This is a genomic window from Anaerocolumna aminovalerica, assembly GCF_900115365.1.
Taxonomy (GTDB): Bacteria; Bacillota; Clostridia; order Lachnospirales; family Lachnospiraceae; genus Anaerocolumna; species Anaerocolumna aminovalerica.
In genome coordinates, this window is sequence record NZ_FOWD01000036.1 from 1 (window position 1) to 40379 (window position 40379).

The following is a 40379-nucleotide window of genomic DNA, read 5'->3' on the forward strand; positions in this document are numbered from 1 at the left end:
TAGAAGTAAGAAGAGTATTCATTTCTTGAAAAAAATCCTTTAAGTTATTACGAATAGACATAAAAATCCCTCCAAAATTTAATAGATAAAATGTATCTAATAAAATTTTGAAGGGAACATTTGTTTGTCAATTCGCATTTTAACCAAAACACCTATAAATAAATATACAATATGACGGTAGTGTCCTTAAGTTGACGACATTGAGCGTCCTACTGCAACAAATTTTTATTCTGCTTCACTAGTAGTTGCACTTTCTTGGTTATTATCAGTATTATTTTCATTAGCATATGGTATTTTGATGAAGGTTTCATAGTCTTTTTTAAAGCATTTCGCTAATTCGTCAGAATATCCAGTTACTATATGAGGATGATCCTGAGAAAGAGTTTCTATTACATAATCAATATCATAAGCATCTTTTAAAGTAGCAATGTGTTTTTTCTTATCCTTAGTAAGCATGATTAATGATTTCATTTGATAAATATTTAACCCATAAAACCTATGTGTTCTTTCTTGGCGGTAGATCCATATAAGATCTTCGTTTTTAACAACGTGTGCTCTTAATCCATTGAAGAAGAAGGTCCAGTTTTGGCCTACTTTTACGTTATCAATGGATTTACCATTTAGATAATCGGCTTCCAATCTTTCAATATTAACACTATCTGAATGTTTTTTTATGTATTTTTTAATCGGATTTATGTATATTCCGCTTAATCCCTGAAACAGAATAAGTAGAATACATGAAAGGAGAATAATGAAAAGTACAAAAGCTATATTTATCATAAAGGAATCATATTTACCCACATAACCTACTTCTAAAACATAAGGCATTGTTAAAGCTTCAATTTCTTCCGGGGTAAAACTGGTTGCTTCTGAGAAATAACTATTGTAATATTCCAGAGGTTTTTCATCTAATTTATTGATGGTTCCTTTTACTTTCCAAGTGGCAGGAGGTTCTAAAGTTGTTTGAGTAATATAGTCATAACTATCTTCATAGAGTTTTTGTGTGGTGTAAAAGTGCTTCTTATCCACATGTAAAGCAATAATTTTTTCTTGACTTAATGTGATGATATAATACATATCTGTGGATTCTTGTCGCCCATCTTCATATTCATTATATTTTTCTGCGAATACATCATAAATAAAATCAATATCATATTCAACATAGGAATTTGGAATCTCATCAAGTGATAATGAATTTAAATCTACCGGCCCTTTGAAGTTCTTTATAAAACTTGAACCAAATAGGATAAGAATAAGAATCATGGCACCGATTGAAAATCCTATAATCTTTCTACTCTGTTTTATCGATTGCTTTTTTAATAATTCCAACATAATTTGACCCTTTCAAGGTTTATGACCTTGAATCCCTTCTATTATACTAATGGTAATATTTACTACGCCATAGAATAAAGTATATGAATTAATATAGAATGTCAAGAGTAAATTTAGCCTATTTGGAAAGCTGAAAAGGCGCTGAAGCGCCAGAAGTAAGGATGGCACCTTCTATATGGCCTTCTTGATATTCTTCTTGGCTTCTTACATCCAAAATGATGATATCCCTATTCTCATCCATCATTTTCTTGGCTTCTATTGCACTTATAGTGGTGTGAGTAGTTTTTTCATCTTTTTTCCCACAACCGGCCATTATAATAAGGGTACATGTCAGTGATAATATTAGGAATAGTTTTTTTCGCATTTTAAAAATCCTTTTTCTATTGTATTTTGTCTATTATATATAGTAATTTTAATATATATATTTTGGCTTATAAATACATAATTAATCCTATTTTATACCAGTACTAATGCCTTGCGAGGGCAGAAGTTGATACATTTACCGCACCGGATGCAAGCCTCCTGGTCTACAGTTGGAGCTTTGTAGCGTTCCTGCTTTAGGGCTTCTACCGGACAGATGAGTACAGATGGACAAAGATGATTTTGGGGGCAATTTTCTGTAATTACTTTTAATGTTTTTTGATTCATGGTATTTAACTCCTTTATATACATAATAAAATATATTTCTTAATAAATATATTTATTTGCTCTCTTTAATATAAATAATTCATTCTTTTAGTTCAGTAAATTTAATCATTTATTATTTCTTCTTCATTTTCAAAATCTAATATTATTTGTTTTAAAAGTTATGTAAACTGTGATTTTATCACAGAACTTAAAATCCATTATTATTATAATTATCTAGACTGATAAAACACAGAAGGAGGATATTACCATGTCAAATGTAGTTATTATAGGAAATGGCCCGGCAGGTATTTCTGCTGCATTATACACAACCAGGGCAGGCATTGATACTACTATTATAGGTAAAGACTATGGTGCTTTGTTAAAAGCAGCAAAAATAGAGAATTATTATGGTTTTCCAAATCCCATATCCGGCAAACAGTTAATTGAAGATGGAATGGAACAAGCAAAAAGATTAGGGGTCAAAATTATTTCAGATGAAGTTGTTGGTTTATCTTATAGTGACAAATTTATAGTATTAACAAAAGACAGGCAATATTCTGGGGATAGTGTAATTATTGCTACCGGAACTTCCCGTACCAAACCTAAAATAAAAGGTTTGAAAGAATATGAGGGACACGGTGTCAGTTATTGTGCCGTTTGCGATGCATTTTTCTATAGAGGAAAAGACGTTGCAGTATTAGGAAATGGTGAATATGCTTTACATGAAGCACTTGAGCTGCTGCCAACTTCAAAGTCCGTTACCATTCTTACTAATGGTAAAGAATTAGCTGCAGAAATACCAGCTAAGATTAAAGTGAATACCCATGTAATCGAAGAATTTTCAGGTAGTGAGGTTTTAGAAAAGGTGATCTTTCAAGATGGCAACTTTATGAATATATCAGGCTTGTTTGTGGCAGCAGGAGTAGCAGGAAGTACGGATCTTGCTAAAAAAATCGGCGCCAATACAGAGAATAATAAGATTCTTGTTGATGGGAATATGGCAACGAATATACCGGGGCTTTATGCAGCTGGAGATTGTACTGGAGGGCTGCTGCAGATATCCAAAGCGGTATATGAAGGCGCCAAAGCCGGTAATGACATTATAAAGTATATAAGAAGAATAAATAAAAAGAGTGCATAAAATTTGAATATAAACGGGTTCAAAATATTTAGACAAAAAGAATGCATCAATATTTGAGGGATAAAGTTATGTTATTAAAATTAATATTAGGAACCGTCATTGGAGGAATTTTAGGATATCTTTATTATAAAAAAGCCGGTTGTCCAAATGGCAGATGTAAAATCACTTCCAACCCATATAATTCAACCATATATGGTGCATTAATGGGATTCTTACTTAGCAGTACATTATAATTTTTGATGAGGTATGATATGCGTAATAATAAATATTTATTTCTTTTCACACTTACTTTTTTTACATTAGGAATTGTCAATATTCATTTTGCATTATTGGGATTTATCTGTATGACTCTTCCTATAATTTTATTAATTAAAAATCAAAGAAAAACTTGGTGTCAAGGTTACTGCCCAAGGTCAAGCCTTTATACAACCATAGGGAAAACAAAGAAATGGAAATCAAGAAATACTCCACGTTTCTTCATTAAGGGGAATATGAAGTGGATTATGTTACTATACTTTGGAATTAGTTTAAGCTTTATAACTATGTCAACAATTGCTGTTGCCAGAGGGATAAAACCGGCGATGGAAATATTAAGATTTCTTATTATAATTCCAATTCCATTTAAAATGCCCCAGCTTATTGATATGATTGAAATAGCCCCATGGGTAACACATCTGGCATATCGATTTTATTCCATGATGATGACAACTACAATATTAGGTTTGGTATTAGGATTACTATATAAGCCCAGAACCTGGTGTACCGTTTGTCCAATAGCAACTATTTCGGATGTGATTCTTAAAAAATAATAATATTGATTAAAGAAGATTCTTAAACAGAGGTTTAAGAATCTTCTGATTTTTCTGTAACACCGTCTATTGTATTTGGGTATCTTCCATACACATATTAATAAATTCCATAGAAGTTTTCGTAAGAAACTTCTTTTTATGGTAAATGATATAAAGTTCTCTTTGAAGATTAAGATCCTTTATATGAAGTCTTTTTATTCTATTTTCTTTCATATGATTTTCTGCAAGTATATGTGGCAGTACAGATATACCTATTCCGTCAGACACACCATTTATAATGGCTGCAGTACTTGTACTTTCCCATATTGGTACAATGGTAAGACCATGAAGTAGTAATAGTGATTCTACAAGTTCACGGGTACCGCTATTTTTTTCCCGCATAATAAACCTCTGGGTCTTCAAATCTTTTATGGTTATTTCTTCTTTTTCTAATAATGGATTATTAATATCACAAATAACAATTAGTTCATCCTTAAGAAAACATTTTGATATTATGTTATCTGAATGAACCAAGCCTTCAATCAGTCCAATGTCTAATTCGTTACTTAATATTAAATCTTCTATAATATCAGAACTGTTTATAGTTACATAGGTTTGTATGTCTGGAAATTTCTCTGAGAAATGTTTTATGTATTTGGGCATGAGCTGATTACCAATTGTAATACTGGAACCAATTCGAAGAGAGCCTATGGTGTCAGAATTACGAACTTTGGTTTCTAATTCCTCAAACATAGAGGTGATATGAAGGGCATAATCCAGTACTGTTTTTCCAACTTCGGTAAGGTATATTTTTTTTGAAATACGGTCAAATAATTTTACACCATAATAATCTTCCATTTCTTTAATTGCACCACTGATTGCAGGCTGTGAAATGAATAATTTCTTAGATGCCTGTGTAATACTATTTTCCTGACAAACAATTACAAATATTTTCATGTGACGTAAAGTCATAATTTCCTCCTTCTATATACATAAGTAAATAGTTATAGATAATATAACATTTTAATATTTTACATATGTTTTTACAAGGACTATAATAACTTAGGAGGTAAAGACATGGAAAAAAACATTAAATTCTACTTAAAATTATTTTCTTCCACTTTTTCTTTAAGTGCTTTTACATTTGGAGGGGGATTCGTAATCATTCCTTTAATGAGAAAGAAGTTTGTGGAACAATATCATTGGATTGAAGAAAAAGAAATGCTTGATTTAACTGCCATTGCCCAATCTTCACCGGGGGCTATAGCAGTAAATGCAGCCATACTCATTGGATATCGTTTAGCCGGTATATTTGGTGCTGTAATAACAATTATAGGCACCGTATTGCCGCCGTTTATTACTTTATCTATCATTTCATTAGCCTATACTGCTTTTCAGGAAAGCCTTATAGTTAATTATGTACTTCGAGGCATGCAGGCAGGTGTAGCAGCAGTTATTATTGATGTGGTAATCAGTATGGCCATAGAACTTTTTAAAGAGAAAAAAATAATCCCGGTGGCAGTAATGACAGGAGTATTTATAGCTGCTTTCTTTTTTAATGTAAGTGTTATTTTACTAATCTTAATTAGCGGTATCATTGGAGCAGCAGAAGTATTTTTGAATCAGCATAAAAGAGAAGGCGGTAAATAGAATGATTTATTTAAAACTGTTTTGGAGTTTCTTTCAGGTTGGTCTGTTTAGTATAGGCGGGGGTTATGCTGCTATGCCATTGATTCAAAATCAGGTTGTGGATATCAATCATTGGCTTACTATGAATGAGTTTGCAGATGTTATTACTATATCTCAGATGACTCCGGGACCCATTGCAATAAATTCCTCTACCTTTGTAGGCATCCGTGTGGCAGGTATACCGGGTGCAATTATAGCAACGATTGGATGTGTTATTCCATCCTGCATAATTGTACTTTTTCTTGCCTTTATTTATTATAAATACAGAAATCTTTCTGTTGTAAAGGGAGTATTAAACGGTTTAAGACCAGCTGTGACAGCTATGATAGCATCTGCAGGCTTTTCCCTGGTCATATTGGCATTTTGGAATGGAAGCAGCATTTCAACCAAACTTGCTGATTTAGATGTGACAGCCGTTATCCTATTTGCAATATCATTGGTGATTCTTAGAAAATGGAAGGCCAATCCCATTTATGTAATGATTGGAGCAGGTATTATTGGGTTAGCTGTTTATTCGTTTATAGTTTAAATTCTAAGGCTGCATAAGGAAGCAACTGCCGATTACCAAAGTAATGAGAAGGTCAGAAACATATTAAAAATATACTTGTTTAATAAAGTTAAATAATAATTTTACTATTCACTTTAATAAAATCAAATAATAAATTCACTATTGACTTTAATAAAATTAAATGTTATATTTAATTATATTAAAGACAAGGAGTGATAATTGTGCCGATTAACATTGTACCTGAATGGATGATAAACCTTGACGATGAAGACATTGTATTTATAAAAAAATTTCTTTTAGTTTCAGGTTCTCTAAAAGAAATGGCAAAGCAATATGATGTTACATATCCAACAGTTAGATTACGTTTAGATAAGCTTATACAGAAGATACAAATTAGTGAGGATGCTAATAATGAACCATATATTGCATTAATTAAAAGATTGGCCGTAAACGAAAAAATTGATTTTGATACAGCTAAGATTTTAATTTCTGAATATAAAAAGACGAATTGGGAGGCAGAGTAATATGCAGAGAACTATTAGCGCAATCATTTTTTTCTTGGTAATTGTATCCGGTATAATAGCTTTACAAATATTTTTATCGAAAAAACAAAATAAATGGTTAGGACTGATCTTACCTTTTATTTGCTTGATTTTTTCTATACTGGCAGTTTCAGGCATAACAACTTTTTCAACATTTACGGTGACGGAGCAATACATTTCCGAAAACGGAGAAGTGATAAATAATGTTATTAGCACAGCAGATAAGGGAGAGATTATATCAATAATTATTACGGCTATTAGTGTATTTTTATTGTATAATATTCCAACCGCTATTCTTTTGGCAATATATTATGGGTGCCGTGAAAATCTGAAAAGGAAAAAGGAACTTGAAAAAATGAATATTCAGGACTTGGAATAGTAAACAGTTTCTTTTTAATGTGGGAAATGTATATAACTTCCTTATGCTTTTATGAAATGCTCGATTAGATTTTTATCTATTCGGGCTTTTTCTATCTGACAAACCGATTGACAGCTTCCAACAAAGCGATATGGAATCCCTATTGATCTGTTTGCCGCTTCCAATACCCTCCATCCTATTAAATAAACTACTGTATTCCATCTTTGGTTAAAAAATAAAATAAAGTGACTTGATTTTATAAAGTGACTATGATAAACTGTAAAAAAATCAGAATGGAGAGATATATGTTTGAAGGATTAGTAGCAACAGACAGTATAAGTTTTATACTTGTATTCTTGGAAGGAATCATCTCCTTTTTTTCTCCCTGTGTTATCCCGCTAATACCCGTATATATGAGTTATTTAGCAGGAAATGCGAAGAAAGAAGAAGATGGAATTATTACATATGGAAGAAAGAAAGTGTTTTTTCATACTTTATTTTTTATTTTAGGCATATCTTTTGCATTTTTTATCCTGGGTATGTCTTTTACAGCTTTGGGAAAATTCTTTAATACTAATAAGATGCTGTTTACCAGAGTTGGTGGTATTCTCATTATTATATTAGGTCTATTTCAGCTGGGAATATTTGATCTTTCCTTTTTACAAAGGGAACGAAAAATTCATATCAATTTAGCCAATAAGAATGTCAATCCACTTATGGCATTAATAATGGGATTTACCTTTAGTTTTGCCTGGACTCCATGTGTAGGACCGGCATTATCTTCCGTATTAATTATGGCTTCCGGTGCAAAAACAGGTCTGTTGGGTAACATGCTTGTATTGGTCTATGCTTTAGGATTTGTATTGCCATTCTTACTTCTCGGGCTATTTACTACCCAAGTACTGGATTTTCTTAGAAAGAGGAAAAAACTCCTTAAGTATACAATCAAAGCAGGGGGCATTATATTAATTCTAATGGGAATTATGACATTTACCGGATGGATGAATGGAATCTCAAGTTATCTGAATTCTTTTACTGTTAACCGTCAAAAGAATGAGGCGGATTATAATGAAAACCATACAGAGAATGATAGCGGAGAAGATACTTCTTTAGGCAATGATAATACTTTAAATAATAGCGATGATTCCAATCAGAAGAATAATTCAACTGCTAAAGATAATACATCAAAAACTGATGTAAATACGGAAGAAGATACTTCTTTACCTGATGAGAGCACACAAGATACCGATAAAAATTCTGATAATACGGAAAATGAAGAAAAGCCGGAATATCCTCCTGCTTATGATTTTACATTGACTGATCAATATGGCAATACCCATACTCTTTCGGATTATAAAGGTAAAGTGGTATTCTTAAACTTCTGGGCAAGCTGGTGTGGACCTTGCAAAAAGGAGATGCCGGATATTGAGGAGCTATATCAGAAATATAACTTAAATCAGGATGAAGTAGTATTTTTAGGAGTTGCTAATCCAAAAAGTAAGGATTATCCCCATAATTCAGATGAAGAAAAAGATGAAATTTTAGAGTTTCTGGATGAAAATGGTTATAAATTTCCTACTGTATTTGATGAAACGGGGGAAATATTGATGAATTACTATATAACAGCTTTCCCTACTACATTCATGATCAATAAAGAGGGTAATGTGATGGGTTACATACCCGGAATGATGACAAAAGATATTATGGAAAGTGTAATAGAGCAAACCTTAGAATCTACAAACTAGTACCATAGATATTATTTGCTCTTAGAAGAAAAAAGGAGTAAATAGCTATCTAAAGGCGCTAAAGCGCCAGAATCGAGGATAAAATGAAAAACTTATATAACCTGCCTTGCAATGTAGCACAGACGTTGAACATTATCGGTGACAAATGGACGCTGCTTATATTACGCCAAATAATGATAGGCCGTAAAACTTATAAAGAAATGCAGGAAGGTTTAGAGGGGATTCCTAGTAATTTACTATCAGAAAGACTAAAATGCTTGGAAGCCGACGGATTGATAACAACCCGTCTATACCAAAATCACCCTCCCCGTTATGAATATCTGCTGACAGACAGCGGAAAAGATTTAGGTGATATATTTTACAGCATTATTATGTGGGGCGAAAAACATCTGAAAGTGTGTTATAAACAATTAACCCATTCAGAATGCGGGCACAAGATTGTGCACCAATACTATTGCCCTCATTGTAACAAAACAATTATAGAAGATGAAATCAATGTATGCGCTCCTAGCTAATGGGGATTCATTAAAAAGTCTAAATATTCATAATAAAACCTAAGAAGGGTTAACATAGGGACTGTTGCAGAACTGTCATTCTGAGAGTAAATTCAACTATGCTGAATTTTAAAGGAAGAATATCTATAAGTAAGATTCTTTAAGAAACACTCTCAGAATGACATATTTATTTTGCAATATCCTTTTTATTTATATTGGAAGTAGTAATTATCTATAGGTAAATGTTCCTTAGTAACTGGTGGAATATATCTGTTATGACAAAATGTAACCTAGTTACAGAAAAGAGTTAAAAATATCTCTATTATTAATACAAAATTATTATTAAGCAGTATAAAATTGCTTCTAATTAGTAAGCATAAAGTTAATGTTTATTCAGGAGGATATTAAGATGTTTGGATTATTTAAAAGCAGCAATGTAAAAAGAATTGGTGTAAATGATATGGATGATTTAATTGGTAAAGTAGATTTAATTGATATTAGAGAACCATATGAGTATAAAGGTGGAGCATTAAAAACGGCAAAAAATATACCAATGATGGAATTAATGTCAGGGGCTAACAGGTATTTAAATAAAGATAGAACCTATTATATTATGTGTCAGTCCGGTAACAGAAGCAGACAATGCTGCAGCATACTTAGCAAACAAGGTTATGATGTTGTTGATGTTACTGGTGGATATAGTTCTTATGCAGGAAGTAAAAGAAAATAAAAGGATAATACTAAAAGACATATTTCAAAAGCCTCAGCTTCTTGTATTTTTAACTATAAGACAGAACATGATAAAATGATTAAAAAATTGACATTGTTTTTTCAAAAATTCAGTACCAACAACATTTTTTTGGCATATAGTATATTAGATTATATTTCTAATATTAACTGAAAGGGTTTAATAATGCAAAGATATGTTGTACAATCGTTAGAATTACACCTGTTTTTTTCAAGAATAATGAAAGAGCATTCCTTATTCCTACAAGGTGGATTTGTACAAAAAGATGAGGATTTTATAAAAGCAGCTGATTTTTTTAGAAATGGATTTGAAAACCTATTACGTGAAGTAGTAATATTAAGTGATGGAATTGTACGTTGCCCTGTTTTAGAATCTGGAGAAGTTGTAACGGAATTTACCTGTAGTGCTGAAAAACACACAGAAAAATTAACTGGTATACCAATTGATACTAAAATTACTTTATTAGAAGAAAAATTAAGATGTGATAAAGATGTACGTATTACTCCTAATATTGCAGGACAGGTAAGAAAAATTAATCGGGAAGCCATTAAATTATTAAATGGATTAATTAAGTTAAAAGAAGATATAATATGCAGAGTATTAAAATGTGAAATGTTTACTTTTAATTACCCTCTGTTAATCGAGCATATATTACGTGAAGCTAAGCTTTATCGTTCCTTTGTTGTGGCATTAGAACACGGCAAGGATATCGATAACAGAGATATAAGAGATGATGAATTATTCTGGAATCAAATTATGATGGAACACTCCTTATTTATTAGAGGATTATTAGATCCTACAGAAAACAAATTAATAAAAACCTCCAATGAATTTGCAATAGATTTTGAAGAACTTCTTGAAGAAGCAAGGTGTGCCACTGATGAAACAATAGAAAGTATTACCGATGAAACCATTAAGAAAACTAAAGAATTACGTGATTTTAAGGCAACTGGTACGAAGGGGATTGATAATTGTGAGATACGGTCCATTATATTACCGTTGCTTGCAGATCACGTATTAAGAGAAGCAAATCATTATTTAAGATTATTACGCTGTTAATTCGATACAATACGCCATCTCATCTCATATTTAAGGATTTGTTCTTATAATATGAAAGAGGTGGCGTAATTTTATAATACTTAGTAAATACTCAAGAGAATTAAATGGTTGGGATAATAAAGTGCTTCTTTTACACCTTTCTTTACTGCTGCAGCAATAACAGCATATAATATGTACCCAATTATTATCAGACCAAAAATATATAAAATCATTAAATTATCCTCCATTCAAGATTATACTAAATATTTTTACAATTTGATGGTATTAATCTATCTAATATTATATATCTGCAAAAGTTATATTTCTACAAATTTTCCTATCCCATTAATACAATTGACCAAAAAGATTGTTTTTCTTCCTTAGGGTATGTTAATTAACAAACTTTCCACTTTTATCGGCAATTTTAATATACTCGCATTTTACTTATTGTAGTTCAATATTTATTTATCAGCACTTACATATACATTTTATAATTAAAGAATTTTGTTAAGATTGTATCATAAGATGTAAAGTTATTCCATTAAAGTGATAAATAGTTATATTAATATAGAATTATTAATGGAACAAATTTGAAATTGACAGAATATACAAAAAACTTCGTTAAATTATTATTTAAATTGACTAATTGTACTAAAGTGATACAATATTTATATAGCAAGTAATAATGATTTCAAGCAAGGAGGATATACTATGGAAATTAAATTACAAGATAAATATAAATTATATATTAATGGACAATGGAGAGATGCTTCTGATGGAGCCACCATTAAAACTTACAACCCTGCAACAGGAGAGTTCTTAGCTGAAATTGCTGATGCTTCCAATGATGATGTTGATGCAGCTGTGAATGCTGCTAAAGAAGCCTTTGCTACATGGGGCAAGACAACTGTTACAGAAAGAGCAGCCATTTTAAATAAAATTGCAGATATTATTGATGAAAACAAAGAATATCTTGCTACTATAGAATCCATGGATAACGGTAAACCAATACGGGAGACCATGGCGGCAGATATTCCTTTATCAGCGGATCATTTCAGATATTTTGCTGGTGTGATAAGAGCAGATGAAGGCAGTGCAACTATGGTAAATGAAGAGACACTGACTATGATATTAAGAGAACCAATTGGTGTAGTTGGTCAGATCGTTCCTTGGAATTTCCCATTCTTAATGGCAGCCTGGAAATTAGCTCCACTTATAGCAGCAGGAGATGTTTCTGTATTTAAACCATCCAGTTATACTTCTTTAAGTGTATTAGAACTGATAAGATTAACACAGGATGTAATACCAAAGGGTGTTATTAATCTTATAACTGGTAAAGGCTCTAAGAGCGGAGACTATCTACAACATCATAAAGGACTTGATAAACTTGCATTTACTGGATCAACCGAGATAGGAAGAAAAATTGCTCTTTCTGCAGCACAGAACATTATCCCTTCAACTTTGGAATTAGGCGGCAAGTCAGCTAATATCTTCTTCAAAGATGCAGATATAGACATAGCGTTAGAAGGAATTCAATTAGGAATCCTATTTAATCAAGGTCAGGTTTGCTCCGCTGGTTCCAGAATATTTGTACAAGAAGATTTCTATGATGAATTTATAGAAAAAGCTGTAAAAGCCTTTGAAAAAGTGAAAGTTGGTAATCCTTTAGATAAGAATACCCAGATGGGGGCCCAGGTTAGTGAAGAACAGCTTAAAAAGATTCTCGGATACGTGGAGATTGGTAAACAAGAAGGAGCAAAAGTTGCAACCGGTGGTGAAAGATATATAGAAGGTGATGCAGCAAATGGGTACTTTATGAAACCAACCCTTCTGGTAGATGTAAATAATAATATGAGAGTAGCAAGAGAAGAGATCTTTGGACCAGTTGGAGTAGTTATTAAATTCAAGACGGAAGAAGAAGTAATAGCCATGGCAAACGACAGTGATTTTGGTCTGGCAGGGGGAGTATTTACAAGAGAACTCAATAAAGCTATTCGTGTAGCAAGAGGAATCAGAACAGGCCGTGTATGGGTAAATACTTATAACAGCTTTCCGGCAGGCGCACCATTTGGTGGTTATAAAGAATCCGGAATTGGTAGAGAGACCCATAAGGTTATCTTAGACCATTATACACAGATGAAGAATATTATTATAAACTTATCTGAAAAACCAGGTGGTATGTATGTTAAGTAATTTATAGATCTGTAAGAATATGATTTTGTAGAATCTAATTAAAATATAAAGCGTTTCTCTATTAAAAAGCCAAAAACAGATAATATATAATCTGGATTTGGCTTTTTATTTTTATTAGAATACTACCTTTTATACCGGAAGAAGGGTTGCTGCAAAATTCTGAAACAGCCTCGGTTCTTACTTGATAAACTTTTATATAAATTGTCAAAACATATTGACATTTTTCTATGTCCAGCATAAGATAATATATAGAGAGTTATCTATATGCTAGTACAAAAAGGAGGAATGGAACGTGAAATCACACGAAACATATGTGCCTATATTTAAAGCACTTGCAGATGAAACAAGATTAAAAATTGTAGAAATGCTTTCTTGCGGAGAAATGTGTGCATGTGATATATTAGAATATTTTAAAATTACACAGCCCACACTTTCATACCATATGAAGATATTAACTGATTGCGGTATTGTAATGGCAAGAAAAGATGGATCCTGGATGAGATACAGTAATAATACAGAAATGATTACATTAATAAAAAATTTTTGGAATCAAATTACTACAGAGCAAGAAGATTGTATTTGCAAAAACTACAAAGGAAGTAAATGTGATTCATAGGCTATTATCTGGTATATGAATCATTGTTTCCTTAAAAACCACAAATAAATATTTAAATTATAATAATGAAAGATTGGAGATCTTATATGAAAAAAATGCAAATATTTGAACCGGCTATGTGCTGTTCAACAGGGCTTTGCGGAGTTAGTGTTGATCCTGAACTTTTAAGGATATCAACAGTTTTAAGTGCACTGGAGAAGAATGGTGTAAAAGTAGAAAGATACAATCTATCCGGATCACCACAAGAATTTGTAAATAATAGAGTGATAAACGATTATATTAAGGAAAAAGGTGTAGAAGGACTTCCGGCAGTTGTTTTAGACAATGAAGTTGTTATAACCGGAAGATATCCATCTAATGATGAATTTGTTAAACTCCTGGATATTCCTGATACTTATATAGCAGGAAGACCGGTTAGGGCCAGGGCTTCTAAAATTACTTTAAAGAAATCCGGCGGATGCGGCTGTTCTGGTGGAAACTGCTGCTAACATAGTGCTGTTATGTAGAAAGGATTTTATAATTATGAATTTAACAGAACTACAAGTTTTTGAACCACAAAATACGAAACTTACAAAATACTTATTTTATACCGGTAAAGGTGGTGTTGGAAAGACATCCACTGCATGTGCAACAGCGGTTACTCTTGCAGATGGAGGTAAAAAGGTGTTCCTTATAAGTACTGACCCAGCATCTAATTTACAGGATGTGTTTGATACAGAATTAGATAATAAAGGGGTAACCATAGATGGAGTACCAGGGCTTAAAGTTGCAAACTTAGATCCTCTGCAAGCGGCAGCAGAATACAGGGAAAGTGTCATTGCTCCATATCGGGGGCTAATGCCGGAGTCAGTATTAAATAATATGGAAGAACAATTATCCGGTTCCTGTACCGTTGAAATTGCAGCTTTTAACGAGTTTTCCAAGTTCATAACCGATGAAGACATACAGAAAGAATACGATTATATTATATTTGATACTGCTCCAACAGGGCATACTTTAAGAATGCTGCAGCTTCCGTCGGCATGGAGTAATTTTATTAGTGAGAATACTCATGGGGCGTCCTGTTTAGGTCAGCTGTCAGGCTTAGAAGAGAAAAAGGATATGTATAAGAAAGCAGTAGAAACACTTGCCGACAGTTCACAGACAACATTAGTGCTAGTGACCCGCCCGGAAGAAACACCTTTAAAAGAAGTTGACAGAGCTTCCAAGGAACTTGCCGAAATAGGCGTTCATAATCAATTGTTGGTGATAAATGGGATATTAACTCATTATGATGATAAAATATCTGAGAGTTTATTTCAAAAACAGCAAAAAGCACTTATGGAAATACCCCGGGATTTAAAAGACATAAGGGCCTATGCAATTCCCTTAAGGGCGTATAATGTTACCGGATTAGATAATATAAGAGCATTTTTAACGAAAGATTATTATAAAAAAGATGAGGAAACTATTAAAGTCCAGAGTATTCCTGAATTAAAGGATGTAATAGAAGATATTTATAAATCCGGCAAAAAAGTCATCTTCACCATGGGTAAAGGCGGAGTGGGAAAGACTACTATAGCAGCAGCCATTGCTTTAGGGTTATCTGCTAAAGGGAAAAAGGTGCATCTTACTACAACTGATCCCGCCGCCCATCTCAAATTTGTTATACAGGAGACGGCAGGTATTACTATGAGTCATATTGATGAGCAGGCTGAATTGAAAAAATATCAGGAAGAAGTACTTACAAAAGCGAAAGAGACCATGTCGGAAGAGGATCTTGCTTATGTAGAGGAAGATTTACGTTCACCATGTACACAGGAGATTGCAGTATTCAGGGCATTTGCAGAAGTAGTAGAAAAAGCCCATGATGATCAGATTGTTGTGATAGATACTGCACCTACAGGGCATACCTTGCTATTGCTGGACTCTACCCAAAGCTATAATCAGGAAATAAAGCGCTCTAATGGGGATATTCCGGAGTCAGTGAAGAAATTATTACCAAGGCTTCGTGATGAAAAGGAAACAGAAGTTATAATTGTTACTTTAGCAGAAGCTACCCCTGTATATGAAGCTATGCGTCTTGAGGAAGATTTAAAGCGTGGGGATATTAAAGCAAAGTGGTGGATTATTAATTCTTCCTTTTATGAGTCTGGCTCTGTCAATTCCATGTTGTCAGCAAAAGCAGCTAACGAAATAAGATGGATAAATAAAGTATATGAACATGCGAAAGGCTTTTTTGCTGTTATAGGATGGAGAGAGGAAGAAATAAAAGGAGAGGCCTTATTAAATTTATTGAAGAGAAAGCCAAAAGTAGCTTTTGTTTGTGTTCATAATTCCTGCCGAAGTCAAATTGCCGAAGCTTTGGGAAAGCATCTGGCCAGTGATGTATTTAAAAGTTATTCTGCCGGTACACAATTAAAAGATCATATTAATCCCGATGCTGTCAGACTAATGAAAGAAATCTATAACATAGATATGGAAAGGACACAATATAACAAGCTTATTGAGGATATTCCAAACCCTGATGCAGTGATTACCATGGGATGTAATGTGAATTGTCCTGTGCTTTCCTGTACAATACGGGAGGATTGGGGATTGGATGATCCAACTGGTAAAAGTGATGAAGAATTTATAAAAGTGATTCAAATGATTGAAAAAAAGATAGACCAATTAAAGATTCGGCTTCAGAATTAGTTTTTGGAATTATAATAGTAAATAATGCAAATTTTAAACCAAAAGTGATTTATTATAAAACCACTTTTGGTTTTTTATATTATTAATAGTAAATTATGGTATATTGTGATATAGTATAAGCGAAATAAAATAGTGGGAGAAAGCACTCCTATGGCAAACCTGCTTGTGAATACTGAATGAAGTGCCAAGAAAATAAACATGCTTTTGCTTATGATATATTAGGAAAAGGATCTGTTATGGAAATAACGTTTAAAAATTGAGGTTATAAGGGAGAAAGAAAGTATGCATTATTTTTACGAAAGTGGAGAAAATCATATGGGTTTTCCGATTAAAGAGTTTATTCACAGTATTAACCAATTTGAAACACATTGGCACGAAGAGATTGAGATTTTAATGGTACTAAAAGGTTCTATAAATATCCGGGTGGGAAACCAACAGTATACACTTAAGGAAGAGGACCTAATATTAATTAACAGAAATGAAATACACAATACATTTAAAACAGAAGAAGATAATGTATTACTGGCAATTCAAATAAATACAAGCTGTTTTGATCATTGTTATGTGAACTTGAATAAAATACATATTGACTGTAAGTCCTTTCAGTGCAAAAAGGAGGAGCAGGAGAAATTTAACCGTATAAAGCAGCGTTTGGCAAAAATAGTATGGGAACTTAATAAGAAAAGAAAGGGTTACCAATTATTAATAGGAAGCGAAGTACATTTACTTTTAGTTGATTTAATTAATAATTTTAATTATACCTTACTGGAAGACAATACTTTATTATCTTTTAATAAGGAAACTCAAAGACTTCAAAATATTATCCAATATATTCATCAAAATATAGAAGGGGGTATTACTCTTCAGGATGTGGCAGACAGCCAGAATATAAGTATTTATTATTTATCTCATTTTTTTAAGCAGTATATGGGATTTTCATTTCAAGAATATATAAATTATATTCGATTAGATAAAGCAGTGATCTTATTGACCAATACAGAGCAAAAGATAACGGAAATAGCGTTTACCAGTGGATTTCCAAGCACAAAAGCCCTAAATACCTGCTTTAAAGAGGCCTATAATTGTACACCAACAGATTACCGGCGAAAGTACAAGAATACACCAAATACTAAAAAAGGGAAAATAGAAGAACTAAGAAGCAGAACTTATCTGGATGTGGATAGAAATATGGCACTGCATTTGCTGTTTAAATATTTAGAGCTGCCTGAAAAAAATAGTAAGGATAATAATCCCACATATACATTAAATGAATTTATAGAAATTAATGCAGACGATCAAGTAAAAGAATTTTTGCCATTTTGGAAAAAGTTGACCTGCTTTGGAAGAGCATCAGATGGATTGAGGGAAGAATTTAGAGATCAATTAAGGGAACTGCAAAAGGATATTGGGTTTGAATACGTAAGATTTCATGGAATCTTCTGCGATGATATGTTGATTATCAATTTAAACGATAATGGGGATTTAGTTTATAATTGGTATTATGTAGATAAGCTATTTGACTTCTTTAAAGAAATAAATATTAAACCTTTTGTGGAGTTAGGTTTTATGCCTTCTGAATTTGGGCAATCCGATATTACAGTTTTTGCATGGAAAGCAAATATTACCTTACCAAAATATATTTTCTTGTGGACTAATTTGGTAAAAGAATTTATAAAACATTGCATCAATCGATATGGACTTAAGGAAGTAGAAACCTGGTATTTTGAAGTATGGAACGAACCTGACTTAGAAAATGTATTTTGGATAGGTGATAAGGAAAGTTATTATGAATTCTTTAAAGAAACTGCTATGGCAGTAAAATCCATATCACCAAATCTAAAGGTAGGGGGACCTTCTATAACCTATCAAACAATGATAGAGAATAACTGGCTGGATGAATTCTTTAAATATACAATAACTCATCAAGTACCTTTGGACTTTGTTTCTTTTCACATTTATTCAGAATCCTATTCTTCCAAAAAATATGCCCAGGATCTTTGGGTTCGGGCAAGAAAAGGTGAAGATGCAGTGTCATTATTAAATAGCTGGAAGGATCTGAAACGAATTTATCACGATAAAGACCATACTTATAACACTATTGTTTCAGCAAACCAAAAAATTAATGAATTCCTTCAGGAAAAACCAGAGATTCATATTACAGAGTGGAATGCTTCCTCCTATGGTAGAAATCTAATTAATGACACCTGTTTTATAGCAACATTTATTATCTATAATGTTTTAAGATCAACTGGAAAAACAGACTCATTGGGATTTTGGACATTTACAGACATTATAGAAGAACTAAAAATGGGTATTTCCTCTTTTCATGGAGGGTTTGGCCTAATTAATAAAGATGGTATAAAGAAACCTTCTTATTATGCTTATTACTTCTTATCTAAGTTAGGACATACTATAATCGACCAGGGAGAAGATTATATCGTAACAAAAGAACAGGACAATATCCAAATTCTAGCATACAACTTTGCTTATTTTGATGATCTATTTATCATGGGTGATACCTCTTTATTAACCAATGAAATTAGATATTTATCCTTTGAAGAAAAGCCTGGTAAAAATATAAACCTTCAAATAAACGGATTATCTGGAAATTACAAACAAATAAGCTATGAATTAAACCGGGAAAACGGATCCGCAGTAGATGAGTGGATTAAAATGGGTGCTCCTGAAAATATGGATAAGGATGAAATACAATATTTAAAAGGGAAATCCTATCCGAAAGTATCCATTGAAAAGAAAGAGTTGAAAAATTCTTACACTGAATCAATATGTGTGCCTGTTCATGGTATTGTCTTAATAGTATTAGAGAAATTAATATAGAGTATTGTATGACGTACGCTTTGCCCAATAAAGATTATACAGACCAACGAGAGTATGGGATGCTGTGTGGTTATTGTTCCATAGGGAAATTCTATGGTTCTAATACTACAGTAATCGCTTAGAGCATATTTAAAAATTGCGAACTCGCCGGGCTTCACCCGGCTCAAACATCACAATTTTTAAATATTGGCGCGATTCCTGTAGTATAAGAACCATAACGAATTTCCCAAAGTCACAATAACCACACAGCATCCCATACTCTCGCTGGTTTAGGTAGTTATATTAGGGCAAAGCTGTTTATGAATTAGATTTACTTTTATATTTTTACTTTTATATTAGGTTTTGCAGAAGCTTAATTTTATATTGAGAAAAATAGTCTATCTCTAGATTTAAGTATTAGTTTTCATAAACCACATTGACTTTACCCTTAGGGCAAGGTGTAAGATAAGGATAGATTTATTGGATACGCTGAAAGGAGGATAATCTATGTTATCTATTGGAGAGTTTTCAAATATATGTAAGGTATCTACAAAGACCCTTCGTTATTATGCTGAAATAGGGCTAATTCTGCCTGATGAAATTAACCCTGAAAATGGTTATAGATATTATTCTATCGAACAATTAGAAAAGATGTTATTTATCAACCGCCTAAAATCATACAATTTTTCTTTGGAGGAAATTAAAACAATACTTGATTCAGAAGAATTACAGGACGAAAAACTTTACTTGGAACTTACCAGAAAGAAAAAAGAAATTGAGAAACAAGTACAGGAATTTGAAAAAACTTTAGACCAATTAAATAATGATATATCAAATTTGAGACAAGGCAAATCAATTATGTCATATCTGGAAAGCATTGATGTTCAACTTGTAGAAGTACCAAAGATGTACCTTCTATCTATCCGAAAAATGGTTCATGAATACGAAATTGCTGAAGAATATGGTAATTGCTTTATTAAATTAATTAAGAAAATTCAAGAGGACAAATTAACTATACTTGCTCCACCAATGGTACTTTTTCACAGTGCAGAATTTAGTCCATTTGGTTTAGATACTGAATTTGCTATTCCGGTAAAAGAGTATGTTACAGGTACAAGAGATTTTTACCCAGGACTATGCTTAAAAACAGTTCTGTATGGTTCTTATTCTGAACTATCTTCTGTATACGCTAAACAACGTGAATGGGCAGAAAAGGAAGGCTATGAATGTAACAATGCACTTTATGAAGTATATGTAACTGACCCTTCTCAAGTTTTAAAAGAAAGTGAGCTTATAACTGAAATTTATTATCCTATCAAAAAGAAAGTGTCAAATATTTAGACCAAGAAATCAAGACCCTTCAACTTTCACAGTATGAACTAAGAAAATACGATTGAGCTAAATAGACAATAAATGATAAAGGAGAAATATATATGAATAAATCTTGCGGATTAGAAAAAGTGACAGAGCTGGAAAAGAAAATAAACAATGATTATAGCAATATTGCAGGCATGGTTGTACTAAAAGACGGTAAAACACTATATGAAAATTACTTTAATGAATGCACTGCTACAAGCCGAATCCATGTTTATTCAGTAACAAAAAGTATTATTTCCATATTGATTGGGATTGCCATAGACAAAGGGTACATCAAAAGTATCAACCAGAAAGTATTGGATTTCTTCCCTGATTACACAATTAAAAGAAGAGAAAAAACAATACAGAATGTTACACTTAAAGATTTGCTGACAATGACAGCTCCGTATAAATATAAGTTTACACCCTACATAAAGTATTTCACTAGTGATGACTGGGTAAAATTTACCCTTGATTTATTAGGAGGTAGGGGGCAGATAGGGAAATTTAGATACACTCCCCTCATAGGACCGGATATTCTGTCAGGCATTCTTGTGAAAGCTACTGGGCAATCTGTATTCGATTTCGCAAAAGAAAATTTATTCTCGCCACTGGGAATTACTGTTGAGAGTAATGTGACTTTTCATAGTAAAGAGGAACAACTGGCATTTAATAAAGCTAAAAATATCAGCGGCTGGGTTGCTGACCAGGCTGGAGTAAATACAGGAGGATGGGGTCTTACTCTCTCTCCTATGGATATGGCAAAGATAGGTAGGTTATACTTAGATGGCGGAATATGGAGTGGAAAACAAATTGTATCGACTGGGTGGATAAATGAGAGTACAAAGGAACATAGCCGATGGGAAAAAATCAACCTTCCATATGGATATTTGTGGTGGATTATTGATGGTAAGGAACATGCCTATGCAGCTATGGGAGATGGAGGAAATGTGATTTATTTTAATACAAAGAAAAAAATAGTCGTTTCTATTGCTTCTTTTTTTGTGCCAAAGGTCAAGGATAGAATAGAATTTATCAAAGAATATATTGAACCAATATTTGAGAATTGTGTATATTGAATTCCAGTTTATTGGTAAGATTATGAGCATAACCTGTTCTCCTCAACATTGGAAAAAGGGCCCATACGTTACAAGCCTAATTTAATATAGCAAAAAATAGTACCTATTTAAACAAAAAATGGATAGATAGAATCAGCTTCATAATGGATAATATTTCATACTTGGGAAAAAAGTACTATATGGCTGTAAATTTGCTGGATGACCATAAAGTTCATTATGTTCCTGAATTATATTACATTGAATTAAATAGATGGAGAGGAGAAAGAATGCTAAAACAAATTAAGAACAGGCAATTTAAGAGTAAATTAACATTTATACTTATAATTGCAATATTGATACAGACGATATTCCCCTTCTTTGGGAATAACACCTATGCAGCAGAAAAGGGTGAAGAGGGGAATAACACCTATGCGGCAGAGAACGGTGAGGAGGCTCAAAATGAAACCATTTCAGAGGTCAGCGCCGTTTCAGGATCTGCAATTGCAACAACCGGTGCAGCTATAACCGGCTATATTAATAAGATTGAGATAAAAGATGAAAATGAAAAAGATCTTGTAGGAGAAGTAAAAGCCAATTCAAAGATTTTGTTAAAATATTACTATGCCATTCCGGATGAAGAAATCGTTGACACTACAAAAGTTTATACACTGACTATTCCATCGGAAATAAATATTTTAAAGGATGAAACCATTCTTTTAAAAGATGGAAAAATAGATACCGATGGAGATGGCATTCCAGATGCAGACCGTGTAGTTGCTACGGTTCGTGTATATAAGGATAATACTATTACCTATCAATTTGAAGATGAGATAAATAATGTAGATAAATTATTTGATAGATATGGATTTTTCTATATATACAGTGAATTTGATGAAGTAACCATAGGAACCGGCGGACCGAAGGAAATTGTATTTGATCTAGGCGGTGGTGCTACTACAAATATCTATGTTAACTTTGAAAAAGTAGATGAAACAGCCGATATAAAGCTTGTAAAATCAGGAAGTTATGATACTAATAATAATGAGATAACATGGAAAATAGTAATTACACCGGAATCAACTCCATATAGAAAGCCGATTTCCAATGTTGTAATTAAGGATATTATACAGGATGGGCAGACTTATATAGAAGGTTCCGCTTCCCTTTCACCAAAAGTAGAGGAAGGAATCCTGTCTTGGGATGAAACAAATAAGGAACTTTCTTATCACTTTGTACGTGATATCAATACAACAGATAATGAAGTATATACATTAACATTTAAAACAAAAGTTGATACTGACTTATTTGATAAAGAAGGAAAGCAGGTATTTTTTAAGAATCAGGCAGCATCAACTTTTGAAGGTGAGAAAACATCACTATCAAATGAAGCTACTGTAAATACTACCGTTGATTTTGTTAATAAAAATGGTATTTATGAAAGTGGAACTAAAAGAATAAAATGGACTGTAACTATAAATAAAAACAATGTATTAATACCAGATGCAGTAATTATAGATACTATACCGGTAGGTCTTACGTTAGAGACTAATTCTGTTAAAATAAATGGTGAGGCAAAAACTTTAGGTACTGATTTTACGTATGTTAATAATCAATTAAGATATGAATTTAAAGAGGCAATCCAAAAAGCTCAAATATTAGAGTATTATACAACGGTAACAGATGAAACTATTTATGATTCCAATGCTGGAAAAACTTTTACTAATAATGTGGAGTTTACAGGAACCGGTGTTCCAGGTGATGCAAAAGAAGGAAAAGGTGTATACGTAGGTTCCAATGTTATCAGTAAGCAAGGCAATGGTTATAATCGCACTAACCACACAATAACATGGAAAATAACTGTAAATTCAAATAAGATATCCATAAAAAATGGAGTTGTTACGGATAATATTCCAGTTGGATTAAAATATGTGGATGGATCCTTTAAAATTACTTTAAATAATACTGAAGTAAAGGATGGAATCTTTGAATACAAAGAAGCCGATAGTACAGATACTAAAAAAACAGGAACCTTTACCTATACTTTTGCTGACACCATAAATGAAACTTATGTCATTGAGTTTAAAACAAAGGTAACAGATAATAAAGTATATGCAGTAAATGGAAGTAAGGATTTTAAGAACACAGCTAATTTAAAAGGAGAAAATGCAAATACAGGAAAAACCATTAATTCTTCCGCTGATGCCACCCAGCAGGTAAGCAGTAGAGTAATAGAAAAAACAGGTACTGATTACGATTATTTGAAACGTGAAATCACATGGAAAATTGTTGTGAATCAAAATAAGATGTCTATGAAGAATGCTTATGTTACCGATATTATTGGTGAAAAACAGGAATTTGTTCCTGAGTCAGTAACCATAGAAGGCAAAAAAGCTCAAAAAGGCAGTCAGCCGGATGAAAAGAATAGTTATTACTATGATGAAGCAACAAAAACATTACGATATAATTTCCCGGAAGAAATTACAACGGAGCAGACTATAACATTTAAAACTAAGATAGTTGATCTTACGATTTTTGATATCAACAGTGATAAAACTTTACAAAACACGGCTAAGTTATTTGGTGATGATATTCCTTCCAATGTAGAATCAACGGGAACACGAACCATAAAGAACACAGTTGTAAGTAAAAAAGGTATTTATTCTACCGGTAACTCTTATATTGATTGGGAAGTTGATATTAACCAGAATAAAGTTCCGATTAAGGATGCTGTTTTAGAAGATACCTTGCAAACAGGACTGGAATTAGATTCTTCTTCTGTTAAACTGCTTCGCTTAAATACGAAAGCAACAGATGGAAGTTTATCCGAGAGCGAAGATGTTACAGCCCAGCTATTAAGTGTAAAATATGATATTTCTACCGGAAAAGTCACTTTCGCATTTAAAGGAGAAATTGATAGCGCTTATCGTCTTAAATTCAGAACAGATATTGATGAAGCCTATAAGAATGGAACCTTTTCAAATTCCATCGCATTTAAGGGGAGTGGAATTTCCCAGAACGGAACAAGTAATTCAATCGGTGTCAGTTTCCAGAACGTGGGCGGAGGTGCCGGCGGTACAGGAAGAGGCAGTATAACCATTACCAAAGTTGATGAGAATAATACAGCAACTAAATTAAAAGGAGCAGCTTTTGAACTTCTGGATATGTATCAGAACGTATTAAAAACTTCTGAAGAAACAGGAGAAGATGGTAAGGTAATGTTTGATAAGCTTAAGCTGAATACCATTTATTATATACGGGAAGCAGCTTCACCAACCGGTTATAATTTAAGTACGGAACTATACGAATTTAAATTAACGGATGAAAATAAAAACATTACTTATGAATTTAAGAATAGTATCATTACAGGAAATATTATATTCCACAAACTGAACGAAGATAATCTTCCCCTTCCCGGAGCAGAATTCACTTTATATCATGAGAATGATGTTAATTTAGAAAATCCATTGTCTACAGCCATTAGTGATGAACAAGGAAAAGTTGAATTCAAAAATGTTCCATATGGAAGCTATAAAATAATTGAAACAAAAGCTCCTGAAGGTTATCTGATATCCGGGGAAGTTTTGACAGCCACGATTCTTGAGAATTTAGTAATTGTGACAACTGTACCGGCCAGTATATCCAATACTAAAATAAAAGGGCAGCTTAAGATAATGAAGGTAGATAAAACCACATTAAAACCATTGGCTAATGCAAAAATATCTGTATACAACGAGTCAGATGTTTTAATTGCAGAAAAAGAAACAGATGAAAATGGTATAGCTGTTTTTGAAAATATATCTTACGGAAAATATTACTTTATTGAATCCAAAGCTCCTTCCGGATATGTAAGAAATACGGAAAAACATCCTTTTACGATCAGCCAGAATGGAGAAGTGATTCAAGTAACATTTGAAAATGTAAAATCTGAGCCAAACAATCCGGGTGGTCCAGAGGATAATGAGGAGCCAAACAAGCCGGAAGAAAACAAGCCGGAAGAAAACAAACCGGAAGAAAACAAGCCGCCGAAGGAAAATAAACCGAAGGAAAATAAACCGAAGGAAAATAAACCGAAGGAAGAGAAACAGAAAGAACCAAAAGGCGGTAAAAAACCTGGTTCCAAAAAGACAGAAGAAGAATTTGAAATTGATCCCAATGGCATACCATTAGGCGGAAAAGAAGGAGAAAATGGTAGCAACGGAAGCGGAAACAAAGACGGAACAGAAAAATTACCGAAAACCGGAGAAAACAGCAGAATTGGATTTTATATAATCGGAGCAGGTATGATTTTTACTGGGTTTGCTCTAAAAGGAAGAAGAAAACATCGTGAGTAAAAGAATTAATACTATTGTTAAGACGGGATTTTAACCCGTCTTAACAATTATTTTAAAATCACAGAGACAGGTTTACAACATCATGATAATAAACTGTGAATTTAATATTGCTTTTAACTGTATTACTCTACTGGAGACAACTATGAAAAATGGGAAAAAAAATAAGTTTCTTTCAATAAGTTTTATAAGCATAGGCCTATTAGTTATGATATATCCTAAAGCTTCTGATTTATACAAAATGTATCGGCAACAAAAATTGATAAAAATCTGGCAGGAAAGTTTTACTGTTATTGAAAGTAGTTCCGGCGGTGATACTGATTATAACAATTACAGTGAGGATGACAGTTTCAATAAAGCAGAGGAATTAAAGAATCAAAATAAAGAAAATATTATGGGTATCAGCGGTAATAATATGGAAAATACAAATGATTCCCTAAGTAATACAGAAGATAATAACGAAGCAAATGATGAAAGTATTTCAGAAAAAATGAAAGAGGATATTAGTATTGAAGGAATTATAAAAATTGAAAAAATTGATCTGGAACTGCCAATATTAACAGATGCTACCGAAAAAAACATGAAAATATCAGTGGCATCCATTAAAGGTACCGGAAAACCGGGACAAATTGGCAACTATGCTATTGCAGGACATAGAAGTCATACTTATGGTAAAAACTTTAACAGACTGGATGAAGTTGAAACAGGAGATTTTATAATAATTAATGACGGTAAGAATCAATTTAACTATGAAATAATAGAAAAAGTATACGTAAAACCTGAGGAAGTGGAAGTATTAGAGGGCAATGGGACAGATAAAGAAATTACATTAGTTACCTGTCATCCTATGATTAATCCAACCCATAGGTTAATTATAAAAGGAGAGATTCAGGAGTAAGATAAATCAAAATCAATCCAGGATATAGGCCTTTAGCCCTATATCCTGGATTGTATATATATGTTAATATAAAATTACAAATAAAATAATACGACATCGACTTTCAAGCGATAATAGCAAATTTAGTGAAAACTAGAGACGCAAAGCTATAGGGCCTTCCTTATAAAAGATGGCAGCCAGTTACCGAAAGGGGAGTTTTTTATGTTAAAGAAGAGAATTTTTATTCCCTTATTATCATTTGTTCTAATGCTTAGTTTTATGGTTGATTCTGTACAAGCCTCAGATCTGGATATTTATAGTGAAGATTTGGAACATGGATTAATCAACATTCAATATCAGTCTAAGAGCGGCAGTGATACAAAAGTAATGATTGAAAAGGGAAATCAAAAGTATATTTATACTATTAGTTCTAATAATACATTTCCGATGCAATTAGGTAATGGAAATTATACCGTATCCGTTTTAGAACAGAAAAGCGGAAATAAATATAAGCTTATAAAAAAAGATACGGTAAATTTAAATATGAAAGATGAGAAAGCTGTATATCTACAATCCATTCAATTGATCCATTGGGATAAAGATATGAAAGCAATACAAAAAGCGAAAGCACTCACAAAAAATTTAAATAGTGATCAGGAAAAAATAGAAGCTATATATAATTACATAGTGAAAAATATAAGTTATGACAAGAAAAAAGCTACTAAAGTAAATGCAGACTATATTCCTTCCATTGAAAAAACCTATAGTAGTTCAAAAGGTATTTGTTATGATTATTCGGCTTTATTTGCTGCAATGTTAAGAAGTGTTGATATTCCTGCAAAACTGGCTATGGGTTATGGAAAAGATATTGATGAATATCATGCATGGAATCAAGTTTATCTAAAGGACAGTAAGCAATGGGTTACTATTGATACTACATACGATGCAGGTTTCAAAGATAGCAAATCAAAGAAACAAATGATTAAAAAAACTGAAGATTATAGTATAGAAAAAATCTATTAAAAGATAGAAAATTGTTATTAATCAAATTGAAAATTAAGTTTACTTTAAGTAAAAAGGGGCCTTTGCTAAATAGCTGATTAAGCTATGGAGCAAGGCTCCTTTTTGTTATGAAACAGAAAGAAGGGATTAAGTAAAATTAAAGTAATTTTGCCACATGCAATTCTGGATTTTTTAGTTTTTTATATACAAAATGTATGAAACAAATGAAACAATCATGAAACAAATGTAAAACTTGTGACTATATTGACAAAAATATTTTATTACCTTATGATGAAATTGTCAATTATGATATAATTATTTGTTTTAAGATAAAAAATATGGTAATTATATATAATTATTGTTTCTGAAACAAATTGAAAGAGGTGAAAGTAATGTCGTTGACAGTTAGAGATATTGCAAAAGTTGCAGGTGTTTCTCCAGCTACTGTTTCAAGATATTTTTCTGGCAGTGATATTGTGAGTAAAGATACGGCCAGAAAGATAGAAAATGCTTCGAAAGAGTTAGGGTATACACCAAAATTTAAAAAGTGCAAAGATAATGGTGTCATAGCAGTTTTGATTCCTAATTTACAACTAGGTTTTTATGGTGAAGTGTTAAAAGAACTGATTGAAGAGATTCCAAAATATAATTATAGAATTGTATTTATACCAACCATACCGGACAGTGAGCATTATAAGATATTCTTTAAGGAAATGAACATTATAGGTGTGATATATTTTGATGAATTCATTGACCGGGATATTATTAACTACATTTCTTCCAAGAAAATTAAAACGGTGATGTTTGCTGGAGGATCTTTTGACAGCAGGTCAGAAATGGTACATATCAATGATATTGCAGCCGCCTATGAAGGAACTAAATACTTAATTAGTCTGGGGCATGAAAAGATAATAATTCTATCAGATTTTTTGAAGAATATCGGTTCTTCTTTTCAGCGGTTTACTGGTTGTAAACGTGCACTTGATGAGATAGGAGTTGATTTAAATGAAAATGAAATGTTAGGATTCGGTCCTGTTACTTATGAAACTGGTTACCGGTTAACAAAACAGTTCTTAGAAAAGAAAACAGACTTTACTGCTATCTTTGCTTTTAGTGATGAAATGGCAATGGGAGGAATATCTGCCTTGCACGATTTTGGACTTAAGGTTCCGGAAGATGTATCGGTTCTGGGCTTTGATGATATTGCACTGGCAAGCAGATTCATACCAAGGTTAACTACGATACATCAGCCAATCAAAGAATTTGTTACGAAAACCTTAGAGGCTTTTCAGGATTTAGACAATGCAAACGATAAAGTAGAGATTACATTGCCATATAAGATTGTAAAGCGTGACACTTGCACTGTGAACAAGGGAGTAAATATATATGAAAAATAAAGGAATAGGGATCTTAGTATCTGTTACATTAAGGCGAATTTATCTGATGTTCTTTGTTTTTATCTCAATTGGCCCATTATTATGGATTATAATGTCTTCATTTAAGACAAACAAAGAAATTTTATCATCTGCATTTGCATTACCTTCAAATTTTAGTTTTGCTGGCTATAGAGCAGCACTTGAACTTGCACCTATCTTTAAGTTTTATGGCAACAGTTTATTGATTTCCATAGCTAGTACATTACTAAACATTCTTGTAGTATCAATGGCAGCATATATTTTGGCAAGATTTCGGTTTAAAGGGAAAACATTTTTAACATTATTACTTTCTTCCTCCTTATTAATACCTACTTCCTCTTTATTAATGCCAATTTATATTATTATGACAAAGATTGGTCTGTATGATACGAAAATAGGACTAATCATTGTATATGCAGCATTGGGGCTTCCCTCCTCACTGTTTATTATAAAGAGTTATTTTCAGGGTATACCGGTGGAATTAGAAGAAGCAGCTTATTTAGACGGAGCGGGTTTTGCAAAAACTTATTTTTCAATTGTATTTCCAATTGCTAAATCGGGGCTGGCAACTGCGGCAATACTGCAATTCTTAACCTCATGGAATGAATTCATGTTCGCATTAATCTTAACGAAAAGTACATTGGCAAGAACATTACCACTAGCACTCAATTATTTTACATCACAGTTTTCATTTAATTACACAGCGATGTTCGCAGCGCTGGCTATGGTAATCATTCCAAGTATACTAATTTATACTCTGTTACAGGAACAAGTTACCGATAGTATGGTAGCCGGTTCAATTAAAGGTTAGGCTTATTTTAGTAATTCCGTATGCTTACAAATAGCAGGGTCAAAAAGTTAATAGTTGCTTTGACACAATGGTGTCTCAATATAATGTATCAAAGAAAGGGGATTTATTATGAAAAAAGTTCTTAAGAAAGTAGCAGGAGTACTATTAATTGGGGTTATGGCAATGGGGATGTTGTCAGGGTGTGGAGCAAAAAACAAAGAAACCGGAAATAAATCTAATACCGGCAATACACAGGTGACAGATGGCGTTAATGAATCCGGTAAGATTATTGAAATTAATTTTCCTACCTCCTGGGTTGGAGTAAGTTCAAGTACAGAATGGTTTAATAACCGTTTAAAAGCCTTTAATGAACAATATTCGGATAAATATAAGGTTGTAGTGGAAGAGATTGCCGGTGATCAGGCTTATGTGGATAAATTAAAAGTTCTATACTCTTCCAAATCCTTACCGGATGTAATTAGTGCAGGAGGTTACAACCTAATCGATTCCATGAGAGATCAGTTGGTTGATTTGACATCTTTTGTGGACCAGGAATGGAAAGATTCTGTCAGTGAAGTATGCTGGGATGTAAATTCAAGAGATGGAAGTATCTATGGTATTCCCTATTCCAGACAGGTGATTGGATATTTCTATAACAAAGATCTTTTTGAAAAAGCGGGAATCAAAGAACCGGCAAAAACCTGGGATGAATTCTTTGAACAGTGTGACAAATTATTGGCAGCAGGTATTACGCCAGTATCAATGGATACTGCAGATTCAGGCTGGCTGACTTCATTATTGCTCGGTGCCATGATTGCTTCTAATGACGAAGGCGAAAAGTTTATGAATACGTCACTTCCTAAAAACTATAATACCCAGGAATTCATAGATGCAGCCGGAATGATTCAAAAATTGTTCCAGAAATATACCACTCAGGATGCAATTGGTGGAAAATATGAGAATGGTGCAAGTAACTTTTTTATGGAACAGACAGCAATTATAGCCAATGGACCTTGGATGGTTAGTGATTTCTATGATACTTTTATGGTAGAAGAAGGTTTTGCAGACAAGATAGGAACAGCGATGTTCCCGGGAGATGTTATGTATAACAGTGGAAAGATTGGCTTTAATATTGCAGCTAAATCGGAAGAACAATTAAAAGCTTCTCTTGAATTTGTTAAATTTATGACCTCTGCGGATAGCCAACAAAAAATGTTGGAAATGACAGGGGATATTCCGGCTGATGTTAATGTAACCTCCGATAACATTTATCCACTTATAAATGAGGTTGTAGAAAATGGTAACCATGCAGCCAGAAATATTAATGATTTTCAAAGTTTATGGTATGCAAACGTGGTTGATGAGATAAGCATTCAATATCCGCTGCTTGCCCAAGGACAAATAACTCCGGAAGAATTTGCAACCGCTTTAACCAAAGCAGCAGAGAAAAATTAATTGACAATATCAACTCTTTCCTCTGTCTTACAGGCAGGGGAAAGAAGAATAGAGGTGACAGAAATTGCGTGTTAAAAAAAGAATGATGGTATGTTTCTTATTACCCTGTATTCTGTTGTTTGCTTTAATTTATCTAATACCCATGGGAATTGTATTTGTAACTTCATTCTTTGAGTGGAAATCAGGCGGAGTTTTTCATTTTGTTGGAGTTCATAATTATATTGAAGCCTTTGTAAACGATACAAGAATGCACCAGGCATTAAAAAATACCGGAATATGGGCTTTGCTTCAATCAACTGTCCATGTAGGAATAGGCACAATTACAGCATTTATGCTATCTCGTAAAAGAAAAGGCTGGAAGATATTAAGAACTATATTTATGATACCCAATGTTATATCGGCAGCTGCCTTGGGGGTTATCTTTCTAAATGTATTTAATTCAAAATACGGACTGCTTAATTCCATAATCAGTACTTTTACTGGCAGTGAATTTTCTAAGAACTGGTACTTTGATCAGAATTCAGCATTTCTTACTGTGACCTGGAGCTGGTTATTGTATGCAGGCCTGGTCATGATACTTGTTCTGGCGGGTGTAATGTCTGTTCCGGATGAAGTACTGGAGGCGGCGAAAATAGACGGGGCGTCTGGTTTACAAATTGATATTAAAATAAGGCTTCCTTTGATACGGACAATCCTTGGAACTTGTGTAATTATATCAGCAACCAGTATGTTAAGAGAATTTGAATTAATTTATCTAACTACCAACGGAGGGCCTGGAAATACTACCCTTAATCTGCCTTTATATCTATATAAGACCTCTTTGACAGATAATAATTATGGATATGCTAATATGATGGGTGTTTTATTGATTATCTTAGGAATCTTTGCTGTTTTTGTAATTAATAAATTGTTCCGTATGAATGAGTCTGATTATTAATAAAAAAGATAAGGAGAGAATAAGAATGAAGATTACGGTAATAGGTGGTGGAGGGGTTCGCTCAATGTTTCTTGCAAAGAGCCTATCCCAGAATGCGAAAAGATTAGGAATCACGGATCTTGTATTCATGGATAATAATGAAAAAAAATTAAATATTTATGGAAAGATGGCAAAAGAAGTTGCCAAAAGAATTGATCCTTCTCTTATATTTACTCTCACAACGGATCCTGTTGAAGCAGTAACAGCTGCCGACTATGTCATTACTACCATACGTGTTGGAGAAGATGACATGAGGGTGAAAGATGAAAGAATAGCCCTTTCCCATGATTTGTTAGGACAGGAGACAACAGGTGCAGCAGGTTTCTCGTTTGCAATGCGATCCGTTCCTGCTTTGGTAAAATACTGTGAACTAATTAAAGAATATGCAAAAAAAGAAGTAAAAGTGTTTAATTTTACCAATCCTGCGGGAGTAGTCTCTCAGACTTTAAGGGATATGGGATTTGATTTTACTTATGGAATCTGTGATGCCCCTAGCGGTTTGTTACATTCCTTTGCTAAACTGTACGGTGTCAGTCAGGATGAAATAACAGGAGAATGTTATGGACTTAATCATCTTTCCTTCTTTAAGAGCATTCAGTTAAATGGTAAAGAGATTATGACAGATCTGCTAGTAGATGACCGTGTTTATGAGTCTACTGATATGCGGTTTTTTGATAAAGAGTTAGCTTTGCATTTAGGTTGTATTTTAAATGAATATTTATATTACTTTTATTATCGTGAGGAAGCAATATCTAATATTCTTGCAGCAAAAGTAACCAGAGGTGAGGTAATTAAAGATATTAATCTACATATGACAGAGGAACTATCTAAGATGGATATAGAAGGAGACTTTGATAATTGTCTAAAAGTTTATGAAAAATGGTATGACAAAAGAGAGGGCGCTTATATGGCTAATGAAACGGGCATGAAAAGCCATAAACCTCCTTTTCGGTTCGATATTTATGAGAAAGATAGTGGTGGCTATGCTGGAGTCGCTTTAAAATATATTGAAGCAGAATTATCTGGAGAGCCAAAAGATATGATTCTTTGTGTTCCCAACAATGGGGCTATGGAAGGATTAAAGGATACGGATGTGGTTGAAGTCAGCTGTACCATTACCAGAGATGGTTATATTCCTCACAAGATTGAAAACCCAGGTGAACTTCAAATGGAACTAATAAGAAGAGTAAAGGCTTATGAAAGACTGGCTTCTTCAGCCATTCGAAACCGGGATAAAAAAGAAGCAGTGGATTGCCTCATGTTACATCCGTTGGTAAATTCTTATTCCCTGGCTAAGGCCTTAATAGATGAATACTTAAATATCAATGCAGAATATATTAAGGGGTGGAAGTAGGATGGAGCACGTATCAGGAGTAGGAATGATTAATGTGGATATTCTTTATTCTGGAATTGAGAGAATCCCCAATGAGGGGGAAGAAATATATTCCAAAGAATTTGATATTCAGTTAGGCGGGGGAATTCCGGCAACTATGATTAACCTGGCACGCCTTGGAGTTCCTACTGAGTTTTGTACTTTCTTAGGAAATGATATGTTTTCCAATTATGCAAGAGCTCAGCTAGAACATTATAATACATCATATCATAATATTTACAATGGAAACGATATGCCCCTTGCCATAACCTCTATAATCACAACGGAAAGGGACCGTACCTTTCTCTCTTACCGTAATCACCTTACTCTTAATCAAGAAGAAGAGGATAAGATATACCAGAAGCTAAAAGGTGCCAAAATTGCAGATATGCATGTGGGATTTTTAGATGTTTATAAGCGGCTAAAAGAGGATGGAACAATACTGGTTTTTGATGTGGGCTGGGAAGAAGGAATGTCTTTAGAAAAATATTCAGAGTATCTTAAGCTAGCAGATTATTTTACACCAAACCAGAAAGAAGCACTGGAGATAACAAAAACAAAGAGTTTACAGGATGCTGCGGATAGACTGAAAGAATATTTTGATAAGGTCATTATCAAACTTGACAAGAACGGCTGTATGCTTGTAGAAGGTGATACTACACATATTATTCCGCCATTAGAGAATATTAAAGCGGTAGATGCTACAGGAGCAGGAGATGCATTTTTAAGCGGTTTTATTTATGGTTTATATCATAATTATGACATTAAAGATTCCATATTGTTTGGTAATATTACCGGTGGATTATGTGTAGAAGGGATTGGTTGTTTAACACGGTATGTAAATGAAAAAGAGCTATTGGAAATAGCAGAAAAATATCGTAAAAAAATCAGGTGAAACAAATCATTAAAAGCGGATTACAAGAACCAAGATGGACAATTTATGGCTGATTGTCCATCTTTTTAATTTCAATAAAAAACAAATAATTTGATTTAATTATTCCATCTAAAAAGTGCTGAAGCATAAAGGTCAAAAATATTCTTCTATTTACATGATAAAGGGTTCTTAGAAAAAGATATTATAAATATATAAGAATAGAGAACAAATTATTATATATTTTATAAAATAATAAGGGAGGAATTCCTATGAAAAGAATTGTATTAATAGTAGTATTTGCAGCATTACTGATCTTTTTGGCCGGGTGTAAAAAGAATGTGGAAGAAGAAGTAAGTGAATCTATAGCGGAAAGTTTTATGGAAGACTCAGGAAATGGCGATATGGATATGGGAGGTACTGTTGTTGTAAAGAACGAAGATGGATCGGAAGTCAGCTATGGAAGCACCCAGTGGCCGACTTCGGACTTAGTGAAAGATGTACCGGTATGTAAAAGTGGACTAATTACCGGTACCGTGGATAGTGAAGAATATTCCACTATTTATATGGAAGAAGTAAAAGAAAAAGATGCCTTAGAATATCTGAGAGAACTAAAACAGAAGTTTTCCCATAACAGTTATGAAGTGGAAGCAGATGATATAATATCATATGGTGGTGAAAACTCAAATGGCATTGCGGTTGTGATATATTATGATATTTCCAGCGAAAGTATATCTATTTCGGTATCTAAAGTAACAGAGTAATTGGGTGTAAACACACTTTGCTTTCAATGGAATTAGTAAATAAAAAGGAGATGCGGATATGTATTGTAAACATTGTGGAAAAGAATTAAATGATGACGCAAATTTCTGCGATGGATGTGGAGGAGCTGTGCAAGGTGAGACCATAAATAATCAGACTGCTGAAAAAGAGAATTTTAATAAAGAAGCAGCTAATCAGAAGGCTTCAAATGCAGATGACGTAAAAAAAGATTCTAGTAATAAAGTAATATTTATGCTTGCTTATTTGGGAATTTTGTTCTTTTTACCATTGGTATCCTGTCCGGAATCGAAAGCTGGAAGATTCCATGCAAATCAAGGATTGATACTTCTTATTACAGGATTCGCCGGACATTTTATATTAGGAATTTTATATTACATCCTATCATGGCGGTTATGGGGATTAATCTCCTTCCTGTTTACCTTATGGGGCTTGGCATTACTGGCCTTGGTTATTATTGGAATGGCCAATGCTGGCAAAGGAGAAGAGAAACCATTACCTTTCATTGGAGGAATACGAATTATTAAATAATTTTAATTCTCTGATTTCCTCCCATGTCATTCTAAATGAATTTGACAAAGCTAAATTTGAAAATCCAATATTAATTTTTAAAGAGGATATTTCAGTTTCTTAAGATAAAAATTCAGCTATTTTAAAATAAAAACTTGTATTTGACATACATTTTGCCAATATTTATTCGGGCAAAGTGTATAAAAAATACAAGTTTTTATTGTTATAAGGAGTTTTTGTGAAATATTAATTGGGTCTAACAGTAAGCTAAGATAAGAGATGTAACTTGGTCACTGGGGAGGTTAACGGGATTTTAAAAGCTCTTAAATAAAGTAATTCAGCATAAGGGATCAACAAAAGGAGCCAACAGGTAGATTACTTTTCATATTTCTTATATAATTCTTCAAAGCATTTATCCACTCCTTTAAAGTCCATACTTTTTGCATAATAGGCTTCTAAGTTTTCATGCTCTTTTTTAGTTTCTGAAAGCTTGATTATTGCAAGATTAATAAGCAATTCGTATAGCTGGATGTTATTTTCCAATTCCTCCTGATTTTTAATTTTTTTATAGTTAATAATATGGTTCAGGTTAATTACAGCATTATACCTTTTTCGGGAACTGTCTTCAGATGTTATTATCATTGCGTTTAATTGAGGAATAAAAACATGCTGAAGCTTTTCGGGAGTTAATGGGTCATAGTAACCTTCCACATCATATCCTCTTTCCATAGCCTCATTTGCAATGTATTGTAATAATTTTGAGGAAGCATTTTTGTTTTTACCATTTATTGCCCATACTTTTTTGCCTTTACATAAAGACTCTGTATACTGGATATACCCATTTGCAGTATAAGCTTCACTAAATAATTTTTTAATTTTACCTGGTGATTGATTCTCATTTTCTTGTAAGCTGCTTGTGAAGAATTTTGAGGAGACCTCTTTGGACAAATACCAAAACTTATTATAATTAGTCACCTCATCATATATGGATTGAATTTCTTCCGATATTAAACCGGCACATTCTAAGTAGCGATAAGCGCTTTTATAGATATTGGATTTTTTCTTATTTACCAGCATGATTTCCTGCTTGTTTTCTTCTAACTTTTTACTGTCCAAATAATTCCCAAGATTTATAATTTCATCTACTGCTCCGGGAATTTTAGGATCTATGGTATGGGGAGCGGTACCGTCTACCAATGCAATTTTTAACTTTGGAATTAAGATTCCATCTAAGCTGTCATTGTCACTGGAACAATGAACATATTCTACCTCATATCCCTTTTTTATCATTCTGGCCCCGAATTTTTTCATAAAAGAACTTTTTCCTACCCCGGGACCTCCTTTTAAAATATAAATATGGTTTGCCTCCTCCGGATTAAAGGTATAGTTAAAATAACTATAAAAACCAACGGAAGTATTATTGCCGGCAAATACATGTTTTTCTTTCAAACTGGCACCTCCTAATATGTGATTGATATAAACTTATTATATGTATGTGCTTTTATTATGTTAATATCACCTTGCATTTACGGCAGCTGCAACTTATAATATTATTATGTTATTTTTCCCAGGTTCTTGTTTACGGAAGTGAAATACAAGGAGTTAAAAATGAAAAAAATGAATTTATTAAAAGGTGCATTAGCATTTGTATCAGTTATTTTACTTAGTGGATGTAGTGGTAATTCAGCGGATAAATTTTATAAAGAAGGGCTGAAATATATAGACAATGGAAATTATGAAGAAGCCGCATCTAATTTTTCCAAAGCTATAGCATTAAAGGATGATCGTGCGGAATACTATATTGATTATGGGATGACCCTAATTATGCTAAAGGAGAATAGGGAAGCAATTCTAAACTTTGATAAGGCAATTTTGAATAAAGAAAATGTAATTGTGAACAAAAACAATAAATTAGCATATCGGGGAAAAGGGATTGCCTATTATAAATCCTATCAATATAAAGAGGCAATTGAAGAATTTGATAAAGCGCTTTCTCTTAATGAATTAAGTGAATTAGATGAGGACATCTTATACTACAAAGGAAGTGCGGAAGAAAAATCAGGTCTTTATGAAGAGGCAATTAAAACCTATACTGCACTGATAGATAATAGTGCCTCAGATGATAATGCATACAATAATCGTGGATACGCCTATGGGAAACTTCATGAATTTGATAAAGGGCTGGCAGATTATGATAAAGCAATTTCTATAAAGAAAGGAAACTACAATCATTATTTGGGAAAATACTTCCTGCTTATGGAAGCGGATAGAAAGGAAGAGGCACATACTATTTTAAAAGAAGCTGCCGGTATAAAAGTTGAAACAGAAGAAGATGAATTTAATCTGGCAAAAGTTCATTATTACATGGAAGAGTATGATATGGCTATAAATGAATTCAGCAAAGCATTTGAAAGTGGTTTTGAAGAAGCCTGTTATTATCTTGGGAATATTTATGAAAAGAGAGAGGATTATGAAGAGGCGGTTATAAATTATGAAAAATATATTAAAGCAGAGAACATTCCAAAGACAACCTTGGTATATAATCAGGCTGGTGCTTGTCTTTTAAAATTAGGAAGATATAGTGAAGCATTGGCTTATATTCAAACAGGGTTGGAATACCGGGATAAAAACATGGAACAGCCATTGAAGCGAAATGAAATTGCCGCTTATGAGAAGACAGGTGACTTTGAAAAAGCTTACCATCTTATGACGGATTATATAAACCTGTATCCGGAAGATAAAGAAGCTAAAAAGGAATATGAATTTTTAAAAACGCGGTTACCAGATGTAAGCAGTATAAAACAATGAAAGATAAGAAGGGGATAAGTGAAATATTGAGATTCCCTCAACGGGAGATTTGCGTATGCAATGTCTTCTGACTTTGAAAGGAGCATGGTTATATATGACTGAAATGTATGAAATAAAGGAAAATGAAGAGCGTCTGATCTTGGTTGCGGTTGCAACTCAGGATGGAGATGATACGGAAGAATCTTTAGACGAATTGGAGGAATTAGCTAAAACCGCAGGAGCTGTAACAGTAGCCAAAGTCATCCAAAACCGCGAAAGTGTTCATCCGGGAACCTATATAGGAAAAGGGAAAATAGAAGAAGTACGTGTCTTAATGGATGAATTGGGGGCTACAGGTGTTGTATGTGACGACGAATTAACTCCTGCCCAATTAAAAAATCTGGAAGATGCCCTTCAAGCTAAAGTTATGGATCGTACCATTGTGATATTGGATATATTTGCACAACGTGCCACTACTAAGGAGGGCAAAATTCAGGTTGAATTAGCCCAGTTAAAGTACCGTTCCACAAGGTTAGTTGGAATGAGGAACTCCATGTCAAGGCTGGGCGGCGGTATCGGAACCAAAGGTCCCGGCGAAAAGAAACTGGAAGTGGACAGAAGATTAATTCGGGACCGAATCTCCCAACTAAAAAGGGAGCTTAGTGATATGCAGCAATCCAGAGAAACTGCAAGAGGTTTAAGAAATAAAGGAGGAATTCCAATTGTTGCTATTGTAGGTTATACTAACGCTGGTAAATCTACATTATTAAATCTTTTAACCAGTGCAGGCGTATTAGAAGAAGATAAATTATTTGCAACATTGGATCCAACAACAAGAAATCTGGAACTGCCCAGCGGACAGCAACTGCTGTTAACAGATACCGTAGGTTTTATCCGAAAATTACCTCATCATCTAATCGAAGCCTTCCGCAGTACTTTAGAAGAGGCTAAATATGCAGATATTATCCTTCATGTGGTAGACAGTTCCAATCCTGTTGCCTACAAACAAATGCACGTAGTTTATGAAACCTTGGAAAACCTAGGTGTGAAAGATAAAACCGTTGTTACCGCCTTTAACAAACAGGATAAACTAGAATCCGATCCGGTAATGAAAGATTTTAGGGCAGATAAAACCGTTAAAATATCAGCAAAACAGAATACCGGTATTGATACATTACTAGAACTTTTCGAAGAAGTATTAAGAGACAGAAAAGTTCTGATGGAAAAAGTATTCTCATACAATGATGCCGGTAAAATTCAAATAATAAGAAAATACGGGCAACTTATAGCCGAAGAATATCAGGAAGACGGTATCTACATTAAAGCCTATCTTCCAAAAGATATTTATACGGGGTTATAGACGAATAAAAATTTGTCGCAGTAGGACGCTTTGCTCTGAAGTTTGTTGGAAATCAGAAAGTGCTCATTAAAGCTTTCATAATGACTCAATTTATATGTTCAAGGATAACAGGGTGTATATTATAAATTTT

36 protein-coding genes, 1 pseudogene and 1 riboswitch are annotated in these 40379 nt (G+C 33.2%); of the genes and pseudogenes, 32 read left to right on the plus strand and 5 right to left on the minus strand.

The window, feature by feature from the left end; all coding sequences use genetic code 11:
* Window positions 1-225: 225 nt before the first annotated feature.
* The 3 genes from BM183_RS16020 to BM183_RS16030 form a co-directional block, all read right to left on the minus strand.
* On the minus strand, window positions 226-1332 hold the full coding sequence (locus BM183_RS16020) for a DUF6709 family protein (protein WP_091687885.1): 1107 nt from the start codon (window positions 1330-1332) through the stop codon (window positions 226-228).
* Between the two features lie 118 nt (window positions 1333-1450).
* Window positions 1451-1696, minus strand: a complete 246-nt coding sequence (locus BM183_RS16025) for a rhodanese-like domain-containing protein (protein ID WP_091687886.1) — start codon at window positions 1694-1696, stop codon at window positions 1451-1453.
* Between the two features lie 92 nt (window positions 1697-1788).
* A complete protein-coding gene (locus tag BM183_RS16030; protein ID WP_091687887.1) occupies window positions 1789-1980 on the minus strand; it encodes a 4Fe-4S binding protein in 192 nt (63 codons plus the stop codon).
* A gap of 247 nt (window positions 1981-2227) precedes the next feature.
* Between BM183_RS16030 and BM183_RS16035 the strand changes: the two genes are divergently transcribed.
* The 3 genes from BM183_RS16035 (at window position 2228) to BM183_RS16040 (ending at window position 3909) form a co-directional block, all read left to right on the plus strand.
* Window positions 2228-3100 carry an NAD(P)/FAD-dependent oxidoreductase gene (locus BM183_RS16035; protein WP_091687888.1) on the plus strand — a complete coding sequence of 291 codons (873 nt, stop codon included), beginning with the start codon at window positions 2228-2230 and terminating at the stop codon, window positions 3098-3100.
* 68 nt (window positions 3101-3168) lie between these two features.
* Window positions 3169-3333, plus strand: coding sequence for a DUF6132 family protein (locus BM183_RS20560; protein WP_139221542.1), 165 nt, complete (start codon window positions 3169-3171; stop codon window positions 3331-3333).
* Window positions 3334-3351: 18 nt separating this feature from the next.
* Complete coding sequence (locus BM183_RS16040) at window positions 3352-3909, plus strand: hypothetical protein (protein ID WP_091687889.1); 558 nt, start codon at window positions 3352-3354, stop codon at window positions 3907-3909.
* Window positions 3910-3975: 66 nt separating this feature from the next.
* On the opposite strand, the gene BM183_RS16045 is transcribed toward BM183_RS16040, so the two are convergent.
* Complete coding sequence (locus tag BM183_RS16045) at window positions 3976-4860, minus strand: LysR family transcriptional regulator (protein ID WP_091687890.1); 885 nt, start codon at window positions 4858-4860, stop codon at window positions 3976-3978.
* A 105-nt stretch (window positions 4861-4965) separates the two neighbouring features.
* Here BM183_RS16045 and BM183_RS16050 point away from each other — a divergent pair, with 105 nt between their 5' ends.
* The 27 genes and pseudogenes from BM183_RS16050 (at window position 4966) to BM183_RS16175 (ending at window position 36123) form a co-directional block, all read left to right on the plus strand.
* Complete coding sequence (locus BM183_RS16050) at window positions 4966-5538, plus strand: chromate transporter (RefSeq protein ID WP_091687891.1); 573 nt, start codon at window positions 4966-4968, stop codon at window positions 5536-5538.
* Window position 5539: 1 nt separating this feature from the next.
* Window positions 5540-6106, plus strand: a complete 567-nt coding sequence (locus BM183_RS16055) for a chromate transporter (protein ID WP_091687892.1) — start codon at window positions 5540-5542, stop codon at window positions 6104-6106.
* A gap of 200 nt (window positions 6107-6306) precedes the next feature.
* A complete protein-coding gene (locus BM183_RS16060; RefSeq protein ID WP_091687893.1) occupies window positions 6307-6609 on the plus strand; it encodes a DUF2089 family protein in 303 nt (100 codons plus the stop codon).
* A gap of 1 nt (window position 6610) precedes the next feature.
* Window positions 6611-7006, plus strand: a complete 396-nt coding sequence (locus BM183_RS16065) for a hypothetical protein (RefSeq protein WP_091687894.1) — start codon at window positions 6611-6613, stop codon at window positions 7004-7006.
* Between the two features lie 284 nt (window positions 7007-7290).
* Window positions 7291-8730 carry a redoxin family protein gene (locus tag BM183_RS16070; RefSeq protein ID WP_091687895.1) on the plus strand — a complete coding sequence of 480 codons (1440 nt, stop codon included), beginning with the start codon at window positions 7291-7293 and terminating at the stop codon, window positions 8728-8730.
* A gap of 83 nt (window positions 8731-8813) precedes the next feature.
* Window positions 8814-9245 (plus strand): winged helix-turn-helix transcriptional regulator, encoded by a 432-nt coding sequence (locus BM183_RS16075; protein ID WP_091687896.1) that lies wholly within the window; start codon window positions 8814-8816, stop codon window positions 9243-9245.
* Window positions 9246-9633: 388 nt separating this feature from the next.
* The gene (locus BM183_RS16080; RefSeq protein ID WP_091687897.1) at window positions 9634-9954 is read left to right on the plus strand and encodes a rhodanese-like domain-containing protein; all 321 of its coding nucleotides are present in this window, start codon (window positions 9634-9636) and stop codon (window positions 9952-9954) included.
* A gap of 183 nt (window positions 9955-10137) precedes the next feature.
* Entirely contained in the window at window positions 10138-11031 is an 894-nt protein-coding gene (locus BM183_RS16085) for a DUF2935 domain-containing protein (RefSeq protein ID WP_091687898.1), read from the plus strand.
* Between the two features lie 690 nt (window positions 11032-11721).
* Complete coding sequence (locus tag BM183_RS16090; protein ID WP_091687899.1) at window positions 11722-13203, plus strand: aldehyde dehydrogenase family protein; 1482 nt, start codon at window positions 11722-11724, stop codon at window positions 13201-13203.
* Between the two features lie 292 nt (window positions 13204-13495).
* On the plus strand, window positions 13496-13819 hold the full coding sequence (locus BM183_RS16095; RefSeq protein ID WP_091687900.1) for an ArsR/SmtB family transcription factor: 324 nt from the start codon (window positions 13496-13498) through the stop codon (window positions 13817-13819).
* 86 nt (window positions 13820-13905) lie between these two features.
* On the plus strand, window positions 13906-14307 hold the full coding sequence (arsD, locus tag BM183_RS16100; protein ID WP_091687901.1) for an arsenite efflux transporter metallochaperone ArsD: 402 nt from the start codon (window positions 13906-13908) through the stop codon (window positions 14305-14307).
* A gap of 34 nt (window positions 14308-14341) precedes the next feature.
* Window positions 14342-16084: pseudogene (gene arsA, locus BM183_RS16105) on the plus strand (arsenical pump-driving ATPase); the annotation flags it as partial.
* Window positions 16085-16093: 9 nt separating this feature from the next.
* Entirely contained in the window at window positions 16094-16495 is a 402-nt protein-coding gene (locus tag BM183_RS21765) for an arsenate reductase ArsC (protein ID WP_242961033.1), read from the plus strand.
* A 282-nt stretch (window positions 16496-16777) separates the two neighbouring features.
* On the plus strand, window positions 16778-19333 hold the full coding sequence (locus BM183_RS16110) for a GH39 family glycosyl hydrolase (protein ID WP_091687902.1): 2556 nt from the start codon (window positions 16778-16780) through the stop codon (window positions 19331-19333).
* Between the two features lie 486 nt (window positions 19334-19819).
* Window positions 19820-20653 carry a MerR family transcriptional regulator gene (locus tag BM183_RS16115; RefSeq protein WP_091687903.1) on the plus strand — a complete coding sequence of 278 codons (834 nt, stop codon included), beginning with the start codon at window positions 19820-19822 and terminating at the stop codon, window positions 20651-20653.
* 92 nt (window positions 20654-20745) lie between these two features.
* On the plus strand, window positions 20746-21747 hold the full coding sequence (locus tag BM183_RS16120; RefSeq protein WP_091687904.1) for a serine hydrolase domain-containing protein: 1002 nt from the start codon (window positions 20746-20748) through the stop codon (window positions 21745-21747).
* Window positions 21748-21926: 179 nt separating this feature from the next.
* Complete coding sequence (locus tag BM183_RS16125; protein WP_170848051.1) at window positions 21927-26057, plus strand: collagen binding domain-containing protein; 4131 nt, start codon at window positions 21927-21929, stop codon at window positions 26055-26057.
* Between the two features lie 142 nt (window positions 26058-26199).
* The gene (locus BM183_RS16130) at window positions 26200-26952 is read left to right on the plus strand and encodes a class D sortase (protein ID WP_207650156.1); all 753 of its coding nucleotides are present in this window, start codon (window positions 26200-26202) and stop codon (window positions 26950-26952) included.
* Between the two features lie 105 nt (window positions 26953-27057).
* Window positions 27058-27140, plus strand: a riboswitch (cyclic di-GMP riboswitch).
* Window positions 27141-27153: 13 nt separating this feature from the next.
* Entirely contained in the window at window positions 27154-27954 is an 801-nt protein-coding gene (locus tag BM183_RS16135) for a transglutaminase-like domain-containing protein (protein ID WP_091687906.1), read from the plus strand.
* A gap of 371 nt (window positions 27955-28325) precedes the next feature.
* A complete protein-coding gene (locus BM183_RS16140; protein ID WP_242961030.1) occupies window positions 28326-29330 on the plus strand; it encodes a LacI family DNA-binding transcriptional regulator in 1005 nt (334 codons plus the stop codon).
* A complete protein-coding gene (locus tag BM183_RS16145; protein WP_091687907.1) occupies window positions 29320-30159 on the plus strand; it encodes a carbohydrate ABC transporter permease in 840 nt (279 codons plus the stop codon). Before BM183_RS16140 ends, BM183_RS16145 begins: the two co-directional genes overlap by 11 nt.
* Window positions 30160-30267: 108 nt before the next feature.
* Complete coding sequence (locus tag BM183_RS16150) at window positions 30268-31593, plus strand: ABC transporter substrate-binding protein (protein WP_091687908.1); 1326 nt, start codon at window positions 30268-30270, stop codon at window positions 31591-31593.
* A gap of 64 nt (window positions 31594-31657) precedes the next feature.
* Entirely contained in the window at window positions 31658-32530 is an 873-nt protein-coding gene (locus BM183_RS16155) for a carbohydrate ABC transporter permease (protein WP_242961032.1), read from the plus strand.
* Between the two features lie 25 nt (window positions 32531-32555).
* Window positions 32556-33923 (plus strand): family 4 glycosyl hydrolase, encoded by a 1368-nt coding sequence (locus BM183_RS16160; protein ID WP_091687909.1) that lies wholly within the window; start codon window positions 32556-32558, stop codon window positions 33921-33923.
* Window position 33924: 1 nt separating this feature from the next.
* On the plus strand, window positions 33925-34836 hold the full coding sequence (locus BM183_RS16165; RefSeq protein WP_091687910.1) for a carbohydrate kinase family protein: 912 nt from the start codon (window positions 33925-33927) through the stop codon (window positions 34834-34836).
* 248 nt (window positions 34837-35084) lie between these two features.
* Window positions 35085-35576, plus strand: a complete 492-nt coding sequence (locus BM183_RS16170) for a DUF6591 domain-containing protein (RefSeq protein WP_091687911.1) — start codon at window positions 35085-35087, stop codon at window positions 35574-35576.
* Window positions 35577-35634: 58 nt separating this feature from the next.
* Window positions 35635-36123, plus strand: coding sequence for a zinc-ribbon domain-containing protein (locus tag BM183_RS16175; protein WP_139221543.1), 489 nt, complete (start codon window positions 35635-35637; stop codon window positions 36121-36123).
* Between the two features lie 354 nt (window positions 36124-36477).
* On the opposite strand, the gene BM183_RS16180 is transcribed toward BM183_RS16175, so the two are convergent.
* Window positions 36478-37551, minus strand: a complete 1074-nt coding sequence (locus BM183_RS16180; protein WP_091687912.1) for a hypothetical protein — start codon at window positions 37549-37551, stop codon at window positions 36478-36480.
* Between the two features lie 159 nt (window positions 37552-37710).
* Here BM183_RS16180 and BM183_RS16185 point away from each other — a divergent pair, with 159 nt between their 5' ends.
* Complete coding sequence (locus tag BM183_RS16185) at window positions 37711-38910, plus strand: tetratricopeptide repeat protein (protein WP_091687913.1); 1200 nt, start codon at window positions 37711-37713, stop codon at window positions 38908-38910.
* Window positions 38911-39004: 94 nt separating this feature from the next.
* Window positions 39005-40249: a GTPase HflX gene (gene hflX / locus BM183_RS16190; RefSeq protein WP_091687917.1), complete on the plus strand. Its 1245-nt coding sequence runs from the start codon at window positions 39005-39007 to the stop codon at window positions 40247-40249.
* Window positions 40250-40379 lie beyond the last annotated feature (130 nt).

Coding starts and splice junctions, on each gene's coding strand:
- BM183_RS16080 (WP_091687897.1), top strand. CDS start 9,634: ATGTTTGGATTATTTAAAAGCAGCAATGTAAAAAGAATTGGTGTAAAT.
- BM183_RS16135 (WP_091687906.1), top strand. CDS start 27,154: ATGTTAAAGAAGAGAATTTTTATTCCCTTATTATCATTTGTTCTAATG.
- BM183_RS16085 (WP_091687898.1), top strand. CDS start 10,138: ATGCAAAGATATGTTGTACAATCGTTAGAATTACACCTGTTTTTTTCA.
- BM183_RS16040 (WP_091687889.1), top strand. CDS start 3,352: ATGCGTAATAATAAATATTTATTTCTTTTCACACTTACTTTTTTTACA.
- BM183_RS16125 (WP_170848051.1), top strand. CDS start 21,927: ATGGCTGTAAATTTGCTGGATGACCATAAAGTTCATTATGTTCCTGAA.
- BM183_RS16115 (WP_091687903.1), top strand. CDS start 19,820: ATGTTATCTATTGGAGAGTTTTCAAATATATGTAAGGTATCTACAAAG.
- BM183_RS16050 (WP_091687891.1), top strand. CDS start 4,966: ATGGAAAAAAACATTAAATTCTACTTAAAATTATTTTCTTCCACTTTT.
- BM183_RS16130 (WP_207650156.1), top strand. CDS start 26,200: ATGAAAAATGGGAAAAAAAATAAGTTTCTTTCAATAAGTTTTATAAGC.
- BM183_RS16165 (WP_091687910.1), top strand. CDS start 33,925: ATGGAGCACGTATCAGGAGTAGGAATGATTAATGTGGATATTCTTTAT.
- BM183_RS16030 (WP_091687887.1), bottom strand. CDS start 1,980: ATGAATCAAAAAACATTAAAAGTAATTACAGAAAATTGCCCCCAAAAT.
- BM183_RS16070 (WP_091687895.1), top strand. CDS start 7,291: ATGTTTGAAGGATTAGTAGCAACAGACAGTATAAGTTTTATACTTGTA.
- BM183_RS16055 (WP_091687892.1), top strand. CDS start 5,540: ATGATTTATTTAAAACTGTTTTGGAGTTTCTTTCAGGTTGGTCTGTTT.
- BM183_RS16035 (WP_091687888.1), top strand. CDS start 2,228: ATGTCAAATGTAGTTATTATAGGAAATGGCCCGGCAGGTATTTCTGCT.
- BM183_RS16025 (WP_091687886.1), bottom strand. CDS start 1,696: ATGCGAAAAAAACTATTCCTAATATTATCACTGACATGTACCCTTATT.
- BM183_RS16175 (WP_139221543.1), top strand. CDS start 35,635: ATGTATTGTAAACATTGTGGAAAAGAATTAAATGATGACGCAAATTTC.
- BM183_RS16020 (WP_091687885.1), bottom strand. CDS start 1,332: ATGTTGGAATTATTAAAAAAGCAATCGATAAAACAGAGTAGAAAGATT.
- BM183_RS16110 (WP_091687902.1), top strand. CDS start 16,778: ATGCATTATTTTTACGAAAGTGGAGAAAATCATATGGGTTTTCCGATT.
- BM183_RS16120 (WP_091687904.1), top strand. CDS start 20,746: ATGAATAAATCTTGCGGATTAGAAAAAGTGACAGAGCTGGAAAAGAAA.
- arsD (WP_091687901.1), top strand. CDS start 13,906: ATGAAAAAAATGCAAATATTTGAACCGGCTATGTGCTGTTCAACAGGG.
- BM183_RS16045 (WP_091687890.1), bottom strand. CDS start 4,860: ATGACTTTACGTCACATGAAAATATTTGTAATTGTTTGTCAGGAAAAT.
- BM183_RS16090 (WP_091687899.1), top strand. CDS start 11,722: ATGGAAATTAAATTACAAGATAAATATAAATTATATATTAATGGACAA.
- BM183_RS16065 (WP_091687894.1), top strand. CDS start 6,611: ATGCAGAGAACTATTAGCGCAATCATTTTTTTCTTGGTAATTGTATCC.
- BM183_RS16145 (WP_091687907.1), top strand. CDS start 29,320: ATGAAAAATAAAGGAATAGGGATCTTAGTATCTGTTACATTAAGGCGA.
- BM183_RS16185 (WP_091687913.1), top strand. CDS start 37,711: ATGAAAAAAATGAATTTATTAAAAGGTGCATTAGCATTTGTATCAGTT.
- BM183_RS16140 (WP_242961030.1), top strand. CDS start 28,326: ATGTCGTTGACAGTTAGAGATATTGCAAAAGTTGCAGGTGTTTCTCCA.
- BM183_RS16170 (WP_091687911.1), top strand. CDS start 35,085: ATGAAAAGAATTGTATTAATAGTAGTATTTGCAGCATTACTGATCTTT.
- hflX (WP_091687917.1), top strand. CDS start 39,005: ATGACTGAAATGTATGAAATAAAGGAAAATGAAGAGCGTCTGATCTTG.
- BM183_RS20560 (WP_139221542.1), top strand. CDS start 3,169: ATGTTATTAAAATTAATATTAGGAACCGTCATTGGAGGAATTTTAGGA.
- BM183_RS16160 (WP_091687909.1), top strand. CDS start 32,556: ATGAAGATTACGGTAATAGGTGGTGGAGGGGTTCGCTCAATGTTTCTT.
- BM183_RS16075 (WP_091687896.1), top strand. CDS start 8,814: ATGAAAAACTTATATAACCTGCCTTGCAATGTAGCACAGACGTTGAAC.
- BM183_RS16150 (WP_091687908.1), top strand. CDS start 30,268: ATGAAAAAAGTTCTTAAGAAAGTAGCAGGAGTACTATTAATTGGGGTT.